Here is a 54,978-nt window from a genome sequence, read left to right on the forward strand (position 1 = left end):
TCCCTCCCTTACCTCCACTTTTATCCCCCCCCCCCCTTTTTCCCTTTGGCGGGGGGTGCTGGTTTTCCCTCCGGCGGTCGGTGGGGGGGGGGGGCCCGCGGGCCCCGCCGCCCTTCGCCGTTCCCTACCATTCGGGGCATGAAGGTGCAGACAGCGCAGATCCGGTGGGAAGAGCGCACGCAGGGGCCCCTGCTGGGGCTGGCGGTGGCTTTCGCCCTCGCGTACGCGGTTCCGATCGTCGTGCCGGACGCGGGCGGCGTGGTACGCCGGATCTGCCTGGTGACCGAGTGGACGGTCTGGGGCGCGTTCGCCCTGGACTACGTCGTACGGCTGTCGCTGTCGCCGGACAAGCGGTCGTTCGTCCGCAGCCATCCGCTGGACCTGCTCGCGGTGGTGCTGCCGCTGCTGCGCCCGCTCCAGCTGCTCCGGCTCGTCTCCACGCTGCTGCTGGTCGGCCGGCGGGCCAGGACGGCTCCCCAGGTCCAGCTCACGACGTACGTCGGAGGCGCGGTGATCGGCCTGCTGATGTTCGGCTCGCTGGCCGTGCTGGAGGTCGAGCGGGACGCCCCCGGCGGGAACATCAAGACGCTGGGCGACGCGGTGTGGTGGTCCTTCACGACGATGACGACCGTCGGATACGGCGACCACTCCCCCACGACGGGACTCGGCCGGGTGCTGGCGGTGGGACTGATGCTCTCGGGCATCGCGCTGCTCGGTGTGGTCACCGCGAACATCGCGGCGTGGTTCATCTCCCGCTTCGACCGGGACGACGCCGAGGAACGGCGCCAGACGGCCGCGATCGAGCTGCTCACCGAGGAAGTGCGGGCACTGCGGGCGCAGGTCTCGGAGCTCACGTCGGGGGCGGGGGTTCCGGCTCCCGGCATGGGCGAGGGGCCGCCCGTGGGGGCGGCCCCGGCGCCACGGGGTCCGGCGTAGCGCGTCAGATCGACATGCCGTAGACGGCCGCACCGCCTATCAGCGCGATGACCGCGAGGACGGTGATGACCGCACCGAGGATGAAGCCGATCATGGCCGGCACGTTGCCGCTGTTGAAGCGCTTGCCCATCGCGATCCAGCCGGTGATCAGCGCGATCGGGCCGAGGATGATGCCGAGGGTGAAGAAGCCGATGATGCCGCAGATGAGCGAGACCCAGCTGAGGGCACTGGTGTTGGACGCGCTGTGCGTGCGGCTGTTGCTCGCCATGGTCACTCCCTGAGTCGTGCCCTGGAATTCGTGTGATCCGGGCTTGACCACCAGTTGCCCCGCTTTCCGGCGTGCATCCCCCTCAGTTCTCCCACACCTTGAACGCCCTCACCCGGTACGGCGACTGCGGTACCCAGGTCCCGCCGCCCGGATAGGTCTCGAACTCCCCCGTCTCCTCGCACTCCTCGGACTGGTACGTCGTGACGGGCCGGCCGGTGCGGTTGGCGAGGGCCTGGGCGTCGGTGCCGGCCGGCAGGGGGACGCAGCTCTCGATGTCGAGGCCGGACAGTTCGTGGGACTGGCGCCCGCCCTTGAAGTCCGGCTTCGCCCAGAGGCAGAGCTCCCCGGTCGCACAGGATCCGAGGCGGGGCGGCGCGGCGTGGGTGGTCTGCGGCAGCAGCGCGGTGGCGGCCAGGGCTCCGGCCGCGAGGACGGTCGTACGCAGGTGGAACATCGGAATCGGCCCCCGTGTCGTGTGGATCAGTTGCCCCCACCCTGAACTGCGGGAACGTGGGGACGGAAGGCGCCGGGGGCCGTTCCACCCGGATAGGCGACAGCCCCGCCGGAACCGTCCGGCGGGGCTGTCGTACGTACCGGGTTGACGCCGGAGGGCGTCAGATGTGGGCGCCGCCCGCGGCCGCGTCCGCGTTCTCGCCGCGCTTGGTCAGGGTGGCGACGAGCGCCGCCACGACCGCGACGACGCCCGCGACGGTGAAGGCGAGGTGCATGCCCGACACGAACGTGTCATGGATGACGGCGCCGATCTTGTCGATGACGGGCGGTTCCAGGCCCGACTCGGCCAGTTCCTTCGTCGGCACGGAGGCGAACTCGGCCGCTTCCTCCAGCTTGGGGTCGGCCGGAATCGGGATGCCCGCTTCCTTCCAGTTGCCCGCGAAGTCGGCGCTGACCTTCGAGGACATGATCGCGCCGAGGACCGCGGTGCCGAGCGCGCCACCGACCTGCATGGCGGCCTGCTGGAGACCGCCGGCGACGCCGGAGAGCTCCATCGGGGCGTTGCCGACGATGACCTCGGTGGCGCCGACCATGACCGGCGCGAGGCCGAGGCCGAGGAGGCCGAACCAGAGGGACATCATGGGAGTGCTCGTGTCGGCCGTGAGCGTCGTCATGCCGAACATGGCGGCCGCCGTGGCGACCATGCCGCCGACCAGCGGGACCCGCGGGCCGAACTTGGTGATGAGCACGCCCGCGAGCGGCGAGGAGACGATCATCATGCCGGTCAGCGGCAGCAGGTGCAGACCGCTGTCGACCGGGCTCATGCCGTGCACGCCCTGGAGGAAGAACGTCACGAAGAAGAGGCCGCCCATGAAGGCGATGGCCATGAGGACCATGAGGACGACGCCCGCGGAGAGCGGGACGGACCGGAACATGGCGAGCGGGATGAGCGGTTCCTCGACCTTCGTCTCCCAGACGGCGAAGACCGCGAAGAGGACGACGGAGGCACCCAGCCAGGCCCAGGTGCTGGGGCTGTCCCAGCCCCACTCACCGGCCTTGATGATGCCCCAGACGACGGCGAACATCGCGCCCGAGAGCAGCACGATGCCGGGGACGTCGAAGGAGCGCGGGGCATTGGCCGCGCGGTGGTCCTTGAGGATCACCAGGCCGAAGACGAGCGCGACGACCCCGACGGGGACGTTGATGAAGAAGACGGACTGCCAGTTGACGTGCTCGACGAGCAGGCCGCCGACGATCGGGCCGCCCGCGGTGGAAGCGCCGATGACCATGCCCCAGATGCCGATGGCCATGTTCAGCTTCTCGGCGGGGAAGGTGGCGCGGAGCAGGCCGAGCGCGGCCGGCATGAGGAGCGCGCCGAACAGGCCCTGGAGCACCCGGAAGGTGATGACCAGGGCGATCTCGGTGGAAAGGCCGATGGCCCCGGAGGCGAGGGCGAAACCGGCGATGCCTATCAGGAAGGTCTGGCGGTGGCCGAAGCGGTCGCCGAGCTTGCCCGCGGTGATGAGGGCGACGGCGAGGGCGAGCAGATAGCCATTGGTGATCCACTGGACGTCGGCGAGCGTGGCGCCGAGGTCCTTCTGGATGGCCGGGTTGGCGATCGCGACGATCGTGCCGTCGAGCGCGACCATCATCACGCCGATCGCCACGGAGAAGAGCGTCAGCCAAGGGTGCCCACGGAGCCCCTTGGCCGGCCCCGCCGCGGGTTCCTGCGGCGGCGGAGCCTTGTCGATGGTCGTCTGACTAGTCATACAGACCAAGCTAATGTCAGCCACTGACAGTTGACAAACGAAATCACTCGCCGGTAACTGTCAGGTAGCTCACAGGTATCCTGAGCTGGACAAAGGCGAAAGAGGCTACCTTCGAATGACCGAGCGGCAGGCGACGATCGGATCGACGACGGGGCTGCGCGAGCTCAAGAAACAGCGCACCCGCGACGCCCTGCTGCGGGTCGCGCTGGAGCTCTTCACCACACAGGGGTACGAGCGCACGACCGTCGACGAGATCGCCGACGCCGTCGAGGTCTCCCAGCGCACCTTCTTCCGCTACTTCGCCAGCAAGGAGGAAGTCGCCTTCGCCGTCCAGGAGATGGTGGAGTCGCGCTTCGTGGCGGAACTGCTCGCCCGCCCCCCGGAGGAGGGCCCGTTCGCCGCCATGCGCAACGCCGTCCTCGGCGCCTGGAACACCATCGGCGAGGCGATCGAGGCCGTCGTTCCGGTGGAGCTGCACATGCGCACCTACCGGATGATCGAATCGACGCCCGCCCTGCTCGCCGCCCATCTGCGCCGCTCCACCGATCTGGAGGAGCGGATAGCCGGGATCGTCGCCGACCGCGAGGACCTCGACCTGGACGCCGATCCCCGGCCGCGGGTCGCCGTGGCGGCGTTCACCGGCGTCATGCGGGTGGCGGGGCGGCTGTGGGGGCAGGGCGAGGACGCCAGCATGGAGTCGATCAGGACACTGACCGAGCTCTACCTGGACCACCTCGGACCGGCGCTCGCTGCGGAGTGGCGTACGCCGGCGCGCACGCCGGGCGCGAACACAGCGTGACCGAGCCTCCACCATTTCCGTCCTGAAACGTGATGTGCGTCACTGATTTCGCGGCGGGCCCCACGCTTCTCCTAGGGTGGCCCGCAGTGACCTCCTTCGACACCTCCCCCACCCTCAGCGCATGGCGCGGGCTGCTCGCCCTCGCCGTGGTGTTCGTCCTGCTGGCGACCACGGGGTGGACCGCGATACGCCGCCACCAGGGCGAATCCGACCTCCGTACGGCATCGTTCGCCGCCTGGGCACGGGGCGGCATCGACGGCATCGAGCTGCCGGAGGCCGGATCCGCGCCCGGCCTCCTCGCCCGCTTCTTCGCCGGTCTCACCGCCTCCCAGCGCGCCCGGCTGGTCGAGCGCTACCCGCTCGTCGTCGGCAACCTGAACGGCGCCCCGCTCACCCTGCGCTACCGGGCCAACCGCCTGGCGCTCGTCCAGGCCCGCGCGGTCGAGCTGGAGCGCATGCACGACAAGCAGCTCACCCCGGCGGGCCGCCAGACGGCGGGCCGCAGGATGCACCGCTTCCAGTCGCTGACGGGCGAGGGGCGGCAGATCCTCGCCTTCGACCCCGTCGGCTCCGGCCGGGTCGCCGAGGTCTTCGGCGACCTCGGACGCGCCGAGCGGGTCTCGGTCGTCGTGCCCGGCGCCGACACCAATGTGGTGAATTTCGAACGGACGCGCCGCAAGTACACCGCGCCCGTCGGCATGGCGAAGTCCTTGTACGCCGCCGAGCGCGCCGCGGCGCCCGGTACCCGTACCGCCGTCATCGCCTGGGCCGACTACACCTCGCCCGTCGGCGTCGGCATGGACGCGGCCCTCGGCAGGCTCGCCAGGGACGGCTCCCGGCGGCTCGACTCCCTCGTGCGGGCCCTGCCCGGCGACGCGGCGGTGTCGCTCTTCTGCCACAGCTACGGCTCGGTGGTGTGCGGCGTGGCCGCCTCCGCCCTGCCGTCCCGAGTCACCGACATCGCGGTCGCGGGCAGCCCCGGCATGCGGGTCGAGAGCGCGAAGCGGCTCGGCACCGGGGCCCGCGTGTGGGCCACCCGGGACCGCGACGACTGGATCCAGGACGTGCCGTACCTGGAGGTCGGCGGGCTCGGCCACGGCGCGGACCCGGTGGCGCCGGAGTTCGGGGCGCGGGTCTTCTCCGCGTCCGGCGCGGTCGGGCACACCGGCTATTTCGAGCCGGGGACGGAGAGTCTCGGCAACTTCGCCGGGATAGGCGTCGGCTCGTACTCCACCATCAGCTGCGCGGGCGGCGACGGGGCCTGCCGGAGCGGAATTTCCGGCGCGGAAGCGAACTGACGCGCGTAGAACCTCGTATCGACCGGAGCCCGGCCGCAACATTGCGTCCGGCACCGAGGGGCGACGCACGGGCGCGCGCCGCATACGATGAGCCGCATGGGTGATGTGCTGGCCGGAATTCATGCCACCTGGGAGTTCGATGACGACTCCGTGCTCATCCGCTTCGAACGGGGGATCCGCACGCCGAAGCTGTTCCAGGCGCTCGGCGAACGGCGCATCCCGCACGAGGCGCTGGCGTCGGTGACCCTGACGCCGGGCAAGCGCGGCACAGTCGTTCTGCACGCGATCCCGAGACCGGGTGCCGACCCGCTGATGGAGGCCGCCGCCGGACAGCTGCGGGACGGCGCCGACCCGTACCGGCTGGTGCTGCCGGCCGAGCGCGAGACCCTCGCCGAGTACTACGCCGACGAACTGCGCGCCCTGCTCGGGCCCCACGTGAAACTGCCCGCCGAGAAGTTCCTGGTGGCCGCCCCGCAGGCCCCGCTGCACTTCAAGGCGTACGACGGGAAGGCGTCCTTCGACGGGTCGCGGGTGTCGTTCCGCTGGTTCTGGACGGGCGCGTCCTCCGCCAAATGGAAGGCGGGCGACCAGAACTTCCCCGTCCAGGAGCTGAACGGCGTCGAGTGGCGCTCCCCCGACGTCTTCGACGGTTATCTGCGGCTCCTGCGGCGGGCCGACTCCATGACCACGGCCCCGCCGCAGCCCGCCCAGGCCGACCAGGACCCGGCGGCCGTCGTCTTCGGCCTCGGATACGGACCGGTGCACGAGTCCCTGCCGTTCGCGGCGGCGGTGCTCGGCTCGGTACGCAGCGGAAGCGCGGCCGCACTGGACGCGGTGCGGGGCGAGCCCGTGCCCGCCCACGTCTCCGGGCGGCGCGACCCCGCCGACGTCGCCGAGCGGATACGGCACCTCGGCGACCTGCACCAGGCCGGCCTGGTCACCGACGAGGAGTTCACCGCGAAGAAGGCGGAGCTGCTCGCGCAGTTGTAGACGGTCGTCATACCCGGGTACGAGACCGCTTCGCCCCCCACGGTATGACGCCCGTACGCGGGCCACCTGCCTACGCTGGCCGGGCCATGACCGAACCTTCCCCGCACCGGCCCGCGCCCCCCACCGACGGCCTGATCAGCGCCGGACGCCGCAACCTGCGCGCCCTGGCCCACGCCGTGACCCACCCCTCGCACCCGCCGGCGCCCCTCTTCGCCGACGCCCCGCGGCGGTGGCAGCGGCTGCTGCCGTACGCCGTTGCACTCGCCCTCGTCGCCACGTTCCTGCCCGTCACGATCACCGTCCTCACCACCGACTACGCCGTGCCCGGCGGCCTCGCCGGGGCCGTCGCCGCCGCCCAGACCGTTCCGCTGCTGATGGTCGCGCACCGGCCGCTCCAGGCGTGGTGGATCGTCCTGCCCGCCGATGTCGTCGGCGGGCTGTTCGCCCTGGGCGGCCTGGACAGCAACGACATCTGGCCGTGGACGCCGCCCGTCATCGTCGCGTACCTCTTCCTGATGCTCGCCCTGGCGCTGCGCGAGACGCGCCGCACCCTCATCGGCGTCTGGCTCGTCACCGGCGCGGCCGGTCTCGTCCTCGGTCAGCTCTTCCCCGAAGAGAGCGACGGCACGAACGTCCTGCTGATCGTCCTCAGCGCGGTGGTCCTCGTCATCGGCGGCGCGCTGCGCGAGCGCGGGGACGCGCAGCGGCGGCTCGCCGAGCAGGAGACCATCAGCGAGGCGGAGCGGTCCCGGCGCACGCTGCTGGAGGAACGCACCCGTATCGCCCGCGAGTTGCACGACGTCGTGGCCCACCACATGTCGGTGATCACCGTGCAGGCGGACTCCGCGCCGTACCGCGTCGGCGGCCTCTCCCCCGGGGCACGGGAGGAGTTCGCCTCGATCGCCGCGAGCGCGCGGGAGTCGCTGACCGAGATGCGGCGGCTCCTGTCCGTACTGCGCAGCGAGGACGCCACGGGCGAGCGGGCCCCGCAGCCCGGCCTCGACCGGCTCCAGCAGCTCGTCGAGGCGACGGTACGGGCCGGGGTGCCGGCCGAGCTGTCCCTCACCGCGGGCCTCGCCGGCACGCGTCGACTGCCGCAGTCCATCGACCTTTCGGCGTACCGCATCGTGCAGGAGGCCCTGGCGAACGTCGTGCGGCACGCGCCGGGTGCCACGACCCGGGTCGCGGTCTCCTCCGACGGCACGGACCTGACCGTCCTCGTCGTCAACGGGCCCCCGGCCGGACCGGCTTCGCCCGTGGAGGCGGGCGGGGCGGGCGGACACGGCCTCGTCGGGATGCGTGAACGCGTACGGTTGACCGGCGGCACGCTCGACACGGGCCCGCTGCCCGACGGCGGCTTCCGGGTCGCCGCCCGGCTTCCCCTCGGCGCGAAGGATCCCACCGCCCCATGACCATCCGCGTGATCATCGTCGACGACCAGGCCATGGTGCGGGCGGGGTTCGCCGCGCTGCTGTCGGCGCAGAGCGACATCGACGTGGTGGGCGAGGCGCCGGACGGGCGGCAGGGGATCGAGGTCAGCCGGTCCACGCACCCCGACGTGGTGCTCATGGACGTCCGGATGCCGGAGATGGACGGGCTCGCGGCGGCGCGCGCACTGCTGGACCCGCCGGTCGGGGTCGTCCACCGGCCGAAGGTCCTGATGCTCACCACGTTCGACGTGGACGACTACGTGTACGAGGCGCTGCGCGCCGGGGCCTCCGGATTCCTGCTGAAGGACGCGCCCCCGGCGGACCTGATCTCGGCGGTACGGGTGGTGGCGGCCGGGGAGGCGCTGCTGGCGCCGTCGGTGACGCGGCGCCTGATCGCGGACTTCGCGCGGCTGCGGCCCGCGCCACGGAAGGACCCGTCGCTGCGGCTCAACGGGCTCACGCCGCGCGAGACGGAGGTCCTGGAGCTGATCGCCCGGGGCCTGTCGAACCAGGAGATCGCGGCCCGGCTGATCCTGGCCGAGCAGACGGTCAAGACGCACATCGGCCGTGTCCTGGCCAAACTGGACCTGCGCGACCGCGCGCAGGCGGTGATCTTCGCGTACGAGTCGGGGCTGGTCTCGCCGGGGTCATGACGGGGTTTCGTGTCGGTGCCGGGGGCGGTGCGGGAGTGGCACGCCCCCCGCACCGCCCCCGCCCCCTACCCCGGTCGCATCCCCGACTTGGCTCCCCGGGGTGACGCCCCCGTAGGCGTCGTCTTCCTACCTTCCTCTCCGTCAGCCGCCGGAAGAGGAAGAAGAGGCCGTCATGCGCCGCTACAAGAGGACCCTGGTCGCGATCGCTCTCGCGACAACCGTCGTTTCGGGGACGGCCGGCTGGGCCTCCGGCACCGCGCAGGAGCCCGTCACCGGCCCGCCCCCCGGCAGCGCCGCCTGGCAGCGCGAGGGGCTGCCCGACCCGGCCGCGACCGCCCCCGCCCAGGTCGCCCGCTTCTTCGCGGCGCTCACCCCCGACCGGCAGCGGGACCTCGCCCGCCGCCACCCCACCGTCGTCGGCAACCTGGACGGCGCCCCCGTGAAGCTCCGTTACGCCGCCAACTCCCGTACCGCGAAGGCCCACGGCCTCGACCGCCTCGCGGACCCCGGCCGCCAGATCCTGGCCCTCGATCCGCGCGGCCGCGGCCAGGTCGCCGAGGTGTACGGCGATCTGGCCGCGGCGGAGCACGTGGCCGTCGTCGTCCCCGGGTCGGACATGGACGCCCGTACCTTCGACCGTACGAGGGACCCCTACGGCACGCCGGCCGGCATGGCCAAGTCGCTGCGCGACGCGACGAAGGGCCACCGCACCGCCGCGATCGCGTGGGCCGGTTACACCACCCCCGTCGGCCTGGGCCCGGACGCCGCCACCGGTGACCTCGCCGAGGCCGGCGCCGGCCGTCTCGTACGGCTGGCGGACGGACTCGACGCGACCGGCGCCCCGGACCCGGCCCTCTTCTGCCACAGCTACGGCTCGGTGGTGTGCGGTCTGGCCGCCCCCCGCCTCGACGCCGCCGACGTCGTGGCCCTCGGCTCCCCCGGCATGCGCGCGAAGAACGTCGCCGGCCTGCACACCGACGCCCGCGTGTGGGCCGCCAAGAACCCGTCCGACTGGATCGACGACATCCCGAACGTCGAGTTCGCCGGCCTCGGCCACGGCCCCGACCCCACCGCCCCCGCCTTCGGCGCCCGCCGCGTCCCGGCCGGTGACGCCGAAGGACACACCGGCTACTTCGCCCCCGGCACCCGGTCCCTGCGTGCCTTCGCCGCGATCACCCTCGGGAAGGAGCTGTGGTGAGCACCCTCGCAGCGAGGATCGACGCGCGGACCCCCGCCCACCGCGACCGCGCCGTCGACGGCCTGCGCGCGCTCGCCCTCCTCGCCGTCCCCACCGGCCACTGGATGCTCGGCGGCTTCACCCTGGACGGCGACGGCGCCCTGCGCAACGCCAGCCCGCTCGCCTCCTTCGGCTTCTTCGCGCCGGTGAGCTGGGTGCTCCAGATGCTGGGCGTCTTCTTCCTGGTCGGCGGCTGCGCCTCGGCCCTGTCCTACCGCCGCCGCCAGGGCTCCACCGGCGCGTGGCTGCGCGGCCGGATCGCGCGGCTCGGCCGGCCCGTGCTCGGCGTGACCGCCGTGTGGGCGGTGCTGATCCCGGTGCTGTACGCGCTGGGGGTGCCGGGCACGACGCTGCGGACCGGGTCGACGCTGGTGATCCAGCCGCTGTGGTTCGTGGGCGTGTATGCGGCGGTGACCGCCCTGACCCCGTACTGCGTCCGCGCCGCCCGCGCGACGGGCGCCTGGGCCGCCGCGCCCCTCATCGGCTCCGTCGCCGTCGTCGACTTCCTGCGCTACGGTCCGTACGCCGACGCCGTGCCGTCCTGGCTGAGCCTGCTGAACCTGCTCCCCGGCTGGCTCTTCGCGTACCAGCTCGGCGTCTGCTGGGGCGAGAAGCGCATCGGCAGGCGCGGCGGCGTCCTGCTGCTGGCCGGCGGCGCGGCCCTGTTCGCCGTGCTGCTGCTGGTCTTCCACTACCCGGCGTCGATGGTCGGCGTACCGGGAGAGACCCGCACCAACTCGCACCCGCCGTCCCTGCTGGTCCTCGCCCTCGCCGCGGCCCAGAGCGGCGCCGCGATCCTGCTGCGCGAGCGCATCGGCAGGCTGCTGCGCAGGCCGTCGCTGTGGGCGCCGGTCGTGGTGATCAACCTGTCGGCGATGACGGTGCTGTGCTGGCACCAGACGGCGATGCTCGCCGCGGCCGTCCCGGGTGCGTTCCTCGGTACGGTTCCGGGTCTGACGGCGGCGCCCGATGCGCTGGGCTGGATTCCGGCGAGGGCCGCGTGGCTGCCGGTGTTCGCGGGGCTGCTGATCCTGATCGGGCGGTACGCGCGCGGGTTCGAGACGCCGTGGACGGGGGCGACGAAGGCCCGCCGCGCGGCAGCGGGGCTGCTCGCGGCGGGCTTCGCGGTGTTCGCGCTGGGGCTGGCGTGAGAGGACCCGCGTGAATCCCGGTTCCGTCGGCCCCGCTCGTCCCTACTCGCGCCCGGCGGAGGTGAACGACATGTCCGCGTACCGGCCGCCGGCGACCTGGCCCGCGATCGGTTCGAGCAGCTCCATCTCGCTCTCGGTGAGCAGGAGCCGGGTGGCGGCGGCGTTCTCCTCGACGCGGGTGCGCCTGCGCGTTCCCGGGATCGGTACGACGGGGAGTCCGTGCACCTGCGCCTGCTGCTGCACCCAGGCGAGCGCGACCTGCCCGAGCGTGGCGTTGCGCCCCTCGGCGAGCTTGCGCACCGGGTCGAGCAGCGAGGCGTTCGCGGCGGCGTTGTCGCCGTTGAAGCGGGGCTGGTTGCGGCGGAAGTCGCCTTCGGTCAGATCCTTCTCGGCGCTGGTGAAGGAGCCGGTGAGGAAGCCGCGGCCGAGCGGGGAGTACGGGACCAGGGCGACGCCGAGTTCGCGTGCCGCCGGTACGACGCCCGCCTCGATGTCGCGGCTGAACAGCGACCACTCGGACTGCACGGCCGCGATCGGGTGCACGGCCTGCGCGGCCCGCAGCTCGTTGCCGGTGACCTCGCTCAGCCCGAGGTGCTTGATCTTGCCCTCGCGCACGAGTTCGGCCATCACGCCGACCGTCTCCTCGATGGGGACGTTCACGTCACGCCGGTGCATGTAGTAGAGGTCGATCTCGTCGACCTCCAGGCGCCGGAGGCTGTCCTCGGCGCACTGGCGGATGTAGGCGGGATCGTTGTTGATGATCCGCTTCGCCGGGTCGTGGGGGTCCATCGCCAGCGCGAACTTCGTCGCGACGACGACCTCGTCCCGGTGCGCCGCGAAGAACGGCGCCAGGAACTTCTCGTTCTCGCCGGCCGCGTACGCGTCCGCCGTGTCGTACAGCGTGATGCCGAGCTCCAGCGCCCGCTCCAGCGTGGCCCGCGCCTCGTCGGCGTCCGTGGGTCCGTACGCGAAGCTCATGCCCATGCAGCCGAGGCCCTGTGCGCCGACCTCCGGCCCATCGGTCCCGAGCTGGACTTTTTCGATCCTGCTGTCGCTCATGTGGGTTTCAGGCCCTCTCCGACGCCCGCCGGGCGTCCGCGTAAAAGTCGATCTTGTAGTCCAGTACGGCGAGCGTGTCGTGGAGCTCGGCGATGCGTGCGCGCACGTCCCTGCGGGTGGCCTCCAGCAGCTCCTGGCGCGCTTCGAGGGTGTGCTCGCCCTCCCGTACCAGTTCGGCGTACCTGACCATGTCCGCGACCGGCATCCCGGTCAGCCGCAGCTTGCCGACGAAGGCGAGCCAGTCCAGGTCTCTGTTGCGAAACCGCCGCTGGCCGGTGTGCGAGCGGCCGACGTGCGGCATGAGACCGATCCGCTCGTACCAGCGCAGGGTGTACGCCGTGAGTCCGGTGTACGCCGCGACCTCGCTGATCGTGTAGTGGTCCTGGCCTTCGGGGCGGGGGTGCGCCCGGGGCGCCGCGACGCAGATGTCGGTGCGTGCGGGTGCGGTTTCCGTCACGGTCATGGCCTCCACGCTAGGACCTTGGAGTGCACTCCAGGCAACCGTAAACCTGGAGAAGTCTCCGGTCGTGCACACTAGCCTCCGCCCCATGAGCCCCGTACGCCGCGCCGACGCCGCCGACGCCGTGGAAGTCCTGCGCCTGCGCCAAGTGATGATCGACTCGGTCTTCCCCTCCGGCACTCCCCCAGAGTCCCGACTTCGCCCGAGCAGGGAGGCACCCCCGTCCGACTGGCACGCCGAGTCCCTCCCCACCCTGCGCGGGAAACTGGCCGAACCGGACGGGAACTTCGCCGCCTTCGTCGCCGACCACCCGGACCGGCCGGGGGCCCTGGCCGCGCTCGCCGTCGGTACGGTCGAGTACCGCATCGGACGCTCCGGCAATCCGCACGGCGCCGTCGGACACGTCTTCAGCGTCGCCACCGACCCCGGCCGGCGCCGCCGCGGCCACGCCCGCGCGTGCATGGAGGCGCTGCTGGACTGGTTCCGTGAGCGCGGCGTGGTGAGCGTCGACCTCAACGCGTCCGAGGAGGCGGAGCCCCTCTACGCCTCGCTGGGCTTCGTCCGCAAGCCCGACCCCTCGATGCGGCTCAGCCTCTAGGGCCCTTACGCTCGTACCCATGCAGAGCCTGGCGATGACCGAGAACTGGCCGGTACCCACCGCGGCGGCCGCCGTCGTACGGGCGGACGGCACCGTCGCCGCCGCGCACGGCCCGACCGCGCACCGCTTCCCGCTGGCGTCGGTCACCAAGCCGCTCGCCGCGTACGCCGTGCTCGTCGCGTACGAGGAGGGCGCCGTCGAGCTCGACGAGCCGGCCGGCCCCGAGGGGTCCACGGTCCGCCACCTCCTCGCCCACACCAGCGGCCTCGCCTTCGACGAGCACCGCGTGACGGCGCCCCCCGGTGGGCGCAGGCTCTACTCCAACGCGGGTTTCGAGGTCCTCGGCGACCACATCGCGAAGGCGACGGGCATCCCCTTCGCCGAGTACCTGCGCCAGGCGGTGCTGGAGCCGCTGGGCATGACGGCCACGTCGCTGGACGGCTCGCCCGCCAAGGACGGCGTCTCGACCGTCGACGACCTGGCGCGGTTCGCCGCCGAGCTCCAGGCCCCGCGCCTGCTGGACGCGCGTACGGTCGCCGGGGCCACCACCGTCGTCCACCCGGGACTGAAGGGCGTACTGCCCGGGTACGGCCACCAGAACCCGAACGACTGGGGCCTCGGCTTCGAGATCCGCGACTCCAAGTCCCCGCACTGGACGGGCGGTTCGTCCTCCCCGCGCACCTTCGGCCACTTCGGCCAGTCCGGCACGTTCCTGTGGGTGGACCCGGACGCGGGGATCGCGTGCGTGGCGCTGACGGACCGGGCGTTCGGGCCGTGGGCCGCCGAGGTGTGGCCGCCGTTCACGGACGCGGTCCTCGCCGAATTCGGTCCGGGCGCCCGCTAGTCGCAGGTGGCGGCCGGCAGGGAGCCGTCGCTTCCGGTAAGGGCCACTTCCACCAGGCCCTCGGGGTCCCGCGCGTGTGCCGTCGTGCAGACCAGTTGCCGGACGGCGGCCGCGTCGAGTGAGCGCACGGCGAACGCGACCGTGACGCGCACCTTTTCCGGGGCGCCGGCCCGGCCGCTCGCCTTCTGGTCCGCCGCCGGTTCCACCTGGACCGACGCGCTGCCGGCGGGCAGCCGGGTGGTGAGGCCGGCCGCGTGCTCCTCGGGCGTGGGACCGTGCAGCAGCGCGGCAAGCTGCTTGGCGGGCGCCACGGGGGTGGCCGCCGAGTCGACGAACCTGATCACGGGGACCGACGAGCCGTCCGGTGCGACGAAGAAGAGCAGCATTTCCCTCTGCGGGTCAAAGGCCGCGCCGACGACGGCCGGGCCGCCCGCCTCGACCACTTCGCTGGTCCGGATACCGCACCCGGCGAGCAGCAGCGACGCCGACGCCAGAGCGAGGGAACGCACGTACCTCACGCGCTCACCTCGCTGGTGGTGAGGGGTATCTCCACGACGAAGACGGCCCCGCCGCCGGGGCCGTTCGCGGCTCGGACCGTACCGCCGTGCAGCCGTACGTTCTCCAGGGTGATGGCGAGTCCGAGGCCGCTGCCCGTCGAGCGCGTACGGGCCAGGTCGGCCTTGTAGAAGCGGTCGAAGACGTGCGGCAGCACGTCCAGGGGGATGCCGGGGCCCCGGTCGGCCACCTCGGTGACGAGCCACTGTGCCCCTTCGGCCGCCCCGGGGTCCCGCGGGCGCGTCTCGGTGCGCAGCCGGACCGTGACGGGCGGCCGTCCGTGCCGCAGGGCGTTGCCGACGAGGTTGGCGATCACGACGTCGAAGCGCCGGGGGTCGAGCCGGGCGCGAATACCGTCGGGCAGATCGAGGACGATCCCGACGGGGTCCGTCCAGTGGCGGCCCTGCAGGGTCCTGCGGATGGTCTCGGCGGCGTCGACCTCGTCGGTGTTCAGCTCGGCCGCACGGGCGTCGAAGCGGGAGATCTCCATCAGGTCCTCGACCAGTACGGCGAGTTTGCCCGTCTCGCTGCTGATCAGACGCACCGCTGCGGCCGTGTCCGGGTCGAGGCCGGCCGCGTCCTCGTCGAGCAGTTCGGTGACGGCGAGCATCCCGGCGAGCGGGGTGCGCAGTTCGTGGGAGACGTCGGAGGCGAAGCGGCGGGCGCGGGTCTCGGCGCGCTGGAGTTCGTCCACGGAGCGTTCGAGCGCAGCGGTGGACTCGTTGAACGTACGGGCGAGTTCGGAGAGTTCCCCGCCGCCCTTGACCGGGATACGGGTGTCCAGCCGGCCCCGGCCGAGGCTGCGGGCCGCCCGCCGCAGGTCGCGGACCGGGCGCAGCACGCTGCGGGCGGCGAGGAGGGCGGGTACCAGGGCGATCGCGAGCGCCGGCAGGGCGCCGTCCCGCGCGGCGACGACCATGGCGTCGATGTTGGCCTGTTCGTCGGTCAGCCGCATGACGGCGTAGAAAGTGAGACCGGTGGGCCGTACCGTCCGGCCTCCCGTGCCGGGCCGGCTGGTTTTGAAGACGGCCGGCACGGCAACGGTCAGGTAGGGCTCGCCGTTCTTGACGACCCGCTGGAAGCTGCCGTGCGGGGTGCCCCGGGCCTGGCGGCGCAGCTCGGGCGTGATGACGGTGGAGGTGGGGTTCGTGCCGGAGGAGATCCGGACCGACCCGTACTCGACGTACACCCACCAGTTGTGGGGCTTCCCCTGCCGGGCGAGCGTGCGGACCATTCCCTGCATCTGCTCCGTGTTGGGCGGCAGGTTGTAGTGGAATGCCTGGATCTGGTCGCGGAAGGACGAGACGGCCGTGTCCTGCGCCTGTTCCAGCAGGGCGTTGCGCGCCTCGCGGTAGGTGAGGGCGGCCGTGGTGCCGCAGCCGACCGCGGCGACGAGCAGGAAGGCCAGGACGAGCCGCGTCCGCAGCCCGGAAATCAGCACAGTGGCCCGAAGCGGTAGCCGAAGCCGCGCAGGGTCTGGATGTAGCGGGGGCTGCCCGAGGTGTCCTCGATCTTGGTGCGCAGCCGCCGTACGCACGCGTCGACGAGCCGCGCGTCGCCGTGGTAGCTGTGCTCCCAGACGTGTTCCAGCAACTGCTGCCTGCTGAACACCTGTTCCGGGGCGGCGGAGAGGTGAAGCAGCAGCTTCAGCTCGGAGGGGGCGAGGGCGACGCGTTCACCGGACTTGGCGACGGTGAGTCCGGCGCGGTCGACGGCGAGTTCGCCGTGGAACTCGACGGCGGGCCGCCCGCCGCCGGGTTCCTCGATACGGCGCAGCACGGCGCGGATGCGGGCCTCGATCACCTCCGTACGGGCCGGCTTGACGATGTAGTCGTCGGCGCCCGCCTCCAGGCCGATGACGACGTCGAAGTCGTCGCCGCGGGCGGTGAGCATGATGATCGGCAGCTGGCTGGTCTCGCGCACCCGGCGGCAGACCTGGACGCCGTTCATGCCGGGCAGCATCAGGTCGAGGAGCAGCAGGTCGGGCCGGAATTCGGCGAGGGCGGCGAGACCGTCCTCCCCGGTGGCGGCGGTCCGTACGTCATGGCCCCGGCGGCGCAGCCCGAGCTCGACCCCTTCCCGTACGGAGGGGTCGTCTTCTATCAGGAGCACGCGTGGCATCTGTGGAGTATCCCAAGTGATCGTCGGGTGATCGTCACGGTGCTGACGGTGCTGACGGCCGGCCGCTCACCGCTTCGCCGGGCGCAGCCGCCGGGCCGCGCCCGTGAGCAGGGCGTCGACTTCCGTCAGGCGCAGGGGTTTTGCCAGTACGGCGAACACCGCGAGGATCGCGGTCGCGCCCGCCGCCGTCGCCGCCAGGGCCCCCGCCCCCGCCGCCCATCCGGCGGCGAGGTGGCCGAGCGTCGCGGCGGGCAGCGCGGCGGCGAGGAGCCGGGCGTGGGCGGCGAGGGCCGGGGAGCGTCCCGTCGTACGGTCCGCGAGCAGCCGCCTGTGCAGGGTGTACGCGGTGAGCGCCCAGCCCGCGCAGAGCGCCAGCGAGTACGCCCCGGCCATGCCGGTCACCGCCCAGCGCGCCGGCAGCAGCAGGTAGGCGGCCGTGGACAGGCCCGCGTTGAGCCCGGCGATCACCAGGTTGAGGAGGAAGGGGGTGCGGGTGTCGCGCAGCGCGTAGAAGGCGCGGGAGAGGACGTACTGGCCGGAGAAGGCGATCAGGCCCGGCGCGAAGGCCATCAGGATGCCCGCCATCGCCGTGATGTCGTCGGCGCCGGTCCTGCCGTACTGGAAGACGAGCGCCATCAGCGGCTGCGCCAGGGCGAGGAGCGCGCAGGCCGCCGGGACGACGGCGGCGGCGCTGGTGCGCAGCGCATACGAGACGTCGCGGCGTACGGCGGCCCTGTCCCCTCCGGCCGCCGACCCGCTCATCCGGGGCATCAGCGCGGTGACCAGCGAGACCGTCACGATGCCGTGCGGCACGGCCCACAGGAGGTAGGCGTTGTTGTACGCGCTGAAGCCCACGCCGCCGTCGATGCCGAGGCCCGCCGCCCGCTGGCCCGCCGCCGTGGCGAGCCGGGTCACGACCCAGTACGCGGCCTGGTTGGTGAGGACCAGCAGCACCAGCCAGCCGGCCGCGCGCATCGGCCTCGTCAGCCCGCTGCCCCGCCAGTCGAACCGGGGCCGCCAGCGGAAGCGGGCGGCGCGCAGGGCGGGGAGGAGCGCGAGGGCCTGGACGGCGATGCCCGCCGTGGTGCCCCAGCCGAGCAGGGCGGTTTCGGCCGGGGTGAGGGCGTTCTGCGAGCCGCTCGTCACGAGGTAGAGGACGAACACCGCTATGACGACGGCGTTGTTGAGGACCGGCGTCCACATCATCGCGCCGAACCGGCCACGCGCGTTGAGGACCTGGCCGAGCAGCGTGAACAGACCGAGGAAGAAGATCTGCGGCAGGCAGTAACGGGCGAAGGCGACCGTCGTGGCGGCCTGCGCGCCCGTGTAGTCGGTGTACGCGCCGACGATGGCGGGCGCCGCGGACACCGCGCCGGCCGTGATCACCAGCAGCGCCACCACGCAGACGGTGAGCAGCCGGTCGGTGTAGGCGGCCCCGCCGTCCGCGTGCTCCTTGGCGGCCTTGACCAGCTCGGGAACGAAGACGGCGTTGAGGGCGCCGCCGAGGAGCAGCATGTAGACGATGGTGGGGACGGAGTTGCCGACCGCGTAGCCGTCGGCGGTCAGGCCGATGCCGAGCGCCGCCGCGACGACGGCGGACCGTACGAACCCGGTGGCGCGCGAGACGACGGACCCGGTGGCCATGAGCGCGCCACTGCGCAGTACGGACGGCTGTTTCGGCGCGGCGAGCGACGTGGTGCTCATCGGCGGGCCAGGTACGCCTGGAAGGCGCGGTACAGCGTGTGGTTGGTCGTGCCTGCCATCGGTGTTTCCCACTCCCCCAGCGTTTCGACGACCTGTCCGCCGGTGCCGAGCTTCCAGCGCAGCAGACCGTGTCCGCGGTCGTCGGGATCGAGGGTGGAGGGTACCCCGCGCATGTCGTAGACGTCCGCACCGAGTTCGTGGGCGTCGCGCATCATGCGCCACTGCAGGGCGTTGGACGGGCGGACCTCGCGCCGGTGGTCGGCGGAGGCGCCGGTCTGGTACCAGACCCGGCGGCCCACCGTGATCATCGTGTGGGCGGCGAGGACCTCGCCCTCGTGGCGGGCGAGGTAGAGCTTCATCCGGCCCGGCTCCTCGGCGTTGAGGGCCTCGTACTGCCGCTGGTAGTAGGCCAGTGAGCGGCCGAGCCGGAATCCGTCGCGTTCCTCGGTGATCCGCAGCAGCCGGTAGAACTCGGGGAGGTCGGCGGCGCCTCCCACGGCCACCTCGACGCCGGACTTCCGCGCGCGGCGGACATTGCGCCGCCACTCCTGGTTGAGCCCTTTCCAGAGGTCTTCGGTGGTGCGCCCGGCGAGCGGGACCTGGAAGACGAGGCGCGGCTGGGCGTCGCCGTCGTTGCCGGGGCCGTCGCCGCCGCAGCGCCGCCAGCCGCGCGCCCGCAGCCGCTCGGACACGGCGGTGCCGAGGGGGTCGACCTCGCAGGCGAGGACGTCGCAGAGGCGCCGGCCGGGACCGGTGAGCGACTTGAGCCGGGCGGCGTTCCAGCGGCGGAAGGCGGGTGAGGGACCGATGCGCACGGCGAAGACTCCGGCCGCCCGCAGATGACGCAGCAGCGGGGTGAGCCAGCCGTCCAGATCCGGATCGGCCCAGTCCGCGTACGGCCCTTCGGGCAGGTAGGCGAAGTGCTTGCGGGTGCCGGGGAACGGGCGGAGCAGGACCAGCGCCACCCCGGTCAGCCCCTGCGCGCAGGGAGCGCCGGACTCCCGCGCGGGCCCCCAGCCGACCAGCCGGGGCTGCCACCCTTCCTTCACGTCGGCCCAGGACGGGCACTGCAGAAAACTGGGGCCCGAGGGCTCGGCCGCGCGGGACACCAGAAACGCGCGGTAGGTCTCGGCGGTGACGGGCTCCAGGAGCATTTCCCGGCCGCGACCGGCCGCCGTCACAAGCAGCGCTGACACAGCGTGAGCCTCCAATTTCCGCCTCCTGGCGGGCGGGACGGACAGGAGGCTGGCAGCCGTCCGTGACCGTGGAGCGCGGCGAATGTGACCGGACGGTGACCGTTTCTCTGCAGCCGCTGTCATACGGCCACCGAGACGATTTACGGCGCTTTCCACGGCCTAGAGTCCGGGCATCCCACCCTTTCCTGGAGGCTTCCCGTGAGTCATATACGTGCGCGTTCGGCTGCCGTGGCCGTCGTTCTGAGCACCGCGCTCTGCGCCTGCTCGGCCGGAGCCGGGAGCGTCTCGCCGCCGGCCGACGCGAAGCCCGGCGGCGGCCAGGACCGCCCGGTGACCGTCACCGTGACGCCCGACGGCAAGGGTGTGGCCGCCGGGAAGCCGGTCGTGGTCAGGGCGGAGGGCGGCACGCTGTCCTCCGTGACGGTCACCGACGCGGCGGGCAAGCGGCTCACCGGCCCGAAGGCGGCCGGGAAGGCGTCCTGGACGTCGGACCGCAAGGCGGCGCCCGGCACGACGTACACGGTGCGGACGCAGACCCGCACCGAGGGCGGCCGGCCGGCCACCGGCACCACCTCGTTCACCACCGCCGCCGCGGACCGGGTCAACAAGCTGTCGCTGGCGCCGGGCAAGAACACCACGGTCGGCGTCGGCCAGCCGCTCTCGGTCGTCTTCGACCACCCGGTCGCCCACAAGGCCGAGGTCGAGAAGCAGCTCAAGGTCACCACCTCGAACGACACCGAGGGTTCCTGGGGCTGGGTCCAGGACTACTCCGGCAGGGACCGCGCCGACTGGCGCCCCAAGGAGTACTGGAAGGCGGGTACGGAGGTCACTCTCGACGCGCGGCTCAACGGCACCGACTCGGGGCAGGGCGGCGGCTGGTTCGTCCGCGACTACCGGACCGGCTTCACCGTCGGCGCCCGCCAGGTCGTCCGGGTCGACCTCGACCGCAAGCGGCTCACCCTGGAGCGGGACGGGAAGAAGGTGCGGGAGATCCTCGTCTCCGGCGGCACCCCCGGCGGGGACAAGCGGTCCTGGAAGGGCACCGCCGTGCTCATGTCGAAGGAGGGCACCATCAACATGAACTCCGAGACGGTGGGCCTGGCCGACGCCTACGACAAGATGGTCGACCACTCGATGCGGCTCACCTGGTCGGGGATGTACGCGCACGCCGCGCCCTGGAACGCCGCCTATTTCGGCAACGCCAACAGAAGCTCGGGCTGCATCGGCATGAGCGATTCCGACGCGGCGTACTTCTACGGCCAGGTCCGGGTGGGCGACCCGTTCGAGATCAAGGGCGCGGACACCAAGGGGACGGTCGCCGAGGGCAACGGCTACGGCGCGTGGAACCTGTCCTGGGAGCAGTGGCAGGCCAAGAGCGCGCTGAACGGCTGACCGGCTGACCGGCTGACCCGCGAGGGGGCGCTCCGTCAGCCGCCCATCTCCCACAGCAGCACCTCGGCGGGGGCGGCGGCCACCACCAGTTCCAGGCCGTGCGCCCCGGTGATCCGGGCCGCGTCGCCGGGCCCCAGCCCGTGCTCGCCGAGACCGAAGCGGCCCCGTACGACATGGACGTACACCAGCGGCGCGTCCGGGACCGCCGTCCGCCCGCCGGCCCCGGGGCGCCGCACGTGCAGCAGCGCGCCGGCCGCCGGCAGGGCGTACGGCGTGGCGTCGGCGATGCCGCGCACGACCTCGTACGAGGGCGCGCCGCCGGGGCCCTGTGGCGCGAGCCACATCTGCACGAAGACCAGCGGCCCGTCGCCGTCGTTGCGCTCCACGTGCCGGACCCCGGCGCCCGAGCTGAGCCGCTGCACGTCGCCGGGCCGTACGACGGTGGAGTGCCCGGCCGAGTCGCGGTGGGTCAGCTCGCCCTCCACCACCCACGTCACGATCTCGGTGTGGCTGTGCGGGTGCTCGTCGAATCCGGCGCCGGGCGCGAGACGTTCCTCGTTGCAGGCGAGCACGGCGCCGAAGCGGAGGTGGCCGGGGTCGTAGAAGTGCCCGAAGGAGAAGGCGTGCAGGGACTCGATGCCGGCGGAGGCGTCGCCCCCGCGGAAGCGGTCCGCGGAGCGCCGTACAGAAATCACAGGGACCACCGTAGCCCCGGCCCGACGCGCCGGGGTTCCGATAAGGCAGTCTTGTCCCGTGCCCCAACCCGATCCTGAGCAGCCCGCCGCGAACGCCGCCCACCCGCACACCGCGACCCTGCGGCGGCTGGAGAAGTCCTCCGGCCGCCTCGCCGCGAACGCGATCGCCCGCATGGACGAGACGCTGCCGTGGTACCGGGCCATGCCGCCGGAGAACCGGTCGTGGATCGGCCTGGTCGCTCAGGCCGGCATCGCCGCGTTCACCGAGTGGTTCCGGCATCCCGAGACCCCCCAGGCCATCTCCACCGACGTCTTCGGCACCGCGCCCCGCGAGCTGACCCGGGCGATCACGCTGCGCCAGACCGTCGAGATGGTGCGTACGACGATCGAGGTCATGGAGACCGCGATCGAGGAGGTCGCGGCGCCGGGCGACGAGTCGGTCCTGCGCGAGGCCCTGCTCGTGTACGCCCGCGAGATCGCCTTCGCGACCGCCCAGGTGTACGCGCAGGCCGCCGAGGCCCGCGGCGCCTGGGACGCCCGCCTGGAGTCCCTCGTCGTGAACGCGGTGCTGTCCGGTGAGGCCGACGAGGGCGCGGTCTCCCGCGCGGCGGCGCTGGGCTGGAACTCCCCGGAGCACGTCTGCGTCGTCCTCGGCACCGCGCCCGACGGCGACTCCGAGCTGACGGTCGAGGCGATCCGGCGGGCCGCCCGGCACGCCAAGCTCCAGGTCCTGACCGGAGTGCTCGGCAGCCGCCTGGTCGTCATCGCGGGCGGCAGCGACAACCCGCTGCAGGTCGCGAAGGCCCTGATCGGCCCGTACGCGGCGGGCCCCGTGGTCGCCGGGCCCGTGGTCCCGGACCTGCTCGCCGCCACCCGGTCCGCGCAGGCCGCCGCCGCCGGGCTCAAGGCGTGCCAGGCCTGGCAGGACGCCCCGCGCCCGGTCCTCGCGGACGATCTCCTTCCGGAACGGGCCATCGCGTCGGATCCTGCCGCGCGGGAGCAGTTGGTGGAGGAGATCTACAGACCGCTGGAGGAAGCGGGCTCGGCGCTGCTGGAGACACTGAGCGTGTATCTGGAGCAGGCGAGCAGCCTCGAAGGCGCGGCGCGGATGCTCTTCGTGCACCCCAACACCGTGCGCTACCGGCTCCGACGTGTGACGGACGTCACCGGATGGTCACCCTCCGACGTCCGTTCCGCGTTCACGCTGCGGATCGCCCTCATCCTGGGGCGTCTGGCCGACGGAGATTCGCAGTCCTAGACTTTTGTCGTAATCCAACAATTCCCCCGACGGTTCTTGGTCCCTGTCCCCACGGGCCCGCACAGCCGTCCGCAAGAGAGAGTGTGAGGGTGCTCGTACTCGTCGCTCCCGGCCAAGGCGCCCAGACGCCCGGCTTCCTGACTCCCTGGCTCGACCTCCCCGGCGCCGCCGACCGGCTCGCCGCGTGGTCCGACGCCATCGGGCTCGACCTTGTCCACTACGGCACGCAGGCCGACGCGGACGCGATCCGCGACACGGCCGTCGCGCAGCCCCTGCTGGTCGCCGCGGGCCTGCTGTCGGCCGCCGCGCTGGACGCCCGCGCGGACGTCTCGGCGGTCGCCGGTCACAGCGTCGGTGAGATCACCGCCGCCGCGTACGCCGGTGTGCTCACCGAAGAGGCCGCGCTCGGTTTCGTACGCACCCGCGGCCTGGGCATGGCCGAGGCCGCCGCCGTCACCGGGACCGGCATGTCGGCGCTGCTCGGCGGTGACCCCGAGGTGGTCGTCCCGCACCTGGAGAAGCTCGGCCTGACCCCGGCGAACGTGAACGGCGCGGGCCAGATCGTGGCCGCCGGCACGCTGGAGCAGCTCGCCGCGCTGGAGGCGGACAAGCCCGAGGGCGTACGCCGTGTCGTACCGCTCAAGGTCGCCGGCGCGTTCCACACGCACCACATGGCCCCCGCGGTCACCGAGCTGGGCAGGGCGGCGCAGGACCTGGTCGTCTCCGACCCGGCCCTCACGTACGTCTCGAACGCCGACGGCAAGGCCGTCCCCACCGGCTCCGAGGTCGTCGCACGCCTGGTCAGCCAGGTCTCCAACCCGGTCCGCTGGGACCTGTGCATGGAGACCCTCAAGGAGCTGGGCACCACCGCGCTCGTCGAGGTCTGCCCCGGCGGAACGCTGACGGGTCTCGCCAAGCGCGCGCTGCCCGGTGTGAAGACGCTCGCGCTCAAGACCCCCGACGACCTCGACGCGGCCCGCGCGCTCATCGCTGAGCACGCGGCGCGATAGGAGCCCGAGAGCATGTCGAAGATCAAGCCCAGTCAGGGCGCCCCGTACGCGCGGATCATGGGTGTCGGCGGCTACCGTCCGACCCGTGTCGTGCCCAACGAGGTGATCCTCGAGACGATCGACTCGTCCGACGAGTGGATCCGCTCCCGCTCCGGCATCGTGACCCGCCACTGGGCCTCCGACGAGGAGACCGTGGCCGCGATGTCGATCGAGGCCGCGGGCAAGGCGCTGGCCGACGCCGGGATCACCGCCCAGCAGGTGGACGGCGTCATCGTCTCCACCGTCTCGCACTTCAAGCAGACCCCGGCCGTCGCGACCGAGATCGCGGACAAGATCGGCGCGAACAAGCCCGCCGCCTTCGACATCTCGGCCGGCTGCGCCGGCTTCGGCTACGGCCTGACCCTCGCCAAGGGAATGATCGTCGAAGGCAGTGCGCAGTACGTCCTCGTCATCGGCGTGGAACGGCTCTCGGACCTGACCGACCTGGAGGACCGCGCGACGGCCTTCCTGTTCGGCGACGGTGCGGGCGCGGTCGTCGTCGGCCCCGCGCAGGAGCCGGCCATAGGCCCGACCGTGTGGGGTTCCGAGGGCGACAAGTCCGAGACCATCAAGCAGACCGTTCCGTGGTCGGACTACCGGAACGCCGGCGAGGTCGCGAAGTTCCCGGCCATCACGCAGGAGGGCCAGGCGGTCTTCCGCTGGGCCGTCTTCGAGATGGCGAAGGTCGCCCAGCAGGCGCTGGACGCGGCCGGGATCACCGCGGACGACCTGGACGTCTTCATCCCGCACCAGGCGAACATGCGGATCATCGACTCGATGGTGAAGACTCTGAAGCTGCCGGAGCACGTCACGGTCGCCCGTGACGTCGAAACCACCGGCAATACCTCGGCCGCCTCGATTCCGCTCGCGATGGAGCGGCTCCTGGCGACCGGGCAGGCGAAGAGCGGCGACACCGCGCTGGTCATCGGCTTCGGGGCGGGTCTCGTCTACGCCGCGACGGTCGTTACCCTCCCCTAGGCACGTCCGGACCGTTCCGGGCCTGCCGCTTTACCCATTCTCTCAGCCCAACACGAAGGAGCGCCGCAATGGCCTTCACCCAGGAAGAGATCGTCGACGGTCTCGCCGAGATCGTCAACGAGATCGCCGGCATCCCCACCGAGGACGTCCAGCTGGACAAGTCCTTCACCGACGACCTGGACGTCGACTCGCTGTCCATGGTCGAGGTCGTCGTCGCCGCCGAAGAGCGCTTCGACGTCAAGATCCCGGACGAGGACGTCAAGAACCTCAAGACGGTCGGCGACGCCGCCGACTACATCGCGCAGCACCAGGTCTCCAAGGCCTGAGCCTGACATGCGTCTGTCGCCGCCCGGCGGTGGCGCCGTGAAAATTCAGCACCCTCTACACGTGGAGAAAGAATTCCTGTGAGCCCGACCAATCGCACCGTGGTCGTCACCGGTATCGGCGCAACAACACCGCTGGGTGGCGACGCCGCATCGACCTGGGAAGGTCTGATGGCGGGACGCTCAGGCGTCAAGCCCCTGGAGGGCGAGCGCTTCGCCGAACTTCCCGTCCGTATCGCGGCCCCCGCGGCCGTCGACCCGGGCGACGTACTGCCCCGGCCCCTGGCCCGCAAGCTGGACCGCTCGGCGCAGTTCGCGCTGATCGCGGCCCGCGAGGCGTGGGCCGACGCCGGTTACACCGACAAGGCGGGCGAGGACGACAAGATCCAGCCCAACCGTCTCGGTGCGGTCATCGCCTCCGGCATCGGCGGCGTCATCACCCTGCTCGACCAGTACGACGTGCTGAAGGAGAAGGGCGTACGCCGCGTCTCCCCGCACACCGTGCCCATGCTCATGCCGAACGGCCCCTCCGCCAACGTCGGCCTGGAGGTCAACGCCCAGGCGGGCGTGCACACCCCGGTCTCCGCGTGCGCGTCCGGCGCCGAAGCCATCGGGTACGCCGTCGAGATGATCCGTACCGGCCGCGCCGACGTGGTCGTCGCCGGCGGCACGGAGGCGGCCATCCACCCGCTGCCCATCGCCGCCTTCGCCAACATGATGGCGATGTCCAAGAGCAACGACGAGCCCCAGAAGGCGTCGCGTCCGTACGACACGGGCCGGGACGGCTTCGTCCTCGGCGAGGGCGCGGGTGTCGTCATCCTGGAGTCGGCCGAACACGCGGCCGCCCGGGGCGCCCGGGTGTACTGCGAGGTGGTGGGCCAGGGCCTGTCCGCGGACGCCCACCACATCGCGCAGCCCGAGCCGACCGGCCGCGGCATCGCCGTCGCCATGCAGAACCTGATCGACGACAGCGGGCTCAAGCCGTCCGAGATCGTGCACCTCAACGCGCACGCCACCTCGACCCCGCAGGGCGACATCGCGGAGATCAAGGCCCTGCGCCGGGTCCTCGGTGACGACCTCGACCACGTGGCGATCTCCGCCACGAAGTCGATGACCGGTCACCTCCTCGGTGGCGCCGGCGGCATCGAGACCGTCGCGACGGTGCTGGCGCTGTACCACCGGACGGCTCCGCCGACCATCAACGTCGACGACCTGGACGCCGATGTCGACGCGGACATCGTGCGGGACGAGCCGCGCGCGCTGCCCGAGGGGCCGATCGCCGCGATCAACAACTCGTTCGGCTTCGGCGGCCACAACGTGGTGCTGGCCTTCCGTACGGTCTGATCCGGACAGAGCGGCACAGCGGCACGACGAAGGCCCTGCCGGGAGCTCGCAAGCTCCCGGCAGGGCCTTCGTCGTGTTCTCCCTGTCGGCCCGTCAGACGACCTGGTGGAGCCAGCGGACGGGGGCGCCCTCGCCCGCGTACCTGAAGGGCTCCAGTTCGTCGTCCCACGGCTTGCCGAGGAGCTTGGCGACCTCGGCCTCCAGGTCGGTCTCGCCGCCGACCGAACGGGCGAGGGCGGCGCGCAGCCGGTCCTCGGGGATCAGGATGTCGCCGTGCATGCCGGTGACGGCGTGGAAGATGCCGAGTCCGGGCGTGGAGCTGTAGCGCTCGCCCTCCGCCGTGGGGGACGGTTCGGCCGTCACTTCGAAGCGCAGCAGATGCCAGCCGCGCAGGGCGGAGGCGAGTTTGGAGGCGGTGCCCGGCTGGGCCTGCCAGGAGAACTCGGCTCTCCAGGTGCCGGGTGAGGCCGGTTGCCTGATCCAGTCGAGATTGACCCGCACACCGAGTACGCCCGCTACTGCCCATTCGACGTGCGGGCACAGCGCGCGCGGTGCGGAGTGAACGTACAGAACTCCACGTGTCGTCACCGGGACCTCCAGTGTGGGACGAGGTTCGCCTTCCCCAGCGGCCTCGCGCCCGTACCGCCTCTTCCCGGTCGGCTCCCGAGGTTGTCAACAGTAAACAGCATCGGGAGTGAATCTCCTGAAAAGGGACAGTATGTGACGTGATGTAATTTGCCAGTGCCCCGGATGGGCGAAGCGCTGCTGGTTCGACGGGGAAAAACTACCGTGCGGCGGCGTCCGACGGGTGACGTACTGTCGGTCCGGGGTGCCGTACCCACGAAGCTTTCACTCGCCAGGGCGCCCGTAGGACGCCATGGAGGGGATCACGGGATGCGGAAGAGCCGCCAGGACCGCCGCTCGCGCGCCGCCACCGCGACAGCGGCGCTGCTCGTCCTCCTGGGCGGGCTCACGGGGTGCGGTGCGGGAGACGGCGCGGACGGGGGCGGCTCGTCGGCGGGGCCGCGGCCCACCCCCCGGCCCACTCCGCTGTGGGACCGCAGCCCGGCGTCCGTCGCCGCCGTCGGGGACTCGATCACGCGCGGTTTCGACGCGTGCGAGGTGCTCGCGGACTGTCCCGAGGTGTCCTGGGCGACGGGTACGGACGCCACCGTGCGCAGCGTGGCGCTGCGGCTGCTCGGCAAGGCGGGCATGGCCGCGCGTACCTGGAACCACGCGAAGTCGGGGGCGCGGATCGCCGAACTGCCGGAGCAGATGGCGCGGGCGGCCGCGGACAGGCCGCAGCTGGTGACGGTCATGGTGGGCGCGAACGACGCCTGCCGCGACGACGTGTCGCACATGACATCGGTGGCTGACTTCCGTACGTACTTCGAGACCGCGGTGAAGAAGCTGCGCAAGGAACTGCCCACGTCGCAGCTGTACGTGTCGAGCGTGCCGGATCTGAAGCGGCTCTGGTCCCAGGGGCGCGGGAACCCGCTCGGCAAGCAGATCTGGGAGCTGGGCCTCTGCCGGTCGATGCTGGGCTCGCCGGACGCGATGGACGCGGCGGCGGTGGCGCGGCGGGAGTCGGTGCGGGACCGGGTCGTCGCGTACAACGGGGTGCTGGAGGACGTGTGCGGGAAGGACGCGCGCTGCCGGTACGACGGCGGGGCGGTCTTCGAGTACCGGTTCACCGGCGCCCAGTTGAGCCCCTGGGACTGGTTCCACCCGAGCAGGAACGGGCAGGAGCGGCTGGCGGAGATCGCGTACCGCAACATCACGGCCGGGGAACCCCCGGCGTAGACCGTTCGCGCACCTGCCCGCACGGCCGTTCGCATAGGGTTTCGGATCATGAACGCGGAACTCTTCGGCACGCTCGACGACGGCACGCCCGTTCACCGCTGGGTCCTGGAACGGGACGGGGTGGTGGTGCGCGTCCTGACGTACGGCGGGATCGTCCAGTCGGTGGAAGTGCCGGACCGGGACGGGCGGACGGGCGGTGTGGCGGTCGGGTTCGACCGTCTCGCCGGCTATCTGGAGTGCCCGGGGCCGTACTTCGGGGCGCTGGTCGGCCGGTACGCGAACCGGATCGCGGGCGGGGTCTTCACGTTGGACGGGCGGACGTACGCCCTGGCGCGCAACAGCGCGCCGAACAGCCTGCACGGCGGCGAACGCGGTTTCGACAAGCGGGTGTGGGACGCGGAGCCGGTGGCCCCGCACGGGGTGCGGCTCTCGCGGGTCAGCCCCGACGGCGAAGAGGGCTTTCCGGGGCGGGTCGAGGTCTCGGCGACGTACACGCTGGAGGAGGGCGGGGCGCTGCGGATCGCCTACCGGGCGGTGACGGACGCGCCGACCGTGGTGAACCTGACGAACCACACGTACTGGAGCCTCGGGGGCGGCGGCCCGTGCGAGCTGCGGCTCGCGGCCGGGGCGGTGACTCCGGTGGACGGGGACGGGATACCGACCGGGGAGATCCGTCCGGTGGCGGGGTCGCGGTTCGACTTCCGCGCGGCGCGGGTGCTCGGGGGCGGGTACGACCACAACTTCGTGCTGGACAAGGGGGTGACCGGTGAGGCCGAGGTGGTGGGCGAGCTGTACGACCCGGGGTCGGGGCGGGTGGTGACCGTCGCGACGACCGAGCCGGGGGTGCAGGTGTACACGCCGGACGGGTTCGACGGGGTCGCGCTGGAGACCCAGCACTTCCCCGATTCGCCGAACCGGCCGGAGTTCCCGGCGGTGGTTCTGCGGCCGGGCGAGGTCTTCGCCTCGGCGACGGTGTACGGGTTCGGGGTGCGGGGGTAGGGGGCGGGGTGCGGGGTGCGGGCGGTGCCCTGCGGGGCTGTTCCCCGGCCTGCCCCTTCCCGCTGTTTCAAAGTACGTGTTCTACGGGGAACCCCGTCCGGCGCATGGTCCGGACGGGGCGTTCAGCTACCTACCGGGCGTAAATCACGTCACCGGGGGTGGGCCCCGCGCCGAGCTTTACAGCGTGTTCGGGGCAGGCGTAGAGCGTTGTTCCGGGGCCGCTGGTGCTCTGAATCCACCGGACGGGTACCGGGGCGTTTGTGAGTGTGTGGCACTCGACGCAGAGCGCGACGTTCACAGCGGGAAGCGGGTTGGTCAGACCGTCGACAGTCACGCGGACACCCCCGCAGCGGCGAACGTGGAAGCGGGGAAGGGGGCTCCGGGGTACGTGTACGGGTAGTCCACGCCGAGCGTTGCGAGTGCGGCAGCCCGGCGCCGCTCATGGATCACACCGAGTTCCACCGTGGTTTTCGCGAGGACATAGGGACGGGTGAGTGCCACGTCCTCACCCCGCAGCGGGGCGTACAGGCTCCGGATGTGCTCGGGGGTCGGTGTGGGCCATGGGCGGGACCACGGGCTCACGGGGGCGGGCTCGACAGTCGGTTCGGGTGGTTCGGCGAAGAATGCGGCGGAGTGGCGTCCGGGCCGGCGAGGGGCGAGGAGGGAGAGCACCCAGGAAAGGGCGCGGGCGATACGATCGCGCATAAGTCGTTCAGCTCCCATAAAGCTGTCCGGCGGAGCCCCGGCAACCGGTCCTACGCGGTTGCCGGGGCGTTTCAGTTCCGAGAGTATTCCTTTACGTCAAACTACGTAAAGGCTTGTAAAGGTACGTCCCTAGACGTGGCCTGATGTGCTCTGTTGAGCGAGCCCCGCTACCGTTCGTTGCATGGACTACGGCCCAGACGACGAAATCGAGCGGGATGCACCCGAGCCCCCGTTTCAACAGCTCACGGGCATCTTGCGCGCGCGTATTGCTCGGGGCGACTGGAAGCCGCGCCGCCCGATCTCTTCCGAGACGCGACTATGTGAGGAGTTCGGGTTGTCCCGCCCTACGGTTCGCCGAGCGATTGCCGCTCTGGTGGCCGATGGCCTCGTGTTCGTCGTGCCGCAGCGGGGGACATACGTTGCCGAGCGGGCCGGCGAGGACCAGCACCAGGGCGACGCCTAGCACACGTGCCGTGCGGATGCTCAGCGTGTGTGACGAGCCACTGCGTACGCCACGGGACCAGCGAGCCCCGTTCCGACCCCGTCCGCCATGTCCACGATTTCGAACCCGGCTGCCGCCACGTAGTGCTCCAGTTCACGGGGGAACAGAACACGGCGTCGGATCACGTCGCGCGCTTGCTCCCCGGACGCGAGAGCCCATTCCCGGTGCATGGTGTTGATCTGTGTTCGCAGATCCCACTCGTAGCGCATGGTGACGGTCGCGGGACCACCCGGGGTGTCCACCGTGGCGCGAGTCGGCTCGATCTGCATGGTCGGCCATACAGGCGAGCAGAGGACCAGAATGCCCCCAGCCCGTGCGTGTGCCGCGAATGTCGAGAACACGCGCCCGATGCTTTGGTTGTCGTGCACATACGCAAGGGAGTTCCCGAGGCACGTCACGGCGTCCATGCGCTTCCCAAGCCGTACGGTGCGCATGTCTCCAACGCGGAAGTCCAGCCCCGGACGTACTCGGCGGGCGTATTCGACCATGCCGGGTTGGAGATCAACCCCAACGCACTCGTAGTGCTTGGCCAGAACTTCAACGTCTCGTCCGGTCCCGCATCCGAAATCCACCAGCGTGAACGCGTCCGGCAGGTGCCGTTCGATCAACGCTTGGCACGTCTCTGCGCTCTCCGTGTCCGACTGCACCGCGTCATACAGCGCGGGGTATCGGTAGAAGACGTTCGTACTTTCCATGCGCCTAGCTTCCGCATTGGGGCTGGTCATGAGAGCGTCCGCAACCCGACTTCCAGGGCGAGCACGTCGCACAGCAGATCGGGGACCACAGGGGCACCCTCGGCATGTTCTCGGGCTTGCGCGAGTGCCTTCCGATCAACGTAGTCGAGATCCACCAACAACGAGTCTCGCAACATGTCGTCCAGCACAGGCATACCGAACGAGCACAACCCGGCTTCCATGACCGCCAGGAAGTTCTCAGGCTCCGCCGGCGAGACGACCGACACGGGCAGTCCGGCGCGGCGTAGCCGTTCGCGGAACATGTGCTTACCGCGCTTGTACTCATGGGGTAGCTGTTCCATGAACCGCGTGATGCGTGGGTGGACCAGGGGACTTACGGGCCAGACACCGCGCCGAAGAAATCCGGGGTTGTGCATCCCGAAGCCCATCAGAGTGGGGAGGGGCAGCACGGGCATGGGTGCCAACGCTTCGTTGACTTCGGCGAGGGCTTCCACGGCTCGGCTTCCGAGCCACGGCACCGACGGAGGTTCCGGCAAACGGGCGTCCGTACGGGAGTGGTGCGCGTTGATCTCGTCGCCACCGCTGCCGGTGAACACGACTTCGCACCGCCGGGCGGCTGCCTGGTCACGCACCACGTCGAAAGCCTCTTGGTAGAAAGCCCCGGCAGGGTTATGCGGTCGTCCCATCGCACGGACACCACCCATCACGAACGGGGGGTGTTGTAATGCCGGAATCGCCGTGTCCCGGAAGCCGCAGTGCTCCGCCAACGCCGTTCGCCTGTGGCGCTGTTCGGTGCCGACGCGCCCGCCCACGAGCAGACCGAAACTGTGCACGCGGGGGAAGTCCGCAGCACTGACCGAGAGTGCGACATTCGCCGAGTCGGCCCCACCGGACAGCTCTACCCCCACGCACCCCGTTACCGTGGGAGTGTTCCGGACCACTTGGGTCAGCAGAGTGCCGAACACGTCCACAGGGTCCACGCCCGAACGCAGCTTGCGGGGCTCTAGCACGTGCTCGGCAGGCTCGGGATAGTGCACCGCAAGTCCCGCAGCGCTGAATACGGCCCTAGCACGTTCTGTTAGCCGGTACACCCCTTCAAACAGCGTGTCCGCGGTGTACCTGTGCTGTCGGGCCAAGGTTCGCGCCACCACGCGCGGCACGAGCCGGTCCGTCCGAAAGTAGGGGCGCAGGTCCGCAAGGTCCCACGACCCGTACAGCACGTCCCCGACTGCAACGAGGTAGACAGGGGCAGTACCGAACAAGCCCGCAGATAGCTGTACTTGCTCGGGGCTCATGGTGAGGGAGACGTAATCGGACTCGTCTCTCGTTCTCTCCCTAACGATCACGCTCACGTTCGGCAGGTGATCGACATTGAACTCTGTAGCGAGTACGGGAAGGCTCGCCGGCTTGACCCAACTTGAACCCGTCGACCACGTGTCACCGAACGCTGACCACTGCGGGGCGCGTAGGTCCCGCAAGCTCAGACGCATTGAGATCACTTGACTACTCCTCCAAGTCGAACGACGGGGCGAGGCCCGATCAGCCCCGCCCCGCCGCATTACTGAACCGGTGACCGTCAGGCGGTCACGGCGCAGTGGTCGCCGTTGTTGTCGCCACCGCCGGGCATCTTGTCCATCAGCCCCGCGTCCGTGCTCGGCACGCCGGTGATCAGTTCGCCGGTGAACAGCTCGTCAACGTTCACGATGTATCTCCTAGGGTTGCTGTTACTCCGCAGCGGATGCAGCGAAGTGGAACCCGTCCGGCTGCCCGCTCTTCCTGTGTGCAGAGCAGCCGGACGGGGGCTTATCGGTGGTAGCGCTGCCGCGGAGGCAGCACCGCCCCTTGCCGGGGCACACTGCATGACTCGGACCCACGGTCCGGCTCGGGGGTAGCGGGCGGAACGGGCGCGCTTGGCTCTCGCGTCATCGGTTCCTCTTTGGCTCGTGACCCGCCCTGGACGCCCGTGGGGGAGCCACTGCGAACGCGACCAGGACGGGGGCGTGTGGGGTTAGGCATGGGTGAGCACCCCGCGGACGGAGATCGGACACGGGACGACCACGGGACGGGCAGTGAGCGCGTACCAACACGCGTCATCGTGTGCAAGGAACCCATACGCGAGACCCGCTGCGAGCTGGTGCAACGCGTGGTCCTGGTGCTCGCTGTCGGTGGTCCAGAACCGCAGTTCCGCAGGTGCGTCCCTCTCGGTGTGCGTTACGAGTCGAAGCGCTTGGGGTGGAATCCACTCGGTGTACGGGTCCGGGTCCAGCGCATCCGCGAAACGGAGAGCTTGACCACGGAGCCACCGGAGCACGAGCCGGCGAGTGGAGGCGACCGAACCGCCGAGACAGACAGTCTTCACCGCGTCACCCGCGAACACTTCGGCGATGTACTCACCATGGATCATGCGGCACGCTCCCCGTTCGGACGGGTCACGGCTTGCAGCATCTCGGCTGCCACTTCCACGGCGTCCGTGAACGCTTCCAGCTCGGCCACTTCAGCGGCAATGCGCTCGGCAATCACTGCGTCCAGCTCGGCGAAGAACAGCGCTCCGGGCTCGGGGTCCGTTTCGATCCGGTCCAGCTCGGACAGCCCGGCCGCGCAGCGCTGCTGCGGGGTGAGTGCGTCCATGGTCCGAGGGAAGCGGGTCCGTAACCGGATCTTCGCAGCCCCCGCGGCGAGGGCGAGACGTACAGGTAAGCGGGTTGGGGCTCTCACAGCAGATCACCCCGGCTTCGCGCATTCGCTCGGGCGGTCTCCGCACTCAGACGCTCTATCGGGTCCACAGGTCGGACACGCTCGGGCTCGGCTTCCCACTCGGCTCCGCCACCCACGGGGCGCAGTGACCAGTACGGACCAGCAACCCCGCGGAACTCTCCGACGCAGCTGCGGCCTGTGTCCACCATCAGCGCACCCACGGAGGGCAGTACCGGCTCTGTATTCACTCTCCTATGTCCCTTCCGCCGCGAACCCGGCTGTTCGCTCTAGGCAACCGTCTGATCACGCCCGGCGGTACTGTTGGGAAGCGCACAAGGATTAAGAGCGTTAAGCGCTTAGCGCAGTCGTGCATGGGGAGTTGAACGGCCGTGGGCACTAGCGAGCCGAACACAGGACTAGAGCGTCTGTTCCGCGAGACCGGTTGGACGCTGCGGCAATGTGCGCAAGCGATCAACCGGATTGGGACCGAGCGCGGCACCCCGAAGCAGTACCGTGCACCCTCCGTTCACCAGTGGTTGAGCGGGAGCGTGCCACGCGATGACGCCCGACCGTTGATCTTGGAAGCGCTCGCCCGGAAGCTCGGGCGGCCCGTCACGTATGCGGAAGTCGGCTTTCCGGCCCCCGAGAGCGGGACGGAGGCAACACCATCCAGCACGGTTGACGGGATCATTGATCTTGGAAGGCTGGATATGGACCCTTCCCGCCGTAGCGTGCTTAGCGTCGCTCTGTTCTCCGTTGCCCTCACAGTCCCCGATTGGCCGGACGTGGTGGGGCGCATGGAAGCCGCGCAGAAAGGCGCCCTGACCCGCATCGGCATGTCTGACGTGCATACGGTCTCGACTATGACGGAACAGCTCTCGTCGATGGACGACCAGTTTGGGGGCCGGACCGCTCGTCCGCTTGCGGCAGCGTTCCTGGTGAACACTGTTGCCCCGTTCCTGTGGACAAAGGGGCCCGAGGATGTACGGAAAGCCATGATGTCTGCGGCGTCCGATCTCTGCTATCTCACCGGGTACATGGCGGTCGATGAGGGTTTGCACGGACTCGCACAGCGTTACTACCTGAAAGCTCTAGAGCTTGCGGGAGCGTCGGAAGATCACTTGACGTTCTGCACCACGCTCCGCGGCATGAGCGTGCAGGCGGTAGACCTGAATCAAGGACCGATAGCCATGCGGCTCGCGGACGCTGCGGCGGCTTCCTCCCCGCAGGCTGGTCCACGGATGCGCGCCTTCCTCGCCGGCCAGCAGGCACATGCAGCCGCACAAATCGGGGACCGGCGGTCCGCGCTCATGTACTTGCAGGAAGCTGAAGTTGCCATGGACAAGGCAGAGTCCCGGGGGAAGGTGTTCGGCTCGTACGACCCCGCTTCGCTCAATTACCACACCAGCCAAGTGCGGTTCGAAATGGGGGACTCGCACGGTGCTGTTGCCGCCATGCAGGAATCGGACCGGCTTCGGTCCAGTGTCTATCGACGCACCCGCGTCAAGCAACGGGCGATCCTTGCCGAGCGCCAACTAGCCGTTGGGCATCTCGAAGCCGCGTGCCAAACATGGGGACTCGCACTGGACGACTACCCGCTAGTCGACTCGGGGCGTATCGATAAGCGGATGACGGACATGTTCAACCTCATCCGTCCCCACATCCGCAACCATGACGCCCAAGCTCTGTACGAGCGTGCACGCGAGACCGTCCGGCCCGAGCTGGTCCCGGCATAGCGAAAGCCCCGCCATACCCCGAGTCGGAAGTATGGCGGGGCTGGTGGTCACGCTGCCTGGCGAAAGCTCTCGGAGCGTGCGGGGGTGTTGAAGCTGATCACGGCGGGGTGGAGCCACTCGGGGTAGTGCTGCCCGTAGTCGCATATCGACAGGGACTCGTCGTGCTGGACCCCTATCCCGCATGGGTGCTGTACCCACTCGACATGCCCGACCAGCGTCCGTGATCGGCGGTCGCGTGCGAGTAGCCGGAAGTTCAGCAGTGCGCCGGGTCCCCGCAGCAGCCGCGAGACCGATCCACATTGAGGACCGGGGCCCGGGGCGGAGCCCCGGTTCGGGAAGGGGCGGGGCGGGGTGGAGTGGGGGACGGCCACCGCAGGGGGTCAGCCCTGGATGTCCAGGGTCGCGGCCAGGCGGATGTCGGTGAGGGAGCGGCCCGTCCGGACCTCGTACGCGCCGGGGACGAAGGACCAGGAGCCGCTCTCCTCGTCCCAGACCTCGAACGCGCGGCCCGGCAGCGCGATCTGCGCCTCCGCCCACTCGCCCGGCCCCGCCTCGACGCCCGCGAACCCCGCCAGCCAGCGCACCGGGCGCTCCACCGGGTCGGCCTGCGGGGCCAGGTAGACCTGGACGACCTCCCGGCCGGTGCGTGAACCGGTGTTGCGGACCCGGACCCTGGCCGTCGTGGGGGTCACCTCCAGGGACTCGTACTCCCAGGTGGTGTAGCCCAGGCCGTGGCCGAACGCGTACGCCGGGACGGCGCCGGCCCTGTCCCAGGCGCGGTAGCCGATGAACAGGCCCTCGTCGTAGCGCAGTTCGCCCTCCGTCGGCGCGACCTCCGTCACCGGCGCGTCGGTGAGGGCGGCCGGCCAGGTGGTGGGCAGCCGCCCGCCCGGCTCGGCGGCGCCGAGCAGCACGTCGGCGAGCGCGGCGCCGCCCTCCTGGCCGGGGAACCAGCCGAGCAGTACCGCCGCCACGTCCTCGCGCCACGGCATCTCCACCGGGGAACCGGAGTTGACGACCACGACGGTGTTCGGGTTGGCGGCGGCCACCGCACGGACCAGGTCGTCCTGGCGGCCCGGGAGGCGCAGGTCCGTACGGTCGAAGCCCTCCGACTCGACGCGCTCGGTCGTGGCGACCACGACGACCGCCGTGTCGGCGTCGCGGGCCGCTTCGACGGCCTCGGCGATCAGCTCGTCGGCGTCGCGCCGCGGCGCCCCGTGCAGGAACGAGAACATGACCGCCGGGAGCGGGGCGTCGGCCGTTCCCGCGACGGGGTGGACGAGGGAGACCTCGACCGGCTCGCCCGCGGTGAGGCGGACGCGGCCGCGCTCGGCCGGGGCACCGAAGAACGCCTCGAAGGGGTCGCCCTCGTCGCCCCTCTCCTGGACGCCGTCGTAGAGCACCTCGCCGGCGACGGTCAGCGTGAACGCGCCGAGGCCGCGGGTGCCGAAGGTGTGCTCGCCGCTCTCGCGCGGGGTGAAGGTGCCCCTGGCCTCGACGCTGTGGAGCGTCTCGTGGGTGACGCCGTCCGGGAGGTCGTTGCCGATCCACTGCACCTGGCCGCCGGGGAGCGAGCGCGTACCGATGGTGGCGCCGGCGGCGTCACGGCAGACGGCCCGGAGAGCGAACCCCTTGCCGGCGGGGCTGAGTTCGTCGCTGGGGTCGGCTCCGACGGCGTAGGTCAGGACGGAGTCCGGGAGGACGGCGGCGAGGCCGTCGAGAGGGGCGACGACCCGCTCGGGGAAGACGGTGGCGGAGCCGCCGCCCAGGATGCGCGCGTCGCGGGCCGCCGCGCCGATCAGGGCGAGCTTGCGGAGCTTGGAGGGGTCGATGGGGAGGGTGTGGTTCTCGTTGCGCAGGAGGACGAACGCGCGGCGGGCCACCTCGCGGGCCAGCGCCCGGCCGTCCACGGCCTCCGGCAGGCCGGTCACGACCGGTGGGGCGCCTTCCAGGGCGCCGGCGCGGGCGGCGAGCCGCAGGACGTTGCGTACGGCGCCGTCGACGACGGACTCGTCGGCCTCGCCCGACCTGACCGCGCCGGCGAGCGCGTCGCCGTAGACCGTGGTGGGGCCCGGCATGGCGACATCGAGGCCGCCTTCGATACCGCCGGTGGTGGAGCGCGCGGCCATCCAGTCGGAGACGATGCAGCCGTCGAAGCCCCACTCGCCGCGCAGCACCTCGTTCTGGAGGTGGCGGTGCTCGGTCATGGTGACGCCGTTGACCCGGTTGTACGCCGCCATGATGCCCCAGGGGTGGGCGTTCTCGACGATGGCCTCGAAGGGCGCCAGGTACAGCTCGCGCAGCGGGCGGGGGGCGATGACGTTGTCGACGGTGAAGCGGTCGGTCTCGGCGTCGTTGGCGACGAAGTGCTTGACGGTGGTGCCGACGCCGCCGTCCTGGACCCCCTTCACGTAACCGCAGCCGATCTCGCCGGTGAGGTACGGATCCTCGGAGTAGCACTCGAAGTGGCGGCCGCCGAGCGGCGAGCGGTGCAGGTTCACGGTCGGCGCGAGGAGGACGTGCACGCCCTTGCGGCGGGCCTCCTGGGCGAGCAGGCGGCCGACGCGGCGGGCGAGCTCCGGGTCCCAGGTCGCGGCGAGCGCGGTCGGTGACGGCAGCGCGACCGACGGGTCGTCGGCGGTCCAGCGGACGCCCCGGACACCGACCGGGCCGTCGGACATGACCAGGGACTTCAGGCCGATCTCGGGGAGGGCGGGCAGCGACCACATGTCCCGGCCGGCGAGCAGGCGGGTCTTGGCGTCCAGATCGAGCTGGCCGAGGGCCGCTTCGACGGCCTCCTCGCGCATCCGGCCGGTGTCCCGGGTGGGGGTGGGGGGGTCGACTGCCACGGCGGTACCTCCTCGTCGAAGTCCTGCTGGTGTCTCCATCGTCACGCGTTTCCCTGTAGAGCGGTAGGGTTCGTTATTCTTTCGAGACATACCGGGATGGCGTACCGTCCTGCCAGCACGCACGAGGGGAAGGAACCAGGACGATGGCCAGGGCCAGGAGCGAGGAGCGGCGGGCGGAGATTCTCCGCGCGGCCCTCGAAGTGATCGCCGAACGCGGTTACCGGGGAGCGTCGGTGAGCGCGGTCGCCGAGCGCGTGGGCCTGACCCAGCAGGGGCTGCTCCACTACTTCCCCACCAAGGAGGCCCTGCTCGTCGCCGTACTCGAGGAGCGCGACCAGTGGGACACCGGCGGCCCGGGGCGCGGGGCCGGGGCCTGGCGGCCGGACCTGCTGGACTCGCTGGTGGAGTACAACGCGATGCGTCCCGGCGTCGTACAGACCTTCTCCGCGCTGCTCGGCGAGAGCGTGACCGAGGACCACCCGGCGCGGGAGTTCTTCACCCACCGCTACACCCAGGTCCGTGGAGACATGGCGGCCGCCCTGCGCGCCGAGTACGGCGACCTGCTGCCCGGCGGGCTGACGCCGGAACGGGCGGCGCCGCTTCTGGTCGCGGTCATGGACGGGCTCCAGTACCAGTGGCTGCTCGATCCGCAGGCGGTGGACATGCCGGCCGCCTTCCGCGACTTCCTCTCCCTCCTGGGACACGAGCCCGCCCCGTAGCGCACGTCACGGGCGTACCGCGATACTTCCGCCACCCGACGGAAGGATCCCCCGTGTCCCCGATACGCCCCCGCCACACGTCGTTCGGCCTCGCCCTCGGCCTCATCACGCTCGCGCCGCTTCTCGGGGCACCGCCCGCCGCGGCGGCGGAGGCGGTGGCTCCGGCGACCGTCGAGGAGCGGCGGCTGGAGCGGGCCGCGCCACAGGAGATCCTGCGGCGCAGCGGATTCGACACCGTGGCGGAGGACTTCGCCCGGACGCTGGGCGGGGCGCGGTCGTACGCCGCTGCCGAGCGGGCCGTCGTACGGCACGGATCGCGGCTGTGGCAGCGGGCCGTGGACCGGGCGCAGGGCAGGGGCCCGGCGGAGTACGAAGGGCGCGAAGCGCTTCCTCGGAAGGGTGGTGGCGGGCGGCGGGCGGGCCTGAGCCGGGACGACGACCGGCCGCTGTACTGGGCGCGGCTGGGCATGACGCGCGAACTGCGGCAGTGGCAGGCGCCGTTCGGTCTCGGCGAGGCGGCGCGGGCGAAGCTGCTCGACCGGCTGGAGCGGTCGTCGCGGGGCCAGGACACGATCCGCTTCCCGGCGGCAGCGGCATCGGCAGCAGGCAAGGACCGGGGCAAGGGCATGAAGCGGGTGCTCGTCACCGGCTTCGACCCGTTCACGCTGGACCGGGACGTGCGGATCAGCAACCCGTCGGGCGCGACGGCGCTCGCGCTGGACGGCACGGTGGTACGGACCGCCGCCGGCCCCGCGCGGATCGAGGCGGCCGTCTTCCCGGTCCGCTGGCAGGACTTCGCGGACGGCACGGTCGAGCGCACCCTGCGCCCGCACCTGCCGCACCTGGACCTCTTCACCACCGTCAGCCAGGGGCGGGTCGGCCGGATCGACGTCGAGCGCTTCAACGGGGCCTGGCGCGGCGGCTTCCCGGACAACGAGAACGTCTCGCGCACGGAGACCGTTCCGGTGGCCGGCCCCGCCCCGCAGCCGCAGTGGACGGCGACCACGCTTCCGTACCAGGAGATCGTGGCCGCGGACACCGGCCGCTTCCCGGTGTACGACAACACGTCGGTGACCGAGATCCCGGCGGGCGCGACCGCCCCCGTGGTCCGCCCGGACGGTCCGACGACGGGCTCGACCGCCCGCGCGGGCGGGGGCGGCGACTACCTCTCCAACGAGATCGCGTACCGCGCGACGCTGCTGCGCGACCGCCTGGGGCTGGACGGCCTGCCCGGCGGACATGTGCACACGCCGGTGCTCCAGTTCGGTGCGGGCAACACCACCGAGGTGACGGACCCCGCGTTCGTGCGCAACCGGCTGGACATCGTCGCGCAGGTGCGGGCGATCGTCGCGGTGGCGGCGGGCACGCCGTAGCGGAGGTCCGGGGGCCGGCTCTCGCCGGGCGGCGGGCCGGGTCCACGTCGCGTCGTTCGTCCTCGGCCCGGACGGCGGAGCGCTCACCCGTTACGACAAGCGGCATCTGTACGAGAACGAGCCTGACGTCTCCGTCCCGGGCACGGGCGACGGGCGGTTCGAGCTGGACGGTGTGCGGTGCGCGCCGGGGACGTGCTTCGGCAACCACTTCCCGGACGTCGCGGAGCGGGCCGCCGCCGACCCGTGCCGCATCCACCTGGCGAGTTCGCTGTACGGGAAGGGGAACGGCGAACGGGAGCGCGCCGCCGTCCACCCGGCGCGGGCCAAGGACCACGGGCTGTACGTCGTCCTCGCCCCTCACGTGGGGGGGCGGGCGGGGCCGTACGGCGCCTGCGGACCGAGCGCGGTGCGGGGCCCGGACGGGGCGGCGCCGGACGGGGCGGCGCCGGACGGGCCGGGCCTCGCGCTCGCCGGCGTACCTACGCCGTAGGGGGAGGCAGGACCGCGCCGGCGTGGTCCGCGTCGGCCGACGGCTCCTCCAGCAGGTCCCGCGCCATCAGCGTCGCGCCGGCCACCGCGCCCGGCATCAGGAAGACCGCGACCAGCGGCACGAGGAACGCGAGGGTGAGCGGGACGCCGAAGCCGAGGGTGAGCAGGCGGCGGCCGCGCAGCAGGGCGAGGCGCTGCTTCAGCTCGACGCCCCGGCGCTGGAGCGCCACCGCCGCCAGCTCCTCCGCGAGGAAGAACCCGGAGACGCAGAAGCCGATCACGGGGACGGCGGTCTGGCCGACGACGGGGATGAAACCGCAGGCGAAGAGCAGGACGCCGTACAGGACCACCCGGGCCAGGACGCGCACGCTGTCGCGGGCGGAGATCCACAGCTCGCGGACCAGCGGCAGACCGGACTCGGGGGCGGTGCCGTCGGGGGACACGGAGCGGTCGACGCGCTCGGACAGCTCCTCGTAGAAGGGCTGGCCGACGAGCAGCGTCACGGCGGTGAAGGTGATCACCGCGAGGAACAGGGCGAGGGCGAAGAGCAGGGCGGTCAGCGCACCGCGGAAGACACCGAGCCAGGGCGATCCCCAGTCGTCGGCGAAGGGCGTGGCCCAGGCCGTGAGGTCGTCGGCGCCATGGGCGAGCCCGATGAGGGCGCCGACGTACAGCACGAAGGTCACCAGGCCGGGCAGCAGCCCGAAGCCGTAGGACTTGCCGTGGCGGCCGACCCACCGCTGGCCCTTCATCAAGTAGCCGAAGCCCACCCCGAGATCACGCATGCGAACAGCCTATCCACTGCCCGGGGCGGGCCTCGTACCGCGTACCCGGCCGGCCGTCCAGGTCGATGTCGCCGACCGGGACGAAGCCGTTGCGGGTGAGGACGGCGCGCGAGGCGGGGTTGTCGGCGGTGGTGGCCGCGGTGAGGACTTCGAGGCCGTAGTCGGTCGCGGCGCGCGTGCGGATCTCCCGCACGGCCGCGGCCGCCAGGCCCCGGCCCGTGACCCGCTCGGCGATGCGGTAGCCCAGGTCGGCGGCCGCGTCCGCGACGTCGACCAGGTTGACGCGTCCGAGGACGGCTCCCTGCTCGTCGACGAGGAGGTGGAAGTGGCACAGGCCGGCTTCCTGCTCGGCGAGGAGGGCGGCGTGGCGGGCCTCGAAGTGGGTGAAGTAGTCGTCGCCCCGGTCGGGCACCGACCGCGCGAAGTAGGCGCGGTTCTCCAGCTCGAAGGCGAGGAGGGCCCGGGCGTGGCCGTCATGCAGTCGCGTCAGGCGCAGGGAGGGAGGCAGAGGTGGCAGGGGTGGCATGGGTGGACCGTACAAGGCGGTATCACGCTCGTCACTCGCAGGTGGACCGCAGGCAGGTACGAGCAGGTACGGGGGGAGCGGACCGTGCGCGATGCCACCGTGGCGGCACGGGGCGATGGGCGTTCCGCCCTGTCGCCGTACGACGAGCGGGAGCCGCTGGGCGGCGGGCGGCTCCCGGAGTTCGGACCCGCCGGCTCGGCGGCCGGGTGCGCAACGCCCTCTTGTTGTTCCGGGATTCCACAGGTAGACCCTGCGTACCGATCATCTCTGATCACTTCCGACGCATCCGGAGATACGCATGGGCACAGGCATACCGAGACCTCTTCTCCTCACCACCGCCGTCATGACGGGCGCACTCCTGCTCTCCTCCGTGCCCGCGGCCGCACGGCCCGGTCCTCCCGCCGACGGCGGCGGGAACGGGAACGGCGTCCACCGGGAACGGGCCGCCGCCGGTCAGGGGCAGGCGGCGCGCACGCCGGCGGGTGCCGCCGCCGCGGCGCTCGACGGCCGGGCGTCCTTCGGGCCGCGGCACGACGGCGGGTATCCGCGCCGTACCCGCCTCGCCCCGCCCGCGCCGGACCCGGCCGACAAGTCCATCAAGCTGGGGCTCACGCCGTACCACTCCATCGCCCCGAAGCTCAACGCGCTGCAGAAGCTGGGCGACCGGGTCAGCGTCGAGGTCGCCGGGCGGTCCGCCGGCGGGCACGACCTGTACCTGGTGACCGTGACCGCGCCGGAGAGCGACCGTGCGGCCCGCGAGCAGGAGCGGATGCGGGAGCTGATCGAGAACGCGCCGGCCGCCGCCGCCAAGGACCGGCGTATCACGGCGGATTACAAGGCGCCGGTCTTCATCAACAACAACATCCACGGCAATGAGTGGGAGGGCACGGACGCCGCCCTGAAGCTCATCGAGGAGCTCGCGAGGGCGAAGGACCGCAAGACCGCCGATCTGCTGGCGAAGACCCGTATCTACCTCAATGTGACCGCCAATCCCGACGGGCGGATCGCGGGCACGCGTGCGAACTCCAATGGTTTCGACCTCAACCGGGACTTCATCACCGCCACCCAGCCCGAGGCGCGCGCGATCCGGCGGATCGCCATCGACAAGCAGCCGGCCGTCATGATCGACCTGCACGGGTACGTCAACGGCACGCTCATCGAGCCGACGACCCCGCCGCACGGCGAGAACTACGAGTACGACCTCTTCCTCAAGAACTCCTACGCCAACGCGCTGGGGATGGAGCGGGCCGTCAACGGCCTCGGCTACACGGCGGAGAAGGACGGCGTCGAGCCCGCCGTCATCCCCTTCCGCGACCAGGCGGAGGGCTGGGACGACTGGCCGCCGGTCTTCACACCGCAGTACATGCCGTTCCAGGGCGCGGTCGCGGCGCACACCATCGAGTTCCCGATGCAGGTCAACAACCGCTCGTACGACACGCTGCCGGTCGCCGAGCTGCGCCGCAGGGCTGCCGTCAACACGGACATCGCGGGCGCGGCGATGCGCGCGACCCTCGACTACACGGCCGGGAAGCGGTCTTCGGTGATCGCCGACCAGATCGAGACGTTCCGGCGCGGCGCGGCGGGCGCGGCGCAGGTGCCGGTGTCGCAGGAGTCCGTTCCCGGCGTGCCCGGGATCGGGCCGGAGGACGTCTACACGACGGACTTCCCCCGGGCGTACGTCGTTCCGGCGGGCCGGGACCAGCGGTCCGCGACGGCCGCGGCCCGGCTCGTCGGCCACCTCGTCGCCAATGACGTGAAGGTGGAGCGTGCCCGGCGGGACTTCCGGCTCGGCGGACGGCCGTACGGGGCGGGGTCGTACGTCGTCGACATGCGCCAGCCCAAGCGCGGGCTGGCCAACGTGATCCTGCACGAGGGGCGGGACATCAGCGCGGACGTCTCGACGATGTACGACATCTCGGGCTGGAGCCTCGGTCTGCTGTGGGGCGCGAGCGTGGAGAAGGTGCAGAAGGCCGCTCCGGGCGGCCTCGGCGTTCCCGGCCGTACGGTCCGCGCCGCGTCGCCCACCGGTTACGTCGCTCCGCACGGCGATCTCCGGCTGCGGCTCGACGACCCCAGGGAGCTCGCCGCGCTCAACTCCCTGCTGGGGGACGGGGTGAAGGTGCGGCGTACGGCCGACGGCAGCGCGCTCGTGCCCGCCCCGGCCCGCAGGAAGGCCGCCGCCCTCGCCGTCCGGTACGGCGTCGCCTTCCACGCCACCAGGGCCAAGGGCGTCGCCCCGCTGCACCGCACCCGGGTCGCCGCGGCCGTCACGCCCGGCGAGCTGTTCGCGCTGCGCGAGATGGGCTTCGAGGTGCTGCCGGTCTCGACGGCCGCGCTCAACGCGGGCTTCGACTGGTCGCGGGCGGATGTGCTGTTCGTGTCGTCGGGGCTGGAGTACGGGAAGCTGGACGCGGCCGCGCGCGGCGCGCTCGACGCGTTCCTCGCCGGTGGCGGCGGCCTGGTCGGGCGCGGCGCGGCGGGCGCGGCGCTCAACGCCGGAGCCGGTCTGCTGGCGGCGGAGCCGGTCGAGGGCAACGGGGACGCCAACGGCGTCGTCCGGGTCTCCAACGCGGGCGGCGCGGTGTCCGGCGGCGCGCCGGAGCACACCTTCGTCTACTCGCCGATGTGGTTCACCGACCTCGGTCCCGGCGTGCGGGTCGAGCAGTCGTACGGCGCGGGGAACCCGCTCGTGTCCGGCCACTGGCGCGCGGCCGGGGACGGCAGCGGCGGCCCCGAGGACGCGGCCGGCCGGGCGGCCGTCGTCAGCGGTACGTCGGCGAAGGGCGCGGGAGTCGTGCTCTTCGGTACGGAGCCGCTGTTCCGCGCGCACCCGAAGGGCGCCTTCGCGCAGGTCGGGCGGGCGTTGATCAGCTCGGCGGGCTGAGTCCGGCCCGGAATAACCCCTCGGCGGCGGTTGCTTGACCCCCTGTCACTCAGATGTACGTACACAGAGTTCGGGGGGAGCACTCGATGCCGAAGAGGATCGCTGTGCGGGGCACGGTCGCCGAGGGGTTCGAGGGCGTACGGGAGGAGTTCGCCGCCGTACTCGCCGAGGAGCGGGACGGTCACGCCGACGCCCAGCTGGCCGCCTTCGCGGGCGGCCGGCAGGTCGTCGACCTGTGGGGCGGCGACGAGATCACCGGCACCACGCTGACCAGCGTCTTCTCCTCCACCAAGGGCGCGGCGCACCTTGTCGTCGCGCTCCTGGCGCAGGAGGGCGTACTGGACCTGGACAAGGAAGTGGCGCACTACTGGCCGGAGTTCGGGGTGGAGGGGAAGACCGGCCTGACGCTGCGCGATCTGCTGGCCCACCGGGCGGGGGTCGTCGGCGCCGACACCGGTTTCACGGACGAGGAGCTGGCGGACGACCGGGTCGTCGCGGAACGGCTGGCAGGGCAGAAGCCGTACTGGCGGGCCGGCACCGCCTTCGGCTACCACGCGTTCGTCATCGGCGCGCTGACCGGCGAGGTGGTGCGGCGAGCCACCGGGCAGACGCTGCGGGAGGTGTACGAGCAGCGGATCCGCGCCCCGTACGGCCTGGACCTCTACCTCGGGCTGCCCGAGGAGCTGGAGCCACGCGTCCTGCCCATCCTGCCGATGGACCCGACGCCGGAGCAGCGGGCGGAGCTGGCCGCGGGCGCGACCTCGCGGCACAGCCTGGGCGGCATCGCGTTCAACCTCAACGGCGAACGGCCGACCGACCCGGTGCGGTGGGCCAACACCCGTCTGGTGCGCGCCAAGGGCAACGCCTCCGCCGCCGGTGTGGGCAACGCGACCGCTCTGGCGAAGATGTACGCGGCGGCGATCAGCGAGGTGGACGGTCGCGCGCCGCTGCTGAAGCCGGACATGATCGCCGAGGTCGGCCAGGTCCATTCGGACGGTTACGACCTGGTGGTCCGTAACCGCCACTCCTTCGGCCTCGGCTTCCAGGCCCTCTCCGACGCCCATCCCGCTCTGGGCGCGGGCGCGTTCGGGCACAGCGGGGCCGCGGGATCGCTGGCGTTCGCCGACCCGCGCAGCGGGGTCGCGTACGGCTACGCGCGCCGCAGGTTCGCCTTCCCGGGCGGCGCGGCTCCGGAGAACGGGCGGCTGGTGGGGGCGGTCGTGCGGGCGGTGGCAGGTGCGGGGGTGGCCGCGGTCTAGCACGGGCCGGCCGGTCCCCGCGGGGCCGCGGCGAAGGGCCGCACCCCTCGCGGGGTACGGCCCTTCGGTCACGCAACGCGGCAGTCGCGTCCGGGGTCAGACGACCGCCAGCTCGACCTTGATGTTGCCGCGGGTCGCGCTGGAGTAGGGGCACACCTGGTGCGCCTTCTCCAGCAGGTCCTTCGCGGTGGCCTCGTCCACGTTCGGGATGTGCGCGGTGAGCTGGACCTCGAGGCCGAAGCCACCGTTCCCGTTCGAGCCGATGCCGACCTTCGCGGTCACGGTCGAGCCGGAGATGTCGGCCTTCTCCTTGCGGGCGACCACACCGAGCGCGCCCTGGAAGCAGGCGCTGTAACCGGCGGCGAAGAGCTGCTCCGGGTTGGTGCCGGCACCGCTGCCGCCCATCTCCTTCGGCGGGTTGACGACCACGTCGAGCTTGCCGTCGTCCGTCGCGACCCGGCCGTCACGGCCGTTCTCGGCGGTGGCGACAGCGGTGTACTTCACGTCTATGTCCTGAATGGTCATGCTGAGGTATTCCTCCTGCTTTGTACGCCGCGACTCGCGCCCACGACCGCGGCGGCTGACGCTGAGCCTATCGGGTGAGGGAAACGATCATCTTGCCGGTGTTCTCACCGCGGAGCAGACCGGTGAAGGCGTCGTATCCGTTCTCGATGCCCTCGACGAACGTCTCGCTGTACTTGAGCTCGCCGGAGCGGACCCAGGCCGAGACGTCCCGGGTGAACTGCGGCTGGAGCGCGGCGTGGTCGCCGACCAGGATGCCCTGGAGCCGCAGGCGCTTGCCGATGATGAGCGCCATGTTGCGCGGACCCGGCGTGGGTTCGGTGTCGTTGTACTGCGCGATCATGCCGCAGATGGTGGCCCGGCCGTGCACGTTCAGCGAGCCGATGGCCGCTTCGAGGTGGTCGCCGCCGACGTTGTCGAAGTAGACGTCGATGCCGTCGGGCGCGGCCTCGCGCAGCTGCTGCGCGACGGGGCCGTTCTTGTAGTTGAAGGCGGCGTCGAAGCCGAGGTCCTCGACGAGGTGCTTGACCTTCTCGTCGGAACCCGCCGAGCCGATGACGCGCGAGGCGCCCCGCAACTTCGCCAGCTGGCCGACCTGGCTGCCGACGGCGCCGGCCGCACCGGAGACGAAGACCGCGTCGCCCTCCTTGAAGGAGGCGACCTCGAAGAGGCCCGCGTACGCGGTGAGGCCCGGCATGCCCAGGACACCGAGGTAGGCGGAGAGCGGGGCGAGCGCGGCGTCGACCTTGGTCGCGTGCTGCGCGGGGACGTCGGCGTACTCGCGCCAGCCGAGCCCGTGCAGGACGTGGTCGCCCACGGCGAAGCGCTCGTCGGCGGAGGCGATGACCTCGCCGACCGCGCCGCCGTCCATCGGCTGGTCCAGCTTGAACGGCGGGACGTACGACTTCACGTCGTTCATGCGGCCGCGCATGTAGGGGTCGACCGAGAAGTGGAGGTTGCGGACCAGGATGCGGCCCTCGCCCGGCTCGGTCACCGGGGCTTCACGCAGCGCGAAGTCCTCGGGCTTGGGCCAGCCGTGCGGGCGGGCGACGAGGTGCCAGGAACGTCCGGTCGTGGGCAGTGCGGTCATGCGGTGCGACCTCCTAGAAAAGCTTCAGGTACTGAAACAACCATGCGCCTGGATATTTAATGTTGTCAAGTAAGTGGGTACGATGGAGCACATGCCCCCTCGTACAGACCGTCTGACCCGCGAAGTCGTCGAGCTCATCGGCGAGGTCGTGGCCCGCTACTACGAGGAGTACGACGAAGCGGCGGCCGAGCACTCGCTCACCGGCGCCCAGGCGCGCGTACTGGGTCTGCTCTCCAGCGAGGCGATGCCCATGCGGCGCATCGCCAGAAAGTTGAAGTGCGAGCCGTCGAACGTCACCGGGATCATCGACCGGCTGGAGACGCGCGGCCTGGTGGAACGGAGACCGGACCCCGCCGACCGGCGCGTCAAACTCGCCGCCGCCACCGAGGACGGGCGCCGGACCGCGGCCCTGCTGCGCGACTCGCTGGACTTCGCGCGCGAGCCGCTCGGTGAACTGTCGGACGACGAGCGCACCACGCTGCGGGACCTGCTGAAGCGGATGCTCGGGGGCTGACCCCGGGGCTCTCCGTTCACTCGCCGTCGCCGTCCGGCCGGCTCAGGTGCACCACCACAGGAACCGGTCGCAGGTCTCGGTCGGCGCGGGTTCCGGTGTCGGCCGGGGGGCGGGGCCGGAGTCGGGGTCCGGATCCGGGTTCGCGGACGACGCCGGCGGCGGGGCCTGCGATGCGGGCGGCGCGGGCGCGGACGACGCGCCGGCCCCGGTCTCCGACGGTGCGCCGCCGGTCTGCGAATCCAGAACCGTCGCGGTGCCGGTGCCGGTGCTGGTGGCGGTGGCGGTGCCACTGGGGCTGTCGGTGCCCGTGGCTTTCGCCGAGGGGGACTTCGACGCCTTGGCGGACGGCGAGCCGCTTTCCGAGGCCGAGGCCGAGGCGGAACGTACCGCCGCCGACGGATCCGCCCCCGTCTCCCCCACGCCGCCGTCGCCGGTCCGGGCCGGCTGCCCGCCCGGGGCTTCCCCGCCCGCGCCCCCGCCTTCGCCGTCACCCTGTACGGCCCCGGACGCCAGACCCTCGCCCACGGACTCCGTGGCGAGCTCGGCCAGGCTCAGCGCGCCCCCGGCCAGCACCAGGCCCACGCAGACGAGAACCATCTTGCGTCCCCGGCGCCGGTGCGCCCGGCGGGCGCTGCGGGCACGCTTGGTACCGGTACGCCGGGCGGCGCGGCCGGGGCCCGCCGTGTCCTCGGGGCCTGCCGTGCCCGACGGCGCTGCGGGCTCGGCAGGCTCGGCGAGCGCGGCCGGCTCGGCGATTCCTTGGTGGCTGTCGTCACCGTGACGGACGTCGTGTTCCGACGGCGCCCCGGGCGCGGTGTGACCGAGTTCACCGGCGGGGGCTCCGCATCCGGCACAGGCCAGAGCGCCGTTGAGGTGCCTGCGGCAGGAGTAGCAGTAATCCATGGCGCCCGCAGGTTACGGTCCCCGAGGGCAGAATCGGGGACCGCGCCTGTGAGGATCCTGTGTGGAGTCCGGCCTTCCGCGGCGTGTCAGCGGGGCGGGGCAGGATGGGCGTATGCACACGGGCACGCACTCCTTCGGACCGTTCGGACCGCTCGACTTCCAGCTGGTGCTGTTGCGCCGGATGGCCGACCACCAGCCGGACCTGGTCGAGGACGCCCGCCGGGAGCTCGGAGCGACGCTCGCGCAGCTGCGCGAGGCCCATCGCCGCTGGCAGGCCATGGTGCGCTCACCACGGGCGCGCGGCACCGTGGCGCGCTACCGCTCGGTGCTCGGGCCGCCCGAGACGTCCGTACGCCGCAGGGTCGGCGACCTGGAGTGCGACGCCCTGGCCTGGCCGGTGCCGCTCTGGCCCGGCCTGCGCTTCGAGGTGCTGACCGCGCCGGGCGGCGCCGTGTGGAACGAATGGCTGGTCCGTGCCCCCGGCGCCCCGGCGCCCGAGCTGCGCACGGCCGGTGATCTGCGCCCCTGGTCGTGCACCGTCGACGAGGCGGCCCGCGCCTTCCCGCCGGCTCGCCCGATGGAGGGAACGGCGCCCACGCGGTGGCGGCTCGGGCTGACGCTGCCCGACGGGAAGGCGTGTGTCGCGGAGTTCACCTGGGGTTTGTTGCAGCGCGTGGAGTTTCCTGACACACCGTGAGATCTGGCCGCCCGGCTCCTGGCACGGCGTCAGCTCGTACGCCCGACCGGCTCATCCCAGCGCGCGTGCGGCCGCCGGCGCCCGCACGATGCGAAGCAGGACCGGCGCCCGTCGGTCCGTCAGTGCTCTCGGGAGAAGAACCTGCCGTGACCGTCAGTCTTGAGCAGTTGCGCCGTTGCCATATCGCCGTCGACCTCGGGGCCGCCAGGACCCGCGTGTATGTCAAGGGCTGCGGGCTTGTCGTCGACGAGCCGAGTGTGGCCGCCGTGAACACCCGTAGCGGCGCCCTCATCGCCGTCGGTGCCTTCGCCGAGCAGATGACGGGCCGTACGCCGGACTACATCCGTGTCGTACGGCCCGTGTCCGGCGGCACCGTCGTCGACATCGAGATGGCCCAGCGCATGCTGCGCCATCTCCTCGGGGAGAAGCTCCGGCGCCAGCTCCGCCGCAAGCCACGGCTGCGCGCCGCCGCCTGCACGCCGCACGACAGCGACCCGCTCGCCCAGCGCGCGGCCGTCGAGACCCTGATCGGGCTCGGTGCGCGCCGCGTCGAGCTGGTCGACACCCTCATCGCCGCCGCCGTCGGCTGCGGGCTGCCCGTGGAACAGCCGTCGGCCACCATGATCATGATGTGCGGGGCGGCCGCCACCCAGGTCGCGGTGCTCTCGCTCGGCTCGATCGTCACCGCCGAGCGCATGCCGGTCGGCGGCAACGCCATCGACCACGCGGTGCTCCAGTACCTGCGTCAGGAACACCAGCTGATGCTGCCGAGCCAGTCCGTACGCCCCCTCCAGCTGGCCCTCCGGGGCAACGGTCTGAACTCGCGGGGCCCCGCCTCCACCGAGATCCACGGCCGGGACGTGGTCACGGGCCTCGCCCGTTCCGTGCAGGTCGACACCGCCGCCGTGCGCCAGGCCATCCACGCTCCCCTCACCGCCGTGCTCGACGGGCTCGGGAAGGTACTGCGCGACTGCCCGCCCGACCTGGTGGCCGACCTGGCCGAGCGCGGGATCATGATGGTCGGCGGCAGCGCGCTGCTGCCGGGCCTCGACCAGATGCTGCGGGACGCGACGGGCATGCCGGTGCACATCGCGGAACGGCCCGACGTCTGCTCCGTGCTCGGGCTCGGGGCGATGCTCGAAGGCAAGATCCATCCGATGGTCCTCCAGCCGATCAGGAACTGAGGACGTACGGGGAGGCGCGGGAGGACGGGAGGACGGGGCGCCCATGGCCCCGGAGAGCGGCGCACGCGTGGCGCCCCGGCTGCCGATGCTGCTGGAGGCCGTACTGAAACGTCGGCTCCGACCTCGATCTGCGCACCACGCTCCAGCACATCGTGGACACCGCCACGGAGCCGGCCGGGGCGCGGTACGGCGCACTCGGGGTGGTCGGTCCCGGGCGCGGCACCGTCACGGAGCTCTCCACCTCGGGCGCCGGCGACGAGGCGCGGGAGCGCGTCGGCCGACTGCCGGACGGGCGGGCCGGCGTACGGCTGACGGTGACCGACGACGGGGCGGCCGGGAACGGGCGGCGCGGTACGACGGTCACCTGGCAGGCAGCGCTGTGACGCACGGGCGTGTGGCTCACGGGTGTGACGCACGGGCGTGGCTCACGGGTGCGACGCACCCCCTGTGACGCACGGGTGTGACGCACGGGCTGCGGTCGCCGGAGGGTGAGCCGTAGGGTCGGCCGCATGGCTGCCTCCCCGCCCTTCTCCCCCGTGTCCCCCTTGTTCCCCGCGCTGCGCCTGCGCTCGGACCGGCCCGCGCTGCGGTTCGGCGACCGCATGCTGACGTACGCCGGACTCGCCCGTGCCGCCGGTGACCTGGCCGCCCGGATCGCGGGCGCCGGACGGGTGGCCGTCTGGGCCACCCCGAGTCCGGAGACGGCGGTGGGCGTGGTCGCGGCGCTGCTGGCGGGGGTGCCCGCGGTGCCGCTCAACCCGAGGACCGGGGAGCGGGAGCTGGCGCACATCGTGGCGGACAGCGCGCCGACGGTGGTGCTGGCCGCGCCCGGCACCGGACTTCCCCCGGCGCTGGGGAAGCTGGAACGTATCGACGTCCCGGTGGCGGGCGGCGCGCCGGGGCCGCTGCCCGACGAGCCGCCGCCGGGCTCCCCCGCTCTGGTCGTCTACACGTCGGGGACGACCGGGCCGCCCAAGGGCGCCGTCCTGCCGCGCCGTGCGATCGCCGCGACGCTGGACGCGCTGGAGGACGCGTGGGAGTGGACGGCCGACGACGTGCTGGTGCACGGGCTGCCGCTGTTCCACGTGCACGGGCTGATCCTGGGCGTCCTCGGGCCGCTGCGGCGCGGCGGCGAGGTGCGGCACCTGGGCAGGTTCGACGTGCGGGGCGTCGCGCGGGAGCTTTCGGCGGGCGCGACGATGTTCTTCGGCGTACCGACGATGTACCACCGGCTGGCCGAAGCGCTCGACGACGACCGGGAGCTGGCGAAGGCCCTGGCCGGGGCCCGGCTGCTGGTGTCGGGGTCGGCGCCGCTGCCCGAGCGCGACCACCGGCGGATCACGGCGGCGACGGGGCGTGCGGTGATCGAGCGGTACGGCATGACCGAGACCCTGATGAACACGGCGGTACGGGCCGACGGCGAGGCCCGCCCCGGCACGGTCGGACCGCCGCTGGCCGGTGTCGAACTGCGGCTGGTGGACGAGGCGGACGGCATCGGCGAGATCCAGGTGCGCGGGCCGAACCTCTTCACGGAGTACCTGAACCGCCCGGACGCGACGGCCGCCGCCTTCGACGGGCCCTGGTTCCGTACGGGCGACCTGGCGACCAGGGACACCGACGGCTACGTACGGATCGTCGGACGCAAGGCCACCGACCTCATCAAGAGCGGCGGCTACAAGATCGGCGCGGGTGAGATCGAGAACGCGCTGCTGGAGCATCCGGGGGTGGCGGAGGCCGCCGTCACGGGTGAGCCGGACGAGGATCTGGGCGAGCGGATCGTGGCGTGGGTCGTGCCGGCTGATCCGCAGTCGCCGCCGTCCGGGGCGGAGCTGGCGTCCCATGTGGCGGATCTGCTGGCCCCGCACAAGCGGCCGCGCGCGGTCCGGCTGCTGGAGTCCCTGCCGCGCAACGACATGGGCAAGATCATGAAGCGGGCGCTCGGCGGCTAGGCGGGGTCCGGCCGGTGCCCGGGGAGGGCGCCGGCCGGGTCGCCGCCGCGCGCACCGCCCTCGACTCCACGGTCACCCTGTCCGGTCCGGCCATGGCCTTCGGCACGGTCCGGTCCGTCGTCCTCCTGGTCGCGGGCGGCCACCGGCCGCTGGCCGCCCTCACCCTCCTGGCCTGGCCGCCGGCCTGGGGCGCGTACCGCGCGTCCCTCCAAGCGGCGACCGCCTACGGCCAGGAGGCCGCCGTCGTCCTCGACCTCCACCGCCACGAACTGCCGCGCCATCCGGAGCCCGGGGTCGCGCGGGAACCCGCCGCGGAGCGCCGGATGTGGGACGACCTCGCCCAGTTCCCTCTGCGCAGTCCGCCGCTCCCGACCGGTCCTCAGGTCACCAGCGGCAGCTGACGCGCGGCGCCGGGCGACGGGCGACGGGCGACGGGGCGGGCAACCACCCGGCGCACCCCTCCGGGGCCGGGGCAGCAGAGGGCGCGCGAATCCTCACGCGGCACCCGGCAGGCCACGGCGGCGTATCACCGCCCATGGCCCACCACACCGTGCGAGACCGCTTGACGGCAGACAGTCCCGGGGAGGCGCCCCGCCCTACCGTCCGAGCCCGTACGTCCGCTCGGCCGTCCCGGCGAAGACGTCGGCCCGCTCCCCCTCCGCCAGCCCGGCGGTCAGCTCCCGCGCCGCCGCGAGGACACCGGCGTACGAAGACGCCAGCTCGCACACCGGCCAGTCGGAGCCGAACATCAGCCGGTCCGGGCCGAACGCGTCGAGCACCGTGCCGGCGTACGGGCGCAGGTCCTCCACGGTCCAGGCCGCCCGGTCCGCCTCGGTGACCAGGCCCGACAGCTTGCACACGGTGTTGGGCAGTGCGGCAAGGCGCCGCACGGCCGAAGCCCACGGCTCCAGCTCGCCGGACGCGACCGGCGGCTTGCCCGCGTGGTCGAGGACGAAGCGGAGCCCGGGGTGCGCCGCCGCGGCCTGCGCGGCGGCGGGGAGCTGGCCCGGCAGGACCACCAGGTCGTAGACGAGCCCGGCGGCGGCGACCGCTTCGAGACCGCGGTGCACGTCGTGGCGCAGCAGCCACCGGGGGTCCGGTTCGCCCTGCACCTGGTGGCGGATGCCCACGAGGCGGTCGCCGCCCGGCAGTGCGCGGAGGCCGGCGAGCGCGTCGGCGACCCCGGGCGCGGTGAGGTCGGTCCAGCCGACGACGCCCGCCACGAGGTCGCTCGTGGCGGCGAGCGCCAGGAACTCCGGGGTCTCCTCGGCCACCGTGACCGTCTGGACGAGTACGGTCGCCCGGACTCCGGCGGCGGCGGCCTGCGGGGCGAGATCCCCGATGAGGAAGTCGCGGCGCAGCGGGGTCAGTTCGGTGCCGGTGATCCAGTCCTGGTCGCGCACGGACAGGTCCCAGACGTGGTGGTGGGCGTCGACGATGCGCACAGCTGACCCACTGGCCCCAGCTGTCTCAGTGGTCCCAGCAGTCTCAGCAGTCTCAGCAGTCCCAAAGGCTCCGAGCGTCACAGAAGTCACGGCAAT

General features: G+C 72.0%; 56 protein-coding genes and 2 pseudogenes (1 of these 58 only partly in view). 31 read left to right on the forward strand and 27 right to left on the reverse strand.

Going from position 1 to position 54,978, the window contains the following annotated elements:
* The first annotated feature begins 138 nt into the window (after positions 1–138).
* Entirely contained in the window at positions 139–936 is a 798-nt protein-coding gene (locus ACWDZ4_RS02830; RefSeq protein WP_451506676.1) for a potassium channel family protein, read from the forward strand.
* 4 nt (positions 937–940) lie between these two features.
* Here ACWDZ4_RS02830 and ACWDZ4_RS02835 read toward each other — a convergent pair whose 3' ends face one another.
* The 3 genes from ACWDZ4_RS02835 to ACWDZ4_RS02845 form a co-directional block, all read right to left on the reverse strand.
* The gene (locus tag ACWDZ4_RS02835; protein ID WP_451506677.1) at positions 941–1,204 is read right to left on the reverse strand and encodes a small hydrophobic protein; all 264 of its coding nucleotides are present in this window, start codon (positions 1,202–1,204) and stop codon (positions 941–943) included.
* A gap of 82 nt (positions 1,205–1,286) precedes the next feature.
* Complete coding sequence (locus ACWDZ4_RS02840; protein WP_451506885.1) at positions 1,287–1,649, reverse strand: peptidase inhibitor family I36 protein; 363 nt, start codon at positions 1,647–1,649, stop codon at positions 1,287–1,289.
* 169 nt (positions 1,650–1,818) lie between these two features.
* Entirely contained in the window at positions 1,819–3,426 is a 1,608-nt protein-coding gene (locus ACWDZ4_RS02845) for an MFS transporter (protein ID WP_451506678.1), read from the reverse strand.
* 115 nt (positions 3,427–3,541) lie between these two features.
* Between ACWDZ4_RS02845 and ACWDZ4_RS02850 the strand changes: the two genes are divergently transcribed.
* The 7 genes from ACWDZ4_RS02850 (at position 3,542) to ACWDZ4_RS02880 (ending at position 10,984) form a co-directional block, all read left to right on the forward strand.
* Positions 3,542–4,225: a TetR family transcriptional regulator gene (locus ACWDZ4_RS02850; RefSeq protein ID WP_451506679.1), complete on the forward strand. Its 684-nt coding sequence runs from the start codon at positions 3,542–3,544 to the stop codon at positions 4,223–4,225.
* An 86-nt stretch (positions 4,226–4,311) separates the two neighbouring features.
* A complete protein-coding gene (locus ACWDZ4_RS02855; RefSeq protein ID WP_451506680.1) occupies positions 4,312–5,523 on the forward strand; it encodes an alpha/beta hydrolase in 1,212 nt (403 codons plus the stop codon).
* A 96-nt stretch (positions 5,524–5,619) separates the two neighbouring features.
* Positions 5,620–6,513: a DUF4429 domain-containing protein gene (locus ACWDZ4_RS02860; protein WP_451506681.1), complete on the forward strand. Its 894-nt coding sequence runs from the start codon at positions 5,620–5,622 to the stop codon at positions 6,511–6,513.
* 44 nt (positions 6,514–6,557) lie between these two features.
* Positions 6,558–7,925 (forward strand): sensor histidine kinase, encoded by a 1,368-nt coding sequence (locus tag ACWDZ4_RS02865; RefSeq protein ID WP_451506682.1) that lies wholly within the window; start codon positions 6,558–6,560, stop codon positions 7,923–7,925.
* Positions 7,922–8,596 (forward strand): response regulator, encoded by a 675-nt coding sequence (locus ACWDZ4_RS02870; RefSeq protein WP_451506683.1) that lies wholly within the window; start codon positions 7,922–7,924, stop codon positions 8,594–8,596. The genes ACWDZ4_RS02865 and ACWDZ4_RS02870 overlap by 4 nt, the downstream gene beginning before the upstream one ends.
* 172 nt (positions 8,597–8,768) lie before the next feature.
* Positions 8,769–9,794 carry an alpha/beta hydrolase gene (locus ACWDZ4_RS02875; protein ID WP_451506684.1) on the forward strand — a complete coding sequence of 342 codons (1,026 nt, stop codon included), beginning with the start codon at positions 8,769–8,771 and terminating at the stop codon, positions 9,792–9,794.
* A complete protein-coding gene (locus ACWDZ4_RS02880; RefSeq protein ID WP_451506685.1) occupies positions 9,791–10,984 on the forward strand; it encodes an acyltransferase family protein in 1,194 nt (397 codons plus the stop codon). The genes ACWDZ4_RS02875 and ACWDZ4_RS02880 overlap by 4 nt, the downstream gene beginning before the upstream one ends.
* 42 nt (positions 10,985–11,026) lie before the next feature.
* On the opposite strand, the gene ACWDZ4_RS02885 is transcribed toward ACWDZ4_RS02880, so the two are convergent.
* Both ACWDZ4_RS02885 and ACWDZ4_RS02890 read right to left on the reverse strand, forming a co-directional pair.
* Entirely contained in the window at positions 11,027–12,043 is a 1,017-nt protein-coding gene (locus tag ACWDZ4_RS02885) for an aldo/keto reductase (protein ID WP_451506686.1), read from the reverse strand.
* A gap of 7 nt (positions 12,044–12,050) precedes the next feature.
* The gene (locus ACWDZ4_RS02890) at positions 12,051–12,506 is read right to left on the reverse strand and encodes a MerR family transcriptional regulator (protein WP_451506687.1); all 456 of its coding nucleotides are present in this window, start codon (positions 12,504–12,506) and stop codon (positions 12,051–12,053) included.
* An 85-nt stretch (positions 12,507–12,591) separates the two neighbouring features.
* On the opposite strand from ACWDZ4_RS02890, the gene ACWDZ4_RS02895 reads away from it, so the two are divergent.
* Together ACWDZ4_RS02895 and ACWDZ4_RS02900 are read left to right on the forward strand one after the other, a co-directional pair.
* Positions 12,592–13,101, forward strand: coding sequence for a GNAT family N-acetyltransferase (locus tag ACWDZ4_RS02895; protein WP_451506688.1), 510 nt, complete (start codon positions 12,592–12,594; stop codon positions 13,099–13,101).
* A gap of 19 nt (positions 13,102–13,120) precedes the next feature.
* Complete coding sequence (locus ACWDZ4_RS02900) at positions 13,121–13,945, forward strand: serine hydrolase domain-containing protein (protein WP_451506689.1); 825 nt, start codon at positions 13,121–13,123, stop codon at positions 13,943–13,945.
* On the opposite strand, the gene ACWDZ4_RS02905 is transcribed toward ACWDZ4_RS02900, so the two are convergent.
* From ACWDZ4_RS02905 to ACWDZ4_RS02925, 5 genes are all read right to left on the reverse strand, one after another.
* Positions 13,942–14,463 (reverse strand): hypothetical protein, encoded by a 522-nt coding sequence (locus tag ACWDZ4_RS02905; protein ID WP_451506690.1) that lies wholly within the window; start codon positions 14,461–14,463, stop codon positions 13,942–13,944. The genes ACWDZ4_RS02900 and ACWDZ4_RS02905 overlap by 4 nt on opposite strands.
* Positions 14,460–15,941 carry an ATP-binding protein gene (locus ACWDZ4_RS02910; RefSeq protein WP_451506691.1) on the reverse strand — a complete coding sequence of 494 codons (1,482 nt, stop codon included), beginning with the start codon at positions 15,939–15,941 and terminating at the stop codon, positions 14,460–14,462. Before ACWDZ4_RS02910 ends, ACWDZ4_RS02905 begins: the two co-directional genes overlap by 4 nt.
* Positions 15,935–16,621, reverse strand: a complete 687-nt coding sequence (locus tag ACWDZ4_RS02915) for a response regulator (protein WP_451506692.1) — start codon at positions 16,619–16,621, stop codon at positions 15,935–15,937. Before ACWDZ4_RS02915 ends, ACWDZ4_RS02910 begins: the two co-directional genes overlap by 7 nt.
* Positions 16,622–16,687: 66 nt before the next feature.
* Positions 16,688–18,325 carry a murein biosynthesis integral membrane protein MurJ gene (gene murJ, locus ACWDZ4_RS02920; RefSeq protein ID WP_451506693.1) on the reverse strand — a complete coding sequence of 546 codons (1,638 nt, stop codon included), beginning with the start codon at positions 18,323–18,325 and terminating at the stop codon, positions 16,688–16,690.
* On the reverse strand, positions 18,322–19,521 hold the full coding sequence (locus ACWDZ4_RS02925) for a lipid II:glycine glycyltransferase FemX (RefSeq protein ID WP_451506694.1): 1,200 nt from the start codon (positions 19,519–19,521) through the stop codon (positions 18,322–18,324). The genes murJ and ACWDZ4_RS02925 overlap by 4 nt, the downstream gene beginning before the upstream one ends.
* 198 nt (positions 19,522–19,719) lie before the next feature.
* Between ACWDZ4_RS02925 and ACWDZ4_RS02930 the strand changes: the two genes are divergently transcribed.
* Positions 19,720–20,913 (forward strand): Ig-like domain-containing protein, encoded by a 1,194-nt coding sequence (locus tag ACWDZ4_RS02930; protein ID WP_451506695.1) that lies wholly within the window; start codon positions 19,720–19,722, stop codon positions 20,911–20,913.
* A gap of 35 nt (positions 20,914–20,948) precedes the next feature.
* Here the strand turns inward: ACWDZ4_RS02930 and ACWDZ4_RS02935 are convergent, their stop codons facing one another.
* Positions 20,949–21,608 carry a pirin family protein gene (locus tag ACWDZ4_RS02935; RefSeq protein ID WP_451506696.1) on the reverse strand — a complete coding sequence of 220 codons (660 nt, stop codon included), beginning with the start codon at positions 21,606–21,608 and terminating at the stop codon, positions 20,949–20,951.
* 58 nt (positions 21,609–21,666) lie between these two features.
* On the opposite strand from ACWDZ4_RS02935, the gene ACWDZ4_RS02940 reads away from it, so the two are divergent.
* The 5 genes from ACWDZ4_RS02940 to fabF all read left to right on the forward strand — a co-directional run bounded on the left by ACWDZ4_RS02940 (position 21,667) and on the right by fabF (position 26,560).
* Positions 21,667–22,866, forward strand: a complete 1,200-nt coding sequence (locus tag ACWDZ4_RS02940; RefSeq protein ID WP_451506697.1) for a PucR family transcriptional regulator — start codon at positions 21,667–21,669, stop codon at positions 22,864–22,866.
* A gap of 89 nt (positions 22,867–22,955) precedes the next feature.
* Positions 22,956–23,876, forward strand: coding sequence for an ACP S-malonyltransferase (locus tag ACWDZ4_RS02945; RefSeq protein ID WP_451506698.1), 921 nt, complete (start codon positions 22,956–22,958; stop codon positions 23,874–23,876).
* A gap of 12 nt (positions 23,877–23,888) precedes the next feature.
* A complete protein-coding gene (locus ACWDZ4_RS02950; protein ID WP_451506699.1) occupies positions 23,889–24,893 on the forward strand; it encodes a beta-ketoacyl-ACP synthase 3 in 1,005 nt (334 codons plus the stop codon).
* A 68-nt stretch (positions 24,894–24,961) separates the two neighbouring features.
* The gene (locus ACWDZ4_RS02955) at positions 24,962–25,219 is read left to right on the forward strand and encodes an acyl carrier protein (protein WP_093800999.1); all 258 of its coding nucleotides are present in this window, start codon (positions 24,962–24,964) and stop codon (positions 25,217–25,219) included.
* A 78-nt stretch (positions 25,220–25,297) separates the two neighbouring features.
* The gene (fabF, locus tag ACWDZ4_RS02960) at positions 25,298–26,560 is read left to right on the forward strand and encodes a beta-ketoacyl-ACP synthase II (RefSeq protein WP_451506700.1); all 1,263 of its coding nucleotides are present in this window, start codon (positions 25,298–25,300) and stop codon (positions 26,558–26,560) included.
* 93 nt (positions 26,561–26,653) lie between these two features.
* On the opposite strand, the gene ACWDZ4_RS02965 is transcribed toward fabF, so the two are convergent.
* Complete coding sequence (locus ACWDZ4_RS02965) at positions 26,654–27,148, reverse strand: DUF3145 domain-containing protein (RefSeq protein ID WP_344492224.1); 495 nt, start codon at positions 27,146–27,148, stop codon at positions 26,654–26,656.
* A gap of 306 nt (positions 27,149–27,454) precedes the next feature.
* Here ACWDZ4_RS02965 and ACWDZ4_RS02970 point away from each other — a divergent pair, with 306 nt between their 5' ends.
* Positions 27,455–28,363, forward strand: a complete 909-nt coding sequence (locus ACWDZ4_RS02970; protein WP_451506701.1) for an SGNH/GDSL hydrolase family protein — start codon at positions 27,455–27,457, stop codon at positions 28,361–28,363.
* A gap of 48 nt (positions 28,364–28,411) precedes the next feature.
* The gene (locus ACWDZ4_RS02975; protein WP_451506702.1) at positions 28,412–29,362 is read left to right on the forward strand and encodes an aldose epimerase family protein; all 951 of its coding nucleotides are present in this window, start codon (positions 28,412–28,414) and stop codon (positions 29,360–29,362) included.
* Positions 29,363–29,692: 330 nt separating this feature from the next.
* On the opposite strand, the gene ACWDZ4_RS02980 is transcribed toward ACWDZ4_RS02975, so the two are convergent.
* Positions 29,693–30,067 (reverse strand): hypothetical protein, encoded by a 375-nt coding sequence (locus tag ACWDZ4_RS02980; RefSeq protein ID WP_451506703.1) that lies wholly within the window; start codon positions 30,065–30,067, stop codon positions 29,693–29,695.
* A gap of 181 nt (positions 30,068–30,248) precedes the next feature.
* Here ACWDZ4_RS02980 and ACWDZ4_RS02985 point away from each other — a divergent pair, with 181 nt between their 5' ends.
* Entirely contained in the window at positions 30,249–30,530 is a 282-nt protein-coding gene (locus ACWDZ4_RS02985; RefSeq protein ID WP_451506704.1) for a winged helix-turn-helix domain-containing protein, read from the forward strand.
* Positions 30,531–30,550: 20 nt separating this feature from the next.
* Here ACWDZ4_RS02985 and ACWDZ4_RS02990 read toward each other — a convergent pair whose 3' ends face one another.
* From ACWDZ4_RS02990 to ACWDZ4_RS03015, 6 genes are all read right to left on the reverse strand, one after another.
* Complete coding sequence (locus tag ACWDZ4_RS02990) at positions 30,551–31,264, reverse strand: methyltransferase domain-containing protein (RefSeq protein ID WP_451506705.1); 714 nt, start codon at positions 31,262–31,264, stop codon at positions 30,551–30,553.
* Between the two features lie 26 nt (positions 31,265–31,290).
* On the reverse strand, positions 31,291–32,616 hold the full coding sequence (locus ACWDZ4_RS02995; protein ID WP_451506706.1) for an asparagine synthase: 1,326 nt from the start codon (positions 32,614–32,616) through the stop codon (positions 31,291–31,293).
* A gap of 224 nt (positions 32,617–32,840) precedes the next feature.
* Positions 32,841–32,966 (reverse strand): hypothetical protein, encoded by a 126-nt coding sequence (locus ACWDZ4_RS03000; protein WP_451506707.1) that lies wholly within the window; start codon positions 32,964–32,966, stop codon positions 32,841–32,843.
* A 306-nt stretch (positions 32,967–33,272) separates the two neighbouring features.
* Positions 33,273–33,668 carry a hypothetical protein gene (locus ACWDZ4_RS03005; protein WP_451506708.1) on the reverse strand — a complete coding sequence of 132 codons (396 nt, stop codon included), beginning with the start codon at positions 33,666–33,668 and terminating at the stop codon, positions 33,273–33,275.
* Complete coding sequence (locus ACWDZ4_RS03010; protein ID WP_451506709.1) at positions 33,665–33,892, reverse strand: hypothetical protein; 228 nt, start codon at positions 33,890–33,892, stop codon at positions 33,665–33,667. Before ACWDZ4_RS03010 ends, ACWDZ4_RS03005 begins: the two co-directional genes overlap by 4 nt.
* Before the next feature lie 83 nt (positions 33,893–33,975).
* Positions 33,976–34,167, reverse strand: coding sequence for a hypothetical protein (locus tag ACWDZ4_RS03015; protein WP_451506886.1), 192 nt, complete (start codon positions 34,165–34,167; stop codon positions 33,976–33,978).
* Between the two features lie 180 nt (positions 34,168–34,347).
* On the opposite strand from ACWDZ4_RS03015, the gene ACWDZ4_RS03020 reads away from it, so the two are divergent.
* On the forward strand, positions 34,348–35,694 hold the full coding sequence (locus ACWDZ4_RS03020) for a tetratricopeptide repeat protein (RefSeq protein ID WP_451506710.1): 1,347 nt from the start codon (positions 34,348–34,350) through the stop codon (positions 35,692–35,694).
* 380 nt (positions 35,695–36,074) lie between these two features.
* On the opposite strand, the gene ACWDZ4_RS03025 is transcribed toward ACWDZ4_RS03020, so the two are convergent.
* Entirely contained in the window at positions 36,075–38,501 is a 2,427-nt protein-coding gene (locus tag ACWDZ4_RS03025) for a beta-glucosidase H (RefSeq protein WP_451506887.1), read from the reverse strand.
* A gap of 185 nt (positions 38,502–38,686) precedes the next feature.
* Here ACWDZ4_RS03025 and ACWDZ4_RS03030 point away from each other — a divergent pair, with 185 nt between their 5' ends.
* The 3 genes and pseudogenes from ACWDZ4_RS03030 to ACWDZ4_RS03040 form a co-directional block, all read left to right on the forward strand.
* Entirely contained in the window at positions 38,687–39,262 is a 576-nt protein-coding gene (locus tag ACWDZ4_RS03030) for a TetR/AcrR family transcriptional regulator (RefSeq protein ID WP_451506711.1), read from the forward strand.
* A gap of 53 nt (positions 39,263–39,315) precedes the next feature.
* Positions 39,316–40,635 carry a pyroglutamyl-peptidase I family protein gene (locus ACWDZ4_RS03035; protein WP_451506712.1) on the forward strand — a complete coding sequence of 440 codons (1,320 nt, stop codon included), beginning with the start codon at positions 39,316–39,318 and terminating at the stop codon, positions 40,633–40,635.
* An 82-nt stretch (positions 40,636–40,717) separates the two neighbouring features.
* Positions 40,718–41,125, forward strand: a pseudogene (locus ACWDZ4_RS03040) (nitrilase-related carbon-nitrogen hydrolase); the annotation flags it as partial.
* Here the strand turns inward: ACWDZ4_RS03040 and ACWDZ4_RS03045 are convergent.
* Complete coding sequence (locus ACWDZ4_RS03045) at positions 41,115–41,909, reverse strand: EI24 domain-containing protein (RefSeq protein ID WP_451506713.1); 795 nt, start codon at positions 41,907–41,909, stop codon at positions 41,115–41,117. The pseudogene ACWDZ4_RS03040 and the gene ACWDZ4_RS03045 overlap by 11 nt on opposite strands.
* Positions 41,902–42,435, reverse strand: coding sequence for a GNAT family N-acetyltransferase (locus tag ACWDZ4_RS03050; RefSeq protein WP_451506714.1), 534 nt, complete (start codon positions 42,433–42,435; stop codon positions 41,902–41,904). Before ACWDZ4_RS03050 ends, ACWDZ4_RS03045 begins: the two co-directional genes overlap by 8 nt.
* Before the next feature lie 298 nt (positions 42,436–42,733).
* Here ACWDZ4_RS03050 and ACWDZ4_RS03055 point away from each other — a divergent pair, with 298 nt between their 5' ends.
* Positions 42,734–45,319 carry a M14 family zinc carboxypeptidase gene (locus tag ACWDZ4_RS03055; protein ID WP_451506715.1) on the forward strand — a complete coding sequence of 862 codons (2,586 nt, stop codon included), beginning with the start codon at positions 42,734–42,736 and terminating at the stop codon, positions 45,317–45,319.
* Positions 45,320–45,405: 86 nt separating this feature from the next.
* Entirely contained in the window at positions 45,406–46,578 is a 1,173-nt protein-coding gene (locus ACWDZ4_RS03060; RefSeq protein WP_451506716.1) for a serine hydrolase domain-containing protein, read from the forward strand.
* 96 nt (positions 46,579–46,674) lie between these two features.
* Here ACWDZ4_RS03060 and ACWDZ4_RS03065 read toward each other — a convergent pair whose 3' ends face one another.
* Both ACWDZ4_RS03065 and ACWDZ4_RS03070 read right to left on the reverse strand, forming a co-directional pair.
* A complete protein-coding gene (locus ACWDZ4_RS03065; protein WP_344492240.1) occupies positions 46,675–47,103 on the reverse strand; it encodes an organic hydroperoxide resistance protein in 429 nt (142 codons plus the stop codon).
* 67 nt (positions 47,104–47,170) lie between these two features.
* Positions 47,171–48,190: an NADP-dependent oxidoreductase gene (locus ACWDZ4_RS03070; protein WP_451506717.1), complete on the reverse strand. Its 1,020-nt coding sequence runs from the start codon at positions 48,188–48,190 to the stop codon at positions 47,171–47,173.
* A gap of 91 nt (positions 48,191–48,281) precedes the next feature.
* On the opposite strand from ACWDZ4_RS03070, the gene ACWDZ4_RS03075 reads away from it, so the two are divergent.
* The gene (locus tag ACWDZ4_RS03075) at positions 48,282–48,704 is read left to right on the forward strand and encodes a MarR family winged helix-turn-helix transcriptional regulator (RefSeq protein ID WP_451506718.1); all 423 of its coding nucleotides are present in this window, start codon (positions 48,282–48,284) and stop codon (positions 48,702–48,704) included.
* Positions 48,705–48,746: 42 nt separating this feature from the next.
* Here ACWDZ4_RS03075 and ACWDZ4_RS03080 read toward each other — a convergent pair whose 3' ends face one another.
* Positions 48,747–49,607 (reverse strand): SCO2400 family protein, encoded by an 861-nt coding sequence (locus ACWDZ4_RS03080; protein WP_451506719.1) that lies wholly within the window; start codon positions 49,605–49,607, stop codon positions 48,747–48,749.
* A 112-nt stretch (positions 49,608–49,719) separates the two neighbouring features.
* Here ACWDZ4_RS03080 and ACWDZ4_RS03085 point away from each other — a divergent pair, with 112 nt between their 5' ends.
* The 5 genes from ACWDZ4_RS03085 to ACWDZ4_RS03105 all read left to right on the forward strand — a co-directional run bounded on the left by ACWDZ4_RS03085 (position 49,720) and on the right by ACWDZ4_RS03105 (position 53,838).
* Complete coding sequence (locus tag ACWDZ4_RS03085; RefSeq protein WP_451506720.1) at positions 49,720–50,304, forward strand: hypothetical protein; 585 nt, start codon at positions 49,720–49,722, stop codon at positions 50,302–50,304.
* 146 nt (positions 50,305–50,450) lie between these two features.
* Positions 50,451–51,488 carry a rod shape-determining protein MreB gene (gene mreB, locus ACWDZ4_RS03090; RefSeq protein ID WP_451506721.1) on the forward strand — a complete coding sequence of 346 codons (1,038 nt, stop codon included), beginning with the start codon at positions 50,451–50,453 and terminating at the stop codon, positions 51,486–51,488.
* A gap of 152 nt (positions 51,489–51,640) precedes the next feature.
* Positions 51,641–51,871, forward strand: coding sequence for a hypothetical protein (locus ACWDZ4_RS03095; RefSeq protein WP_451506722.1), 231 nt, complete (start codon positions 51,641–51,643; stop codon positions 51,869–51,871).
* Between the two features lie 153 nt (positions 51,872–52,024).
* The gene (locus ACWDZ4_RS03100; protein WP_451506888.1) at positions 52,025–53,437 is read left to right on the forward strand and encodes an acyl-CoA synthetase; all 1,413 of its coding nucleotides are present in this window, start codon (positions 52,025–52,027) and stop codon (positions 53,435–53,437) included.
* A gap of 14 nt (positions 53,438–53,451) precedes the next feature.
* Positions 53,452–53,838, forward strand: coding sequence for a hypothetical protein (locus ACWDZ4_RS03105; RefSeq protein WP_451506723.1), 387 nt, complete (start codon positions 53,452–53,454; stop codon positions 53,836–53,838).
* Positions 53,839–54,033: 195 nt separating this feature from the next.
* On the opposite strand, the gene ACWDZ4_RS03110 is transcribed toward ACWDZ4_RS03105, so the two are convergent.
* Positions 54,034–54,882: an amidohydrolase family protein gene (locus ACWDZ4_RS03110; RefSeq protein WP_451506724.1), complete on the reverse strand. Its 849-nt coding sequence runs from the start codon at positions 54,880–54,882 to the stop codon at positions 54,034–54,036.
* 95 nt (positions 54,883–54,977) lie between these two features.
* Position 54,978, reverse strand: a pseudogene (locus tag ACWDZ4_RS03115) (L-rhamnose mutarotase) (its annotated part continues 137 nt past the right edge of the window); the annotation flags it as partial.

This window comes from Streptomyces sp. NPDC003016 (assembly GCF_053591455.1).

Excerpts from the sequence above, each read along its gene's own strand:
- ACWDZ4_RS02830 (WP_451506676.1), top strand. The coding sequence starts at position 139 with ATGAAGGTGCAGACAGCGCAGATCCGGTGGGAAGAGCGCACGCAGGGG.
- ACWDZ4_RS02835 (WP_451506677.1), bottom strand. The coding sequence starts at position 1,204 with ATGGCGAGCAACAGCCGCACGCACAGCGCGTCCAACACCAGTGCCCTC.
- ACWDZ4_RS02845 (WP_451506678.1), bottom strand. The coding sequence starts at position 3,426 with ATGACTAGTCAGACGACCATCGACAAGGCTCCGCCGCCGCAGGAACCC.
- ACWDZ4_RS02850 (WP_451506679.1), top strand. The coding sequence starts at position 3,542 with ATGACCGAGCGGCAGGCGACGATCGGATCGACGACGGGGCTGCGCGAG.
- ACWDZ4_RS02860 (WP_451506681.1), top strand. The coding sequence starts at position 5,620 with ATGGGTGATGTGCTGGCCGGAATTCATGCCACCTGGGAGTTCGATGAC.
- ACWDZ4_RS02865 (WP_451506682.1), top strand. The coding sequence starts at position 6,558 with ATGACGCCCGTACGCGGGCCACCTGCCTACGCTGGCCGGGCCATGACC.
- ACWDZ4_RS02870 (WP_451506683.1), top strand. The coding sequence starts at position 7,922 with ATGACCATCCGCGTGATCATCGTCGACGACCAGGCCATGGTGCGGGCG.
- ACWDZ4_RS02875 (WP_451506684.1), top strand. The coding sequence starts at position 8,769 with ATGCGCCGCTACAAGAGGACCCTGGTCGCGATCGCTCTCGCGACAACC.
- ACWDZ4_RS02885 (WP_451506686.1), bottom strand. The coding sequence starts at position 12,043 with ATGAGCGACAGCAGGATCGAAAAAGTCCAGCTCGGGACCGATGGGCCG.
- ACWDZ4_RS02890 (WP_451506687.1), bottom strand. The coding sequence starts at position 12,506 with ATGACCGTGACGGAAACCGCACCCGCACGCACCGACATCTGCGTCGCG.
- ACWDZ4_RS02895 (WP_451506688.1), top strand. The coding sequence starts at position 12,592 with ATGAGCCCCGTACGCCGCGCCGACGCCGCCGACGCCGTGGAAGTCCTG.
- ACWDZ4_RS02900 (WP_451506689.1), top strand. The coding sequence starts at position 13,121 with ATGCAGAGCCTGGCGATGACCGAGAACTGGCCGGTACCCACCGCGGCG.
- ACWDZ4_RS02915 (WP_451506692.1), bottom strand. The coding sequence starts at position 16,621 with ATGCCACGCGTGCTCCTGATAGAAGACGACCCCTCCGTACGGGAAGGG.
- murJ (WP_451506693.1), bottom strand. The coding sequence starts at position 18,325 with ATGAGCACCACGTCGCTCGCCGCGCCGAAACAGCCGTCCGTACTGCGC.
- ACWDZ4_RS02950 (WP_451506699.1), top strand. The coding sequence starts at position 23,889 with ATGTCGAAGATCAAGCCCAGTCAGGGCGCCCCGTACGCGCGGATCATG.
- ACWDZ4_RS02955 (WP_093800999.1), top strand. The coding sequence starts at position 24,962 with ATGGCCTTCACCCAGGAAGAGATCGTCGACGGTCTCGCCGAGATCGTC.
- ACWDZ4_RS02970 (WP_451506701.1), top strand. The coding sequence starts at position 27,455 with ATGCGGAAGAGCCGCCAGGACCGCCGCTCGCGCGCCGCCACCGCGACA.
- ACWDZ4_RS02975 (WP_451506702.1), top strand. The coding sequence starts at position 28,412 with ATGAACGCGGAACTCTTCGGCACGCTCGACGACGGCACGCCCGTTCAC.
- ACWDZ4_RS02980 (WP_451506703.1), bottom strand. The coding sequence starts at position 30,067 with ATGCGCGATCGTATCGCCCGCGCCCTTTCCTGGGTGCTCTCCCTCCTC.
- ACWDZ4_RS02985 (WP_451506704.1), top strand. The coding sequence starts at position 30,249 with ATGGACTACGGCCCAGACGACGAAATCGAGCGGGATGCACCCGAGCCC.
- ACWDZ4_RS02990 (WP_451506705.1), bottom strand. The coding sequence starts at position 31,264 with ATGGAAAGTACGAACGTCTTCTACCGATACCCCGCGCTGTATGACGCG.
- ACWDZ4_RS03005 (WP_451506708.1), bottom strand. The coding sequence starts at position 33,668 with ATGATCCATGGTGAGTACATCGCCGAAGTGTTCGCGGGTGACGCGGTG.
- ACWDZ4_RS03010 (WP_451506709.1), bottom strand. The coding sequence starts at position 33,892 with ATGGACGCACTCACCCCGCAGCAGCGCTGCGCGGCCGGGCTGTCCGAG.
- ACWDZ4_RS03015 (WP_451506886.1), bottom strand. The coding sequence starts at position 34,167 with ATGGTGGACACAGGCCGCAGCTGCGTCGGAGAGTTCCGCGGGGTTGCT.
- ACWDZ4_RS03025 (WP_451506887.1), bottom strand. The coding sequence starts at position 38,501 with ATGCGCGAGGAGGCCGTCGAAGCGGCCCTCGGCCAGCTCGATCTGGAC.
- ACWDZ4_RS03030 (WP_451506711.1), top strand. The coding sequence starts at position 38,687 with ATGGCCAGGGCCAGGAGCGAGGAGCGGCGGGCGGAGATTCTCCGCGCG.
- ACWDZ4_RS03045 (WP_451506713.1), bottom strand. The coding sequence starts at position 41,909 with ATGCGTGATCTCGGGGTGGGCTTCGGCTACTTGATGAAGGGCCAGCGG.
- ACWDZ4_RS03050 (WP_451506714.1), bottom strand. The coding sequence starts at position 42,435 with ATGCCACCCCTGCCACCTCTGCCTCCCTCCCTGCGCCTGACGCGACTG.
- ACWDZ4_RS03055 (WP_451506715.1), top strand. The coding sequence starts at position 42,734 with ATGGGCACAGGCATACCGAGACCTCTTCTCCTCACCACCGCCGTCATG.
- ACWDZ4_RS03060 (WP_451506716.1), top strand. The coding sequence starts at position 45,406 with ATGCCGAAGAGGATCGCTGTGCGGGGCACGGTCGCCGAGGGGTTCGAG.
- ACWDZ4_RS03065 (WP_344492240.1), bottom strand. The coding sequence starts at position 47,103 with ATGACCATTCAGGACATAGACGTGAAGTACACCGCTGTCGCCACCGCC.
- ACWDZ4_RS03070 (WP_451506717.1), bottom strand. The coding sequence starts at position 48,190 with ATGACCGCACTGCCCACGACCGGACGTTCCTGGCACCTCGTCGCCCGC.
- ACWDZ4_RS03075 (WP_451506718.1), top strand. The coding sequence starts at position 48,282 with ATGCCCCCTCGTACAGACCGTCTGACCCGCGAAGTCGTCGAGCTCATC.
- ACWDZ4_RS03080 (WP_451506719.1), bottom strand. The coding sequence starts at position 49,607 with ATGGATTACTGCTACTCCTGCCGCAGGCACCTCAACGGCGCTCTGGCC.
- ACWDZ4_RS03085 (WP_451506720.1), top strand. The coding sequence starts at position 49,720 with ATGCACACGGGCACGCACTCCTTCGGACCGTTCGGACCGCTCGACTTC.